Here is a 57671-nt window from a genome sequence, read left to right on the forward strand (position 1 = left end):
AACACGGGTTCGAATCCCGTACGGACTATATTTTGAGTAACTTAGGTTACTCTTTTTATTTTGTTTCTTTTTTTTATATGTTATAATAGCTTATAATACTATTTTGAGGTGAATTTATGTCTAAAGTTTTTGTTTTTGGTCATCAAAACCCTGATTCTGATGCAATCGGGTCTTCTTATGGATACGCTTATTTGAAACGTCAACTTTGTGTTGATGCTGAAGCTGTTGCTTTGGGTACTCCTAACGAGGAAACTGCTTTTGTTCTTGATTATTTTGGTGTTGAAGCACCACGAGTGGTTGAATCAGCTCAGTCTGAGGGTGTTAATCAAGTTATTCTTACAGACCATAATGAGTTTCAACAATCTATTTCAGATATTAAGGACGTTGAAGTTATTGAGGTAGTCGACCATCACCGTGTAGCTAACTTTGAAACTGCTAATCCATTAATGATGCGATTAGAACCTGTTGGATCTGCATCTTCAATTGTTTATCGTATGTTTAAAGAAAACAATGTTGAGGTTCCTAAGGAAGTAGCTGGTTTGCTTCTTTCAGGTTTGATTTCAGATACTCTTCTTCTTAAATCTCCAACTACACATGCTTCAGATCCTGCAGTTGCAGCTGAACTTGCAGAAATTGCTGGTGTTAATCTTGAAGAATATGGTCTTGCTATGCTTAAAGCTGGTACTAATCTTTCTTCAAAATCTGCTGAAGAACTCATTGACATTGATGCAAAGACATTTGAATTGAATGGTAATCAAGTTCGTGTTGCACAAGTTAATACAGTTGATATTTCTGATGTTCTTTCTCGTCAAGCGGAAATTGAAGAAGCTATTAATAACTCAATTAAAAACAATGGTTACTCTGACTTTGTCTTAATGATTACTGATATTCTTAATTCTAATTCAGAAATTCTTGCACTTGGTTCAAATACTGATAAGGTTGAAGCTGCTTTCAATTTTGTTTTAGATAATAATCATGCTTTCCTTGAAGGAGCTGTTTCTCGTAAGAAACAGGTAGTTCCTCAGTTGACTGAAAGCTTTAATGCGTAAAATTAGGCCAGTAGGCCTTTTTTTAGTACTCTGATTAATGGTATAATAGTTTTTATGATAATACAATTTAACCCAACTAAACTATGTAAGCAACCTTTTTTTATGAAAATAGTGAATTATCTATATCTTAATCAGCCTGTGACCCTGAGAGCAATAAAAAGGCAGTTTCCTTTTCAAAAGAATATCGATAAATTAATTGAGGAGTTTGTAAAAGCAGGCTATATTGAACGATTCGAGAAACGTTATCGTTTATTAATTAGTCTTGTGTCAGATTCTTCTAAAATTGATTTAGAACAGCATTTTTTTATTGATGATGATTCTACTTGTTATTTTGAACTATTAAATCGTAGATTTGTTACTGAGATAAGTAATTCTACTAATGAAGTTGTTATTGTTGAACAAACGAGTATAACGAGAGACGATCTTACGATTTCAAATTATTTCTATAAATTAAGTGAAAATCTACCATTATCGGAAGAGCAGAATAGATTATATGACATATTAGGGGATGTTAATCCTGAATATTTTTTGAAACATGTTACGACTTTTCTTTTAAAATACGTTAGGAAGGAATATGCACTTCAAAAAAGGAGGAATATTTTTGTTGATGCTTTAGAATTATTAGGGTACCTTGTTCAAGTAGAAGAAGGGCGTTATCTTTTGAATATGGATTTAGATTCCGAGGCATTAGTTTTTAGTGCAAAAAAAGACTAGTTTTATTACTAGTCTTTTTTATGACAACTTTAACGATTCCTTAGTTCAAGATAACGTTTGTACCAGATGTTAACATAAGATTGTGAAAATGGCCCCTTACCATTGTTAATCCAATCTACCAAGATTTTAACATGTTCCTTTAAGATATAGTCAATATCAGGAGAGTAATGCATTTCTTTTTTATGTGTTTCATACTCATCTACATCTAGCAATTTTTTTTCACCATCAGCGAAGACTTTGACATCTAGGTCATAGTCTATATATTTTAGTGCTTCTTGGTCCAAAATATATGGACTAGCTAAATTGCAGTAGTAGGAAATGCCGTTATCCCTAATCATGGCTATAATATTAAACCAGTATTTTTTGTGGAAATAAACAATAGCAGGTTCACGTGTTACCCATCGTCTTCCGTCTGCTTCAGTAACGAGGGTGTGGTCGTTAACGCCAATAACAGCATTCTCAGTTGTCTTTAGTACCATAGTATCGCGCCAAGTACGGTGCAAACTACCATCATGCTTATAACTTTGAATTGTGATAAAGTCGCCTTCTTTTGGTAATTTCATGGCGTCCTCTTTCTACAATAAGGGTTATCCCCTTTATTGTATCATAATTTTTTGAAAAGAGGGGGAATACCTATAAATATTCTCTTAGAGCGGATGCTATCGCATCAAAGTCATAACCTTTTCGGGCTAAAGATTGTGTCAAGCGTTGTTTAAGCTCATAACCATCGTATTTTTTACTAAATTTTTGATATTGCTTATCAATTTCTTTATAAAGGAGGGCTTGTTCATTTTCTTCATCTGCTTCAAGTTCTAGATAATCGATTGCTAGTTTACTTTCTTGGAATGAAAAACCTTTATTGATAAGGCTTTGAGTTAATTTGTCTTTTAGGGTTTTAGATGGTAGTTTTCCCTGATATTTTCGTAACAGTTTTGAAGCTACTCTAATGGCTATTTCTGAGAAATCAAATTGGCTTAAAACATCGTCAATGATTTGTTTGTTACAACCTTTTTGAAGCCATTTTTGCTTCAGCACATAGGCCCCTTTATCACCTGAATTCAGATTTTGTTGAGCTAGACTCTCTAGGAGTTTGTAATCATCAATCCAATGATCTTTTTTTAGATTATCAATAATTTTGGGAATTATATGAGGGTTTATTTCATGTTTAAAAAGGTAATCTTTTACTTCTTTCTCACTACGTTGTTTAAATGAAATAAAATAGAGAGCTAAGTTTTTACCATGCGAGAACTGAGCAAAGGATTTAATATCCTCTAGTTGATCTTTGTCCAGTATCATTTCTTTAGTCAACATGTATTTAACGATGGTATCTTCTGTAACGTAGAGACTCTCTTTTTTGTCTACCTCAAGGAGATAAAGTCTCTTTTTCTTTTCGATTTTTGTGATTTTCATAGTTATTATTATATCAAAATGTTAGAATGGTAGTATGAATTTACAAGTGAAACAGCGTATCCCGCTTAAGATAAAACGCATGGGAATCAATGGCGAAGGCATTGGTTTTTATAAGAAAACTTTAGTTTTTGTACCAGGAGCTTTGAAGGGTGAAGAGGTGTTCTGTCAGGTTGTTTCTGTTAAGAGAAACTTTGTTCAGGCGAAATTATTAAAGATTAATAAACCTTCTAAGTTTCGTGTCGAACCTGCATGTAATATTTATGAAGACTGTGGTGGTTGCCAGTTAATGCATCTTCGTTATGATAAGCAATTAGAGTTTAAAACTGACTTGTTAGGACAAGCCTTGAAGAAGTTTAAACCGGCTAATTTTGAGTCATATGACATTCGTCCAACAATAGGGATGGAGCAACCACAACATTACCGAGCTAAACTACAATTTCAAACCCGTTCTTTTGGTGGCTCAGTTAAGGCTGGCTTATTTGCGGAAGGGAGTCATCGCCTCATTAATATTGATGATTGCCTAGTTCAGGATGAGCTAACTCAAGCCATTATGAATAAGGTGACAAATTTGTTAGATAAATACAAGTTACCAATTTATAATGAGCGCAAAATTGCTGGAATTCGTACTGTTATGATACGACGTGCTTTGGGTTCAAATCAGGTCCAGTTAATTTTTGTAACCTCTAAATCAGTTTCTTTCACAAAATTAGTTAAGGAATTGACGGAAAGTTTTCCAGAAATCGTAACAATTGCTGTCAATTATAATTATTCGAAATCCAGTGAGATTTATGGTCAAGAGACGGAAATTCTTTGGGGACAAGACACTATTCAAGAAGAGGTACTGGACTATAACTTTGCTCTCTCTCCTCGTGCATTTTACCAGTTGAATCCTCAACAAACAGAGGTACTCTATGGTCAGGCCGTTGAAGCTTTAGATGTGGATAAGGCTGAACATCTTATTGATGCTTACTGTGGGGTTGGTACTATTGGACTTGCTTTTGCAAATAAGGTAAAGAGTATTCGAGGTATGGATATTATTCCTGAGGCTATTGAGGATGCTAGGAAGAATGCCAAATCACTTGGACTGGAAAATGCTCACTATGAGGTGGGTAAAGCAGAAGATATCATTCCACGTTGGTACAAGGAAGGTTATCGAGCAGATGCTCTTATTGTGGATCCACCTAGAACTGGTTTAGATGATAAGCTACTTAAAACGATACTGGACTACACTCCTGAAAAAATGGTATATGTTTCATGTAATGTATCTACTTTGGCTAGAGACCTAGTTTCTTTGGCTAAAGTTTATGATGTTAATTATATCCAGTCAGTAGATATGTTTCCTCATACGGCTCGAACAGAAGCAGTTGTGAAGCTAACTAAGAAAATGTGATAAAACCTAACATAAAAAACAAGAAATTTTCAAAATTATTGGAAAATTTCTTTATTTTTCTGAAAAATAGGAGTATAATAGGTTTATCGATTTTTTAAAGGAGGAGCGTATGAAAAAGAGCTTCATTCATCAACAAGAGGAAATTTCTTTTGTGAAGAATACTTTTACACAGTATTTGATTGATAAACTTGACGTCGTTGAAGTGCAAGGGCCTATTTTGAGTAAGGTCGGGGATGGTATGCAGGATAATTTGAGCGGTATTGAGAATCCTGTAACTGTTAATGTGCTTCAGATTCCTGACGCAACATACGAAGTTGTTCACTCATTAGCAAAATGGAAACGCCATACTTTGGCTCGTTTTGGTTTCAATGAAGGTGAAGGGCTCGTGGTTAATATGAAGGCTCTTCGTCCAGATGAAGATTCATTGGATGCAACGCACTCTGTTTACGTTGACCAATGGGACTGGGAAAAAGTTATTCCTGACGGACATCGTAATATCGCTTATTTGAAAGAAACTGTTGAAACCATTTATAAGGTCATTCGTTTGACTGAGCTAGCAGTTGAAGCACGTTACGATATTGAAGCAATTTTACCTAAGAAAATTACCTTCATCCATTCAGAAGAGCTTGTTGAGAAGTACCCTGATTTGACACCAAAAGAGCGTGAAGATGCTATTACCAAGGAATATGGTGCTGTATTCTTGATTGGTATTGGTGGTGTTCTTCCTGATGGCAAACCACATGATGGTCGTGCACCTGACTATGATGACTGGACAACTGAGTCTGAGAATGGTTACCGTGGTTTGAATGGAGATATCTTGGTTTGGAATGAACAATTAGGACATGCTTTTGAATTGTCATCAATGGGTATTCGTGTTGATGAAGATGCCCTTAAACGTCAGGTTGAAATTACTGGCGACCAAGATCGTTTGAAATTGGATTGGCACCAAGCCTTGTTACATGGCCTTTTCCCACTAACAATTGGTGGAGGTATTGGTCAATCACGTATGGCTATGTTCTTGCTTCGTAAGAAACATATTGGTGAGGTTCAAACTTCAGTTTGGCCAGATGCCGTTCGTGAAACTTACGAAAACATCTTGTAAAAAAAAGCACTAACGAAAGTTAGTGTTTTTTGATTTGCAATAGCTATGCATAATTAATTAATGAATTGGCTATTGGAGTAGATGTCATGAGAGCTGGCTTAGTTTTTCTCATAAAGAAAAAACCTATCCCTTTGAGGAGATAGGTTTTTAGATTAGTTGTCACTACGGAAAAAGGCATCGTAAAGAGCTCTGACGGCTGCTTTTTCTTGCTCAGTTTCAATTACGAACATAACAGAAACCTCACTAGAACCTTGAGAAATCATTTCTAGGTTAATATGTTTTTCAGAGAGCGCTTTAGCTGCTGTCGCTGTAACACCGATGTGGTCTTTCATATTTTCACCAACAATCATGAGGATTGAAAGGCCGTGTTCAATTTCAACTTCATCAACACCGAGTTCACGAGTCAAGTATGAAAGGATTTCTTGTTCTTTGATTGGGGTAAGTTCACGTTCTCGAATAATGATTGAAAGATCATCGATTCCAGAAGGCATGTGTTCCCAACGGATGTTTAAATCTTCCAAGATTTGGAGAACCTTACGTCCGAAACCAACTTCACGGTTCATGAGGTATTTGGTCATGTTGATGCTGACGAATTTATCATCACTTGCGATACCCACGACAGGAACTGTTGCACCCTTATGTTCAAGAATAATACGTGTGCCAGGATGGTCTGGATTATTAGTATTTTTAATAACCAATGGAATTTTACCACGATAGGCAGGCAGTAGAGCCTCATCATGAAGAACTGAGAATCCAGCATAAGCCAACTCACGCATTTCTTTATAAGTTAACTCAGGAATAGAATGTGGTTCATGAACGACACCAGGATGGGCTGCGAAAATACCATCTACATCTGTGAAGTTTTCATATAAGTCTGCCTTAACTCCAGCTGCAACGATAGAACCTGTGATATCAGAGCCACCACGTGAGAAAGTACAAATTTGATTATCAGGGGTAACACCAAAGAAACCAGGGATAACAAGAACCTCATCTGATTCACGAAGCTCCTCCAACTTGTCATAAGCTCCTGGAAGGATACGAGCATTCCCAGGTTCACTTGAGACAAAAATACCAGCTTGGCGAGGGTGAACGTAACGTGCTTCAATACCGTTATTACGGAAATATTCAGCGATTAATTTTGCGTTATTATCTTCCCCTGCAGCTAGGAAAGTATCATAAAGGAAATCATTGTCTTCAATCGGAAGAGTGGCAAGATCGTTGATAGATTTAGCAATCTTCGTCATTTCTGTTGATTTGAAGCCTAGCTCATCGACCATAGCTTGGTAGCGGTTAATAATCCATTCTTGGTCAGCTTTGACATCAACACCCTTTGTGTAGTGTTTATAGTATTTAATCAAGGCGTCTGTGACTTTGGTATCTTCATCGTTACGTTTACCTGGGGCAGAGACAACGACAAAGCGACGTTCAGGGTCAGATTTTACAATGTTTAAGACTTTTTCTAATTGTGTGGCCGAAGCAAGTGAGCTTCCACCGAATTTGATGACTTTCATAGTTACTCCAAAAATTTTAAATTACTCTACAATTATAGCAAAATTCTGACAATTTGTCACATTGTTTTTAAAAACGAGTAAGATTTAGTCTGATTATGGTACAATAAGGGAAGAAAAGGAGGATGTCCCGTGGTAGAGGCAATTATTTTTGATATGGATGGTGTCCTTTTTGACACTGAAAAATATTATTATGATCGACGTGCAAATTTCTTAGCTCAAAAGGGAATTTCAATAGACCATTTACCCCCATCTTTCTTTATAGGTGGAAATACCAAGCAAGTTTGGGAAAATATTCTCAGAGATGACTATGATAACTGGGATGTGCCAATTTTACAAGAAGAGTATAATGCTTATAAACAAGACAACCCCTTACCCTATAAAGAATTAATCTTTCCTGATGTTTTGAAAGTCCTGAATGAAGTGAAATCTCGAGGGTTGAAAATAGGTTTGGCTTCTAGCTCAGTGAAGGCAGATATCCTTAGAGCTTTGGAGGAAAACCGTTTGGATTGTTTCTTTGATGTGGTTCTCTCAGGAGAAGAATTTAAAGAGAGTAAACCCAATCCAGAGATTTATCTGACAGCATTGAAGCATTTGAATGTGGAAGCAAATCAGGCTTTGATTATCGAAGATAGCGAAAAGGGGATTGCTGCTGGAGTCGCTGCAGGTGTTGAGGTTTGGGCCATTAAAGATAATCGTTTTGGCATGGATCAAGGTGCAGCCAAAGGCTTGTTGGATAACCTTGTAGATGTTTTAGATTTATTAAAATAGAAGTGACACCGAGTTGTAGAACTCGGTGTTTTGATGTATCAAATTAAAAAACTCTAAGTTTCTGTTGACCTTTAGATGGACTATGGTATACTAGAAAATAACGATGAATGATTTGATAATCAAATTATCTATTCATCAAATAAAATTGTGATAAAAATATAAAGAACATACGTTTTTCATATAGGAACTAGTTATCGGAGGAATGCAAAAATGGCTTACGAAACAATTCTTTATAGTGTTGAAGATGGAGTAGCAACTTTAACACTTAATCGTCCAGAAGTGCAAAATGGGTTTAATATTCCAGTTTGTGATGAGATTATGGCTGCAATTGAGGAAGCTAAACAAGATGCGTCAGTAAAATTCTTGGTAATCAATGCTAATGGGAAAGTCTTTTCTGTTGGTGGTGACCTTGATCAAATGCAAAAAGCGGTTGCTGTAGATGATGTACAGTCTTTGGTTCGTATTGCTGAGCAGGTAAATGAAATTTCTTTTGCTCTTAAAAAATTGCCTAAGCCAGTCATCATGGTAGTTGATGGCCCATGTGCAGGTGCTGCGGCTAACTTAGCTGTTGCAGCTGACTTTACGATTGCATCTGATAAAGCTAAATTCATCCAAGCTTTTGTAGGTGTTGGTTTGGCACCTGACGCTGGAGGTCTCTACCTTTTGACACGTTCAATCGGTATTAACCGTGCGACTCAAATTACCATGACAGGAGAGCCAGTATCAGCTGAAAAAGCTTTGGACTGGGGAATTGCCTACAAAGTTGTTGAATCAGAAAAACTTGAAAAAACTGTGAGTCAATTGATTAAAAAATTGAACCGCTCTTCAGTGAATTCCTTTAAAGCCATTAAAGAAATGGTTTGGGAATCTGAATTTGCAGGATGGGAAAATTACGCTAAGTTGGAACTTGATTTGCAAAAATCTCTTGCCTTCACTGAGGACTTTAAAGAAGGGGTACGTGCTTATAGTGAGCGTCGTCGACCTAAATTCCAAGGGAAATAACCACATTTTCTAAAAGAAAAACTAAAGTTTTTTAATCGGGCTTGCGAATTTAGTTTGAGTCTGATATAATTTGAAAGTCAAAGTTTTATTGAAAGGAGTCTGGTGTGAATTACGACAAAATTGATGGCTATCTTGTTGATATTTTTAATAACGTAGTTATTATCGAAGAAGCAAGTTTAAAGAATTCAAAATTTAACGATGTTTCCCTCAAGGAAATGCATACCATTGATGTGATCGGTACACATCCAGATACGACACCAAGTGCAGTAGCTAAAGAACTCATGCTAACTCTTGGTACTGTAACAACTTCTCTCAATAAACTTGAAAAGAAAGGTTATATTGTCCGTACGCGTTCATCAGTTGACCGTCGTGTGGTCCATCTATCGCTTTCTAAAAAGGGTCGTTTGGTATATCGTCTTCACCGTCGTTTCCATAAATCAATGGTGATGAGGATTACAGAAGGCTTTAACGACGAGGAATTGAAGGTTATGAGCAAGGGATTGGAAAATCTCCACGCCTTTCTTGAGGAGTTGAAATAATGGCATTTGCAAAAATTAGTCAGGTTGCCCATTATGCACCTGCTCAGGTCGTGACCAATGATGACCTATCAAAAATCATGGATACTAGCGATGAGTGGATTCGCTCGCGTACAGGTATTCAGGAACGTCGCATCTCATTGAATGAGAACACGAGTGATTTAGCTACCAATGTTGCTCATCAGCTATTAGAAAAATCAGGATTATCGCCTGAGGAGTTAGACTTTGTTTTAGTTGCAACGATTTCTCCGGATAGCTCTATGCCGTCAGTAGCGGCTCGAGTTCAAGGAGCAATCGGTGCAGTCAATGCTTTTGCTTTTGATATTACTGCAGCATGTAGTGGTTTCGTCTTTGCTCTGGCAACAGCAGAAAAATTGATTAAGTCAGGTGTCTACAAAAAAGGTTTAGTTATTGGTGCTGAAGTCCTTTCTAAAACTTTAGACTGGTCTGACCGTACAACAGCTGTCCTCTTTGGAGATGGTGCTGGCGGAGTCCTTTTGGAAGAAACTGAAGAAGAACATTTCTTCGGAGAATCTTTAAATACCGATGGTAGCAAGGGTGGTCTTGAGTCAGGAGCCTCTGCAGTTATCTCGCCTTATTCAGATGAGTCTGATCAGCCTAATCCTTATATGCAAATGGATGGGAAAGCGATCTTTGATTTTGCCGTTAAGACAGTTTCAAAGAGCATTAAGGCCTTGGTTGAAGAAAAAGGTGAACCTGATTACTTCCTTCTTCATCAAGCTAACATTCGTATTTTGGATATTATGGCTAAGAAAATCGATGTTAGTCGTGATAAATTCTTGGCAAACATGATGTCTTACGGTAATACCAGTGCGGCAAGTATCCCAATTTTGCTTTCTGAAAACGTGGCAAATGGGACCTTAAAATTAGACAGCGGTCAAACAATTCTTTTATCAGGTTTTGGTGGGGGTTTGACATGGGGCAGTCTTATTGTTAAAATCTAGTTATATAAATTATGCACCAGCATAGATTATAAGAAATATATTTATCTTAAAGGAGAAATTAAAATGGCAGTATTTGAAAAAGTACAAGAAATCATCGTTGAAGAACTTGGGAAAGACGCAGAAGAAGTAAAAGTAGAAACTACTTTTGACGAACTTGACGCTGACTCACTTGACGTGTTCCAAGTTATCTCAGAAATCGAAGATGAATTCGATATCCAAATCGAAACTGAAGAAGGTCTTAACACTGTTGGTGACCTTGTTGCTTACGTAGAAGAAAAAACTAAATAAGCAGGGCATAGAGAATATTCTTATTGGGGATATTCTCCTTTGTTTATACAATTACTTTGATTATTAAACTATTTATTTGATTAGAAAATCGAAAAAAGGTGAAAAATGAAATCTCGTATTACAGAACTGTTAGGAATTAAATATCCAATCTTCCAAGGTGGTATGGCTTGGGTTGCTGATGGTGACTTAGCTGGAGCCGTTTCAAATGCTGGTGGACTCGGAATTATTGGTGGTGGTAATGCCCCTAAAGAAGTGGTAAAAGCTAATATTGATAGAGTAAAACAAATCACTGACAAACCATTCGGTGTTAATATCATGCTTTTGTCACCATTTGCAGATGACATCGTCGACCTCGTTATCGAAGAGGGCGTTAAGGTTGTTACAACAGGTGCCGGAAATCCAGGTAAATATATGGAGCGTTTCCACGAAGCTGGAATCACAGTAATCCCAGTTATTCCATCGGTAGCACTTGCTAAACGTATGGAAAAACTTGGAGCGGATGCTGTTGTCGCAGAAGGTATGGAAGCTGGTGGTCACATCGGTAAATTGACAACTATGGCTCTTGTTCGCCAGGTTGCGGATGCGGTATCTATCCCAGTTATTGGTGCTGGTGGTGTTGCTGATGGACGTGGTATGGCTGCTGTTCTTATGCTTGGAGCAGAAGCTGTTCAGGTTGGTACGCGTTTCGCTGTTGCTAAGGAATCTAATGCACACCAAAACTTCAAAGATAAGATTTTGAAGGCTAAAGATATTGATACTGTTATTTCAGCCTCAGTTGTTGGACACCCAGTTCGTGCGATTAAGAATAAATTGGCTACAGAATATAACCAAGCTGAAAAAGATTTCTTGGCTGGTAAGAAGACTCAAGAGGAAATTGAAGAGCTTGGTGCAGGTGCCCTTCGTAACGCTGTTGTTGATGGAGATGTGGAATATGGTTCAGTTATGGCTGGACAAATTGCAGGTCTTGTTCGTAAAGAAGAAACATGTGCAGAAATCTTGGAAGACCTTTACACAGGTGCTGCCAAGGTGATTAAAGAAGAAGCTGCTCGTTGGGCAGATGTAAACGTCTAAAAACGTCGAAAGGATTAGGATAGTGACAAAACGTGCGTTCTTATTTGCTGGTCAAGGGGCTCAGAAATTGGGCATGGCGAGCGATTTGTATGCGACTTATCCCGTTGTCAAAGAGACATTTGATACGGCTAGTCGTATTCTAGGTTATGATTTGCGTGAATTGATTGATTCTAACGAAGAAAAACTTAATCAGACACGCTACACTCAACCAGCTATTTTGACAACGTCAGTAGCCATTTATCGCCTTTTGGCAGAAAATGGTATCACTCCTGATATTGTTGCCGGTCTCTCTTTGGGTGAATATTCTGCCCTAGTTGCGGCTGGAGCACTCTCATTTGAGGATGCGGTAGCCTTGGTTGCTAAACGTGGAGAATTCATGGAAACAGCGGCTCCTGCTGGAAGTGGGAAAATGGTTGCAGTCATGAATATAGATCCAAGTTTGATTGAAGAAATCTGTCAAAAAGCATCTGAAAAGGGTGTGGTAACGCCTGCTAACTACAATACACCAGCACAAATTGTTATTGGTGGTGAAGTTGAGGCTGTTGATTATGCTGTGGAATTGCTAAAAGAAGCTGGTGCTAAACGTCTGATTCCTCTTAATGTTTCAGGGCCCTTCCATACAGCTTTACTTGAATCAGCTAGTCAAAAATTGGCAGCAGAACTTGAGAAAGTGTCATTCAATGACTTTACGCTTCCTTTAGTAGGTAATACTGAGGCTCAAATCATGAAGTCAGAAGACGTCAAAGCACTTTTGGCTCGTCAGGTGATGGAACCTGTACGTTTTTATGATTCGATTGCCACTATCCAAGAATTTGGTGTAGATGAAGTGATTGAGATTGGTCCAGGAAAAGTCTTGTCAGGTTTCTTGAAGAAAATTGATAAAACCCTACCAACTCAAAATGTTGAAAATCAAGCTAGTCTTGCTGCCCTTCTTAATGCTTAAAACGAGGTAAACATGGAACTTAAGAATAAAAATGTTTTTGTAACAGGTTCAACACGTGGAATTGGATTAGCTGTGGCACACAAATTTGCTAGTCTTGGTGCCAACGTTGTCCTTAATGGACGTTCTGAGATCTCTGAGGACTTGCTTGCACAGTTTGCAGATTATGGTGTAACTGTTGTTGGTATCTCAGGTGATATTTCTAATGGCGAAGATGCTAAACGTATGGTAGCTGAAGCTATTGAAAAGCTTGGTAGTGTTGACGTGCTAGTTAATAATGCTGGTATTACTAACGATAAGTTGATGTTGAAGATGACTGAAGAAGATTTTGAACGTGTCTTGAAAATCAACTTGACTGGTGCCTTCAATATGACACAAGCTGTCTTGAAACCAATGTCTAAGGCGCGTCAAGGTGCCATCATCAATATGTCATCTGTTGTAGGTCTTATGGGGAATATTGGTCAAGCTAACTATGCGGCTTCAAAAGCTGGTTTGATTGGCTTCACTAAATCAGTAGCGCGTGAAGTTGCGGCCCGTGGTGTCCGTGTCAATGCTATCGCTCCTGGTTTCATTGAATCAGATATGACTGACGCTATTCCTGAGAAAATGAAAGATGCTATGATTGCTCAAGTACCAATGAAACGTATTGGACAAGCAGAAGAAGTGGCTGAAGTTGCAGCATTCTTGGCTAGTCAAGAATATCTCACAGGTCAAACCATCGCTATTGATGGTGGTATGACCATGCAATAATTGATTTTCAATATCAAAAAAACATTTACTAGAATATCCATCCGACAAAAGGAGAATATATATGTCTACAAATCGTGTTGTTGTTACAGGTTACGGCGTAACCTCACCAATCGGTAATACACCAGAAGAATTTTGGAACAGTCTTCATGACGGTAAAATTGGTATCAAGCCAATTACTAAGTTTGATGCTTCTGAAATTCCAGTCTTTAACGCTGGTGAAATCCAAGATTTCCCGTTCGATAAATACTTTGTGAAAAAAGATACTAACCGTATGGACACTTACTCACTTTATGCGATTTATGCTGCTATGGAAGCTCTTGAAAATTCAGGACTTAACATGGAAGAAGAAGATCGTGATCGTGTTGGTGTTATCGTGTCATCTGGTATCGGTGGTCTCCAAGAACTTGAAGATCAAATCATTCGTATGCACGAACGTGGTATGAAACGTATCAAACCAATGTTTATCCCTAAAGCACTCTCAAACATGGGTGCTGGTAACATTGCTCTTAAAATTGGTGCTCAAGGGGTATGTAAATCAGTGACGACTGCTTGTGCCTCTGCCAATGATGCAATCGGTGAGGCCTTCCGTGAAATTAAATTCGGTTTGCATGATGTTGTCTTGGCTGGTGGTGCTGAAGCTTCAATCACTAAGATTGGTATCGGTGGTTTCAATGCTCTTACAGCACTTTCAACAACAGAGGATCCAGAACGTTCATCAATTCCATTTGATAAAGACCGTAATGGTTTTGTTATGGGTGAAGGTGCAGGGGTTCTCGTTATCGAAAGCTTGGAACATGCTCAAAAACGTGGTGCTAACATCTTGGCTGAGATTGTTGGTTACGGATCAAACTGTGATGCCTACCACATGACAACACCAACTCCAGACGGTTCTGGTGCTGCTAAAGCAATTAAATTGGCTATCAATGAAGCTGGTATCAAACCTGAAGATGTTGATTATGTTAATGCTCACGGGACATCAACACCTGCCAATGAAAAAGGTGAAAGTGGTGCCATTGTTTCTGTACTTGGTAAAGATGTTCCAGTTTCATCTACTAAATCATTTACAGGTCACTTGCTAGGTGCTGCTGGTGCGGTTGAGGCTATTGCAACAATCGAAGCTATTCGTCATAGCTATGTACCGAAAACTGCTGGTACAAAAGAATTGTCTGACTACATCGAAGCTAATGTTGTTTATGGTGAAGGTCAAGAAGCTGATATTGAGTACGCAATTTCAAATACTTTCGGTTTTGGTGGACACAATGCTGTTCTTGCCTTTAAACGTTGGGAGGCTTAATTCATGAATATTTCTGAAATCAAAGATTTGTTGGCTCAATTTGATGCATCAACTTTGCGTGAATTTTCATACAAAAACAATGGTGAAGAATTGAACTTGAGCAAAAATCAAACAAGTTCAGTAACAGCTGCCCCAGTAGCTCCTACAGTTGAAGTAGTTGCGCCAGCTCCTCAGGCTCCGGTTGCTCCAGTAGCAGCACCTGCTGCTGTTGAAACTCCAGCAACACCAGTTGAAGAAGCTTCTGCACCAGCTCAAGCTGCTGAAGGAGAAGTGGTTGAAAGTCCACTTGTCGGTGTGGCTTACTTGTCTCCATCACCTGAAAAACCAGCCTTTGTTTCTGTTGGAGACACTGTTAAGAAAGGTCAAACTCTTCTTATCGTTGAAGCGATGAAGGTTATGAATGAAGTGCCAGCACCTAAAGATGGTGTTATTACTGAAATCTTGGTAGCAAATGAAGAAGTTGTTGACTACGGAAAAGGATTGGTACGCATCAAATGACAATTGATATTAATGCTATTCGTGAAGCTTTACCACACCGTTATCCAATGCTTTTGGTTGACCGTGTGCTAGAAGTTTCAGAAGACGAAATCACAGCTATTAAAAATGTAACGATCAATGAACCTTTCTTTAATGGACATTTTCCTCAATACCCAGTTATGCCTGGCGTTCTTATCATGGAAGCTCTTGCGCAAACAGCTGGTGTTCTTGAATTGTCTAAACCTGAAAACAAAGGCAAATTAGTCTTTTACGCAGGTATGGATAAGGTTAAATTTAAAAAACAAGTGGTTCCAGGTGACCAACTTGTTATGACAGCTAAGTTTGTTAAACGTCGTGGAACAATTGCTGTTGTTGAAGCTAAGGCTGAAGTCGATGGTAAACTTGCTGCATCAGGTACTTTGACTTTTGCTATTGGAAGCTAATGTTTTGTGAAAATCCTTCTGGCGACAGTCGGAAAGGATTTTTCTTTAGACATTGGTCTATCACATAGAAAGGAAATCAACACAGACTATCAAAAAATGTCTGATGTTATCTTGTTTTATGTTTAAAAAATTATTGATTGCCAATCGTGGTGAAATTGCAGTGCGTATTATCCGTGCAGCGCGTGAATTGGGTATCCAAACGGTTGCTATTTATTCTGAAGCAGATAAGGATTCTCTCCATACTATGCTTGCTGATGAAGCTATTTGTATCGGGCCTGCAAAATCAACGGATTCTTATTTGAATATGAATCGTGTCCTATCAGCTGCTATTGTGACTGAGGCTCAAGCTATTCATCCAGGGTTTGGTTTCTTGAGTGAAAACTCTAAATTTGCCACTCTCTGTGAAGAAATGAACATCAAGTTTATTGGTCCTTCAGGCGAAGTCATGGACAAGATGGGTGACAAAATCAATGCCCGTGCTGAAATGATTAAGGCTAATGTCCCTGTAATTCCTGGTTCAGATGGTGAAGTCTTTACAGCTGAGGAGGCTTTGGAAGTTGCCAACCGTCTTGGTTACCCAGTGATGCTTAAGGCTTCTGCTGGTGGTGGCGGTAAGGGGATTCGTAAGGTTAACACTGAAGAAGAGTTAGCTCCCGCTTTCGAATCTGCGTCACAAGAAGCTAAAGCAGCCTTTGGTAATGGGGCGATGTATATTGAAAAAGTTATTTACCCAGCTCGTCATATCGAGGTTCAAATTTTGGGAGATAGCTACGGTAACATTGTTCACCTAGGTGAGCGTGATTGCTCTCTTCAACGTAATAACCAAAAGGTCTTGGAAGAATCACCTTCAGTTGCTATTGGTAAGACTCTTCGTCACGAAATTGGTTCAGCGGCCGTCCGTGCTGCTAAGGCTGTTAATTATGAAAATGCGGGTACTATTGAGTTTCTTCTTGATGAAAAAACAGGTCAGTTCTATTTCATGGAAATGAATACCCGTGTTCAGGTTGAGCACCCAGTTACAGAATTTGTAAGTGGTGTGGATATTGTTAAAGAACAAATCCGTATTGCCGCAGGTGAAAAACTCTCTGTGACCCAAGATGATATTGAAATCAAGGGACATGCTATTGAGTGTCGTATCAATGCAGAAAATCCTAAGTTCAACTTTGCACCTAGTCCAGGGAAAATTAGCAACCTCTACCTACCTAGTGGTGGCGTTGGTCTCCGTGTAGACAGTGCAGTTTATCCTGGCTATACTATTCCACCTTACTATGATTCAATGATTGCCAAAATCATTGTTCATGGAGAGAATCGATTTGAGGCACTCATGAAGATGCAACGTGCTCTTTATGAGCTAGAAATCGATGGTGTTGTGACTAATGCTGACTTCCAGTTGGATTTGATTTCAGATCGTAGCGTTATCGCTGGGGATTATGATACTTCCTTCTTGATGGAGACTTTCCTACCAGATTATCAGAATCGTGAGGAATAAAGTTTATGGGATTATTTGATCGAAAAGAAAAGTATATCCGTATCAATCCTAACCGTTCTGTACGTAATGGGATTGATCACCAAGTGCCAGAAGTTCCAGATGAACTTTTTGCCAAATGTCCTGGTTGTAAACAAGCTATTTATCAAAAGGACTTGGGACAAGCTAAAATTTGTCCAAATTGTTCTTATACCTTCCGTATTTCAGCTAAAGAACGTCTCGATTTAACGGTTGATGAGGGGTCATTCCAAGAACTTTTTACTGGTATTAAAACTGAAAATCCATTGAATTTCCCAGGTTATATGGAGAAATTAGCAGCGACTAAGGAAAAAACGGGTCTTGATGAAGCTGTTGTAACTGGTGTTGCAAGTATCAAGGGGCAAAAAACAGCCTTGGCCATTATGGATTCTAACTTTATCATGGCTTCAATGGGAACTGTTGTTGGTGAGAAAATCACCAAACTCTTTGAACATGCGATTGAGGAAAAACTTCCAGTTGTTATTTTTACAGCATCTGGTGGTGCCCGTATGCAAGAAGGAATCATGAGTTTGATGCAGATGGCCAAGATTTCAGCCGCTGTAAAACGTCATTCGAATGCTGGCTTGTTGTATTTGACTGTATTGACAGATCCAACAACTGGTGGAGTTACAGCAAGTTTCGCCATGGAAGGCGATATCATCTTAGCTGAGCCACAAACCTTGATTGGTTTCGCAGGTCGTCGTGTTATTGAAAACACAGTTCGCGAAACTTTGCCAGATGATTTCCAAAAGGCTGAGTTCCTTCAAGAACATGGTTTTGTTGATGCCATTGTTAAACGTACAGAGTTGGCTGATACCATTGCCACACTCTTATCATTCCATGGAGGTGTTCAATGAGCGACGTAGCACGTATTTTAAAAGAAGCGCGTGACCAAGGCCGTTTAACTGCTTTGGACTTTGCCCAAGGAATCTTCGATGACTTTATCGAACTTCATGGCGACCGTAATTTCCGTGACGATGGTGCCATTATTGGTGGTATTGGTCGTTTAAATGGCCAAGCGGTTACTGTAGTGGGTATCCAAAAAGGTAGAAACCTACAAGATAACCTTAACCGTAACTTTGGGCAACCTCATCCAGAGGGCTATCGTAAGGCTCTTCGCCTCATGAAACAGGCTGAAAAGTTTGGACGTCCAGTTGTTACCTTTATCAATACTGCAGGTGCTTATCCTGGTGTTGGAGCAGAGGAACGTGGACAAGGTGAGGCAATTGCGCGTAACCTTATGGAAATGAGTGATCTTAAGGTGCCAATTATTGCCATCATCATTGGTGAAGGTGGTTCGGGAGGAGCTCTTGCCTTGGCGGTAGCCGATAAGGTTTGGATGCTTGAAAATACCATCTACTCTATCTTGAGTCCGGAAGGGTTTGCGACTATTCTCTGGAAAGATGGCTCACGTTCAGAAGAGGCAGCAGAGTTGATGAAGATTACATCAGGCGAGTTGCTTAATATGGGAATCGTTGATAAGGTGATTCCAGAACGTGGTTACTTTACAAGTGAAATTATTGAAGCAATTAAGACAGCAATTGTAGATGAGTTGGCAGAATTAAGCCAATTATCAACAGAGGACTTGCTTGAAGCGCGTTATCAACGTTTTAGAAAATACTAAAAAACATTGGGATATATCCCAATGTTTTTTAAACGGTATGACGTTCGAAGGCTTGGTCTGAGATACCTTGTTCGAGGATAAGTTTAGCCCATTCCTTAGCTGAATGAAGACTGTGATCCTTGTAGTTACCACAAGATTCAATGGTAGTTCCTGGAACATCTTCCCATGTAATCTCGTTAGCAATAGCTTCAAGACTAGATTTGATAACTTTAGCAATTTCTGTAGGATCTTGTTTACCCCACATAATCATATGGAAGCCTGTACGGCAACCAAATGGTGAGCAATCAATAAGTCCATCGATACGTTGACGGATCAGTTTAGCGAGTAGGTGTTCGATAGTGTGAAGACCACCTGTGTCAATACTATTTTCATTAGGTTGAATCAAACGGATATCAAAGTTTGTAATGATATCTCCTTTAGGTCCAACTTCCTCTGAAATAAGACGCACATAAGGTGCTTTTACAATGGTGTGATCAAGTTCAAAACTTTCAACAGTAACGTCTTTTGGCATGGTAATACCTCCCTATTCTAATAGAGTTATGATACCATAAAATCAGTTTAAAGTTCTAGTATATATTTGAGAAATCGCTATAAATATGATACACTAGAAGACGGTTTTCTTTAGGGAAACCTTAGAAAAGTTGAGGTAAAGACATGATAAACATGATAATTTTAGTTGTCTTTGCACTCATTGGTTTAGTCGTTGGATATTTAGCAATTTCTATTAAACTTAGCAAAGCTAAGGAACAAGCAGAAACTACCTTGCTAAAGGCAGAACAAGACGCTGTGAACCTTCGTAGTCAGGCAGAGCATGATGCAGATCATCTGCGTGTGACTGCTGAACGCGAGAGTAAGGCTCAACGTAAAGAGTTCTTGTTAGAAGCAAAAGAGGAAGCTAGAAAATATCGAGAAGATATTGAAAAAGAATTCAAATCTGAACGTCAAGAGCTTAAACAGATGGAAAATCGTTTGACAGAACGTGCCACTAGCCTTGATCGTAAGGATGAAAATCTATCAAGTAAAGAACTTGCCCTCGAGAAGAAAGAGCAGAGTCTTGCTGACAAATCTAAACATCTTAATGAGCGTGAAGAGAATGTGACTCAGTTGGAGGCTGAGAAGCAGGCTGAACTTGAACGTGTTGGTCAAATGACCATTGCAGAAGCGCGTGAGGTAATCTTAACGGAGACTGAGAATAATCTGACTCATGAGATTGCAACACGTATCAAAGATGCAGAAGCACAGGTTAAAGATACTGTTGATAAGAAAGCCAAAAACGTGTTGGCGCAAGCTATGCAACGCTTGGCTGGAGATTATGTTACTGAACAAACAGTAACTACTGTTCACCTTCCAGATGACAATATGAAAGGTCGTATCATTGGACGTGAGGGGCGTAACATCCGTACGCTTGAAAGTCTAACAGGTATTGACGTTATTATTGACGATACTCCAGAAGTGGTTGTCCTTTCTGGTTTCGATCCCGTTCGTCGTGAAATTGCACGTATGACTCTCGAAGCCTTGATTAAGGATGGACGCATCCATCCAGCTCGTATTGAAGAGTTGGTTGAGAAGAGCCGTCAGGAAATGGATAACCGTATCCGTGAATATGGTGAAGAGGCAGCCTACGAAATTGGCGCTATGAATCTTCACCCTGATTTGATCAAGATTATGGGACGCTTGCAGTTCCGTACGTCGTATGGTCAAAACGTACTTCGTCACTCAGTTGAAGTTGGTAAACTAGCAGGTATCATGGCTGGTGAATTGGGTGAGAATGTTGCCCTCGCTCGTCGTGCTGGTTTCCTTCACGATATGGGGAAAGCCATTGACAAAGAAGTCGAAGGTAGTCACGTAGAGATTGGTGCTGAGTTTGCACGTAAGTACAAAGAACATCCAGTTGTGGTTAACGCTATTGCCAGCCACCATGGCGATGTAGAACCTGAGAGCGTCATTGCAGTTATTGTAGCTGCAGCAGATGCTTTGAGTTCGGCTCGTCCAGGGGCTCGTAATGAATCTGTTGAGAATTACGTCAAACGCCTTCGTGATTTGGAAGAAATTGCATCAAGCTTTGACGGTGTTCAAACAAGCTTCGCCCTTCAAGCTGGTCGTGAGATTCGTATTATGGTTCATCCAAACAAAATCTCAGATGATGAAGTTACAATCTTGTCTCACAAGGTACGTGAACAAATCGAGAAGAACTTGGATTACCCAGGAAATATTAAGGTTACAGTCATTCGTGAATTCCGTGCAGTTGACTATGCCAAATAAGATAAGAGAGCCGCAAGGCTTTTTTATTTTGCACTTGATACTGAAAGGTTGTATTCTTTTTGAAAATGTAAGAACTTTCTTATCAAATTGCGTCATTTTGGTAGATTAGTATTTTATAATGAAATATTTTGATTTTTTTTGACTGATTTTAGTTGACAGTTATTAAAAATTGAGTATAATAGATTCTGTAAACGATTACAGAAGGAGAGATTATGCTAAAGTCTGAACGTAAGCAGATTATCTTGTCTCAGTTGAAACAAGATGGTTTTGTCACTTTGGAAAACCTAACTGTTTTGTTAAGTGATACTTCCGAGTCGACGATTCGTCGTGACTTGGACGAGTTAGCGGCAGATGGCCAACTTAAACGTGTTCATGGTGGTGCTGAAAGCATTCATGGTCTAAAGGAAGAAATTGCCAATAGTCAAAAAGCTATTAGAAACGTTCAAGAAAAGGCTCAGTTAGCTGGTTATGCTGCCGATTTGATTAAGGAAGGTGATGTCGTCTTTCTTGAGGCTAGTACAACAAATGAACTTTTGATTCCACATTTGGCCAATCGTCAGGTAACGGTTGTGACTAATTCTATCCATCATGCGGTTAAGCTGGTAGATCTTGGTGTTAGCACTAGGATTGTTGGAGGAAAGGTTAAACATTCAACGGATGCGTCTATTGGAAGTACTGCTCAAGAGCAAATCAGACAACTGAATTTTGATTGTGCTTTCATTGGTGCTAATGGCGTTGATGCTCATTATTTCACCACACCAGACATGGAAGAGGCAGTTATCAAACGGACGGTTATAGCTAATGCGCAAAAAGCCTATGTTCTAGCTGATGCCTCTAAACTTGGTCAGATTACCTATGCTAAGGTAGCTGAGGTTGAAAAAGTAACCATAATTACAAATGCTTCGGAAGAAGAGCTCCTAAAAGAATTAAAAGAGAAAACGAGGGTTATTGAAGTATGATTTATACTGTAACGCTGAATCCATCAATCGACTTCATTGTTCGTATCGATAAAGTAGAGATTGGTGAAGTTAACCGTATGGAGAGTGATGATAAGTTCGCTGGCGGTAAGGGTATTAATGTTAGTCGTATTTTGCAACGCTTAGGTGTTGATAATACTGCAACGGGCTTCATCGGTGGTTTTACAGGACGTTTTGTGACAGATGGTTTGGATGCAGAGGGCATTAAAACCAAGTTTGTAGCAGTGGATCAAGACACACGTATTAATGTTAAAATCAAGGCTGACCAAGAAACTGAAATTAATGGTGCAGGACCTGTCATTAATGAGTATCAATTGGCTGAATTGGAAGCAGTTCTTTCAAGTGTAAGTGCCGATGATGTGGTTGTTTTTGCTGGATCAGCACCAAGCAATCTTGGAAATAAGGTCTATAACAAATTGATTCCACTAGTGCGTGAAACGGGTGCACAGGTTGTCTGTGACTTTGAAGGACAAACCTTGCTTGATTCCTTGGCTTACCAACCACTCTTGGTTAAACCAAATAACCATGAGTTAGAAGCTATTTTCAATGTCAAACTTAATGGTTTGGCTGATGTTGAAAAATATGCGCGTGAAATCCTTGCTAAGGGGGCACAGAACGTTATCATCTCAATGGCAGGTGATGGAGCGCTGCTTGTCACACCAGAGGCTGCTTATTTTGCCAAACCAATCAAGGGAACAGTTAAAAACTCTGTTGGTGCGGGTGACTCTATGGTTGCTGGTTTCACTGGTGAGTTTGTTAAATCTGGTGATCCGATTGAGGCTCTCAAGTGGGGAGTAGCGTGTGGAACATCTACAGCTTTCTCAGATGACTTAGCGACAATTGAATTTATTAAAGAAACATACAATAAAGTAGAGGTAGAAAAACTATGAAAATTCAGGATTTACTGAACAAAAAAGTAATGTTGCTTGACCTTCAAGCAACTACAAAAGAAGCTGCTATCGATGAAATGATTAACAGCTTGGTTGACAATGGTGTTGTGACTGACTTTGATGTTTTCAAAGCAGGTATTATGGCTCGTGAAGCACAAACATCAACTGGTTTGGGTGATGGAATCGCTATGCCACACAGCAAAAATGCTGCAGTAAAAGAAGCAACAGTACTTTTTGCTAAATCTAATAAAGGTGTAGATTACGAATCACTTGATGGTCAACCTACAGACCTCTTCTTTATGATTGCTGCTCCAGAGGGAGCAAATGACACTCACTTGGCAGCCCTTGCTGAGTTGTCAAAATACCTTATGCAAGATGGTTTTGCAGATCGTTTGCGTAAGGTGACTTCTCCAGATGAAGTGATTGCTGCTTTCAATACGGGTGAAGAAGAAGCACAAGCTGAGGAAGCTAAGAAAGCACAAGCTGTTAAAGAAGCAGCTTCAAGCGATAAACCACTTATCGTAGCCGTAACAGCTTGTACAACTGGTATTGCTCACACTTACATGGCTGAAGAATCACTAATTAAAACAGGTGAAGAAATGGGTGTCAATGTTCGTGTTGAAACTAACGGTGCTTCAGGTGTCGGAACACCTTTGACTGCCGAAGAAATCAGTAAGGCTGTAGGTGTTATCGTAGCAGCAGACAAGGCAGTTGAAACAGCACGTTTCGATGGTAAAAAATTGCTTTCTAAACCAGTCGCTGCAGGTATTCGTCAACCTCAAGAATTAATCCAAAATATCTTGGATGGTAAGGCTGAAGTCTTCCATGCCGAAAATGCTGGAGCTGCTCAAGAATCAAGTGAGAAATTGAGCCTCGGTGGTGCCTTCTATAAACACTTGATGAGTGGGGTATCACAAATGCTTCCATTCGTTATCGGTGGTGGTATCATGATTGCGCTTGCCTTCTTACTTGACCAAATCATGGGTGTTCCTAAAGATCAATTGTCACAACTTGGTTCTTACCATGAAATTGCTGCTCAATTCAAGGCAATTGGTGGCGCTGCCTTTGGCTTCATGCTTCCAGTACTTGCAGGTTACATTGCTTACTCTATCGCTGAAAAACCAGGTTTGGTATCAGGTTTCGTAGCTGGTGCTATTGCTTCAAGTGGTGCAGCCTTTGGTGGTGTTCCATTTGCTTCAGGTGGTAAAGCAACCCTTGCCCTTGCTGGCGTATCTTCAGGTTTCCTTGGAGCTCTTGTTGGTGGTTTCCTTGCAGGTGGTGTTATCCTTGTTCTTCGTAAACTCTTGGCAGGTATTCCACGTGCCCTTGAAGGAATCCGTTCTATCTTGCTCTTGCCACTTCTTGGTGTATTTGCTACTGGTTTCTTGATGTTGGCAGTAAATATCCCAATGGCAGCAATTAATACTGGTCTTAATAACTTCTTGTCAAGCTTGTCAGGAAGCTCAGCCGTACTACTTGGTCTCCTTGTTGGTGGTATGATGGCAGTGGATATGGGTGGACCAGTCAACAAAGCAGCTTATGTCTTTGGTACAGGTACTCTCGCAGCAACAGTAACTTCAGGTGGTTCAGTTGTTATGGCAGCAGTTATGGCGGCTGGTATGGTTCCTCCGTTGGCAGTATTTGTAGCAACACTCTTGTTTAAAGATAAATTTTCTGAAGAAGAACGCAACTCTGGTTTGACAAACATCGTTATGGGACTCTCATTCATCACTGAAGGTGCGATCCCATTTGGTGCAGCTGACCCAGCACGCGCTATCCCAAGCTTTATCGTCGGTTCAGCTCTTACAGGTGCTCTTGTAGGTATGGCAGGAATCAAATTGATGGCACCACACGGAGGTATCTTCGTAATTGCCCTCACATCAAATGCCCTTCTCTACCTTCTCTTCATCTTGATTGGTGCTGTGGTATCAGGTATCCTCTTCGGATTCCTCCGCAAGCCACTTGATAAATAAGATATGACAAAACAATCTCGTCGTGACGGGATTGTTTTTTGTGTCGTAGCAGATTTTTGTCAGGGTACCTATTTTATGATAAAGTATAGGCAGAAATGGCTATCTAGTAGCTAATACGCTGTATAAAGCAACATAAGAGGTAAAATATGGTAAAAGAATACGATTATATTGTCATTGGTGGTGGTTCTGGTGGTATTGCCAGTGCCAATCGTGCTGCCATGCATGGTGCTAAGGTTATTCTCTTTGAAGGAAAAGAGGTCGGAGGTACCTGTGTCAATGTAGGTTGTGTGCCTAAAAAGGTCATGTGGTATGGTGCTCAGGTTGCTGAAACCCTTCACCGTTATGCAGGTGAGTACGGTTTTGATGTGACGATTAATAAGTTTGATTTTGCAACGCTTAAGGCCAATCGTCAGGCTTATATCGACCGTATCCATGGTTCTTATGAGCGTGGTTTTGATAGCAATGGCGTTGAACGTGTATACGAGTATGCAAGATTTGTTGACCCTCATACGGTTGAAGTAGCGGGTGAGCGTTATACAGCACCCCATATCCTTATTGCGACTGGTGGTCACGCCCTTTATCCAAACATTCCAGGTAGTGAATATGGGATTACCTCCGATGGTTTCTTTGAACTAGATGAGGTGCCAAAACGTACAGCTGTTATTGGTGCTGGCTACATCGCCGTTGAGGTTGCTGGTGTTCTCAATGCTCTTGGAAGTGATACACACCTCTTTGTGCGTAAAGATCGTCCATTGCGTACCTTTGATAAGGATATCGTTGATGTTTTAGTTGATGAAATGGCTAAATCTGGTCCGACCCTCCATACGCATGCTAATGTGACAGAGGTAGTGAAGAATGCAGATGATTCCTTGACCATTAGTTTTGATAATGGAGAAACGATTACTGTTGATTGCCTCATCTGGGCTATTGGACGCGCAGCCAACACCTCTGGTTTTGGACTTGAAAAGACAGGTGTTAAACTGACTGAAAAAGGAACAATCTATTCGGATGAGTTTGAAAATACATCTGTTCCTGGAATCTATGCCCTTGGCGATGTAACTGGTAAACTTGATTTGACACCAGTTGCAGTCAAGGCTGGACGTCAATTGTCAGAGAGACTCTTCAACAATAAAGCTGATGCTAAGCTTGATTACACTGATGTAGCCACCGTGGTCTTTAGCCATCCAGTTATTGGTTCTGTTGGCTTGACTGAAGAAAAAGCAATCGCTAAGTATGGTGCGGAGAATATTAAGGTTTATAAATCTAGTTTCACACCAATGTATACGGCCCTTGGAGACAATCGTCAGCCTTCAACTATGAAATTAGTAACGCTTGGTGAGGATGAAAAAATCATTGGCCTTCACGGTATTGGCTATGGTGTTGATGAGATGATTCAAGGTTTCTCTGTGGCCATTAAGATGGGAGCAACTAAGGCTGATTTTGATAATACGGTTGCCATTCACCCAACAGGTTCAGAAGAATTTGTGACGATGAGATAGAAAAGTGAAGTCTGTTAACCGAGAGTTTCAGACCTTTCTTTGTGTCTGAATGGCTTCAATTGAAAGTAATCGCAAGGGAATTCCCTTGCGAATTTCCATAGCCTTTTTGGCTATGGAAACCATCCATCCAACAGGTTCAGAAGAATTTGTAACGATGCGATAGACAAGTGAAGTCTGTTAACTGAGAGTTTCAGACTTTTCTTTGTGTTCAAATAGCAGCCTACACTTTGTGTAAAGCTATAGACTGTCTAAATAAAAAAGGCCTTCAGGCCTTATTTTATTTAATTAAGTAGTTTCTTACTTCTGAGATAAAGTAAAGAGATCCAGTGACAACAAATAAGTCATCAGGATTTGCTGATTCAGCTTGTGCTAGCCAGTCTCTATAGTCGGCTACACGTTTGAAGTCTTTGGGATAGTCATTCAAGGGCAGTGCCTCAAAAAGGTCAAAGCTGGTTACCGTTATATCATAATCTTTCAATTCCTCTAGTAAGTCTGCCAAAGGCTTTCGTCTAAGTCCTGCAAAGAGGATGTGTACCCTACGATTAGCGAAGTTATCTTTTAGTACCTGTTTTAAGCTAGCAATTCCTTGAGGATTATGAGCACCATCTAGGTAAATGTTATTTCCTATCCACTCACTACGACCAGGCCAATGCGTCTCTTCGATTCCCTCTTGGGTGCTCTTATCGGTAATCTTAGGAAATGTTTGAGCTAGGAGATGGGCAGCAGTGACAGCTAGCCCAGCATTGTTTTCTTGATGCTGTCCTAACATTGGTAGCTTAAGATTTGGACTTTCCCAATGGTCATAAGAAATTTGGATCGTTTGATTGTCCTTCGGAAGCAGCTGAATTTCCCTATCAATGATGGCTAAAGGAGCTTGTAGGTCATGTGATTTTTGGTTGAAGAAATGTTCAACTTCTGCAGAGACACGACCAAGTAAGATAGGTGTGTTTTTTCGCATGACGCCTGCCTTATGATTGGCAATGTCCAAAAGGCTATCGCCCAAGGTCTCAGTGTGATCAAAGCCAATCGAAGTACAGATGACAAGCTCTGGCGAAAGAACATTGGTCGAATCAAGGCGTCCACCAATTCCAGCCTCAATGATAGCCATATCAACCTGTTTAAGGTCAAAGTAGAGGAACATGAGTAAGGTGACCAATTCAAATTCCGTTGGTCGCTCAAAAGCAGTGTGCTCTTCTAAATCATCGAGTAGAACCTGAGCTTTCGCAACAAGGCTAATCAAATCTTTATCAGGGATTTCTGTGCCGTTAATGCTAATACGTTCGTTGAAGCGAGTGATATAAGGGGAGGTGAAAGTCCCGACCTGATAGCCTGACTTTGTTAGGATATTTTGTAGGTAGCTAGTTGTTGATCCCTTACCGTTGGTCCCGACTATATGCACCGTTGGAAAGTGAGTCTGAGGATTTCCGGCTTGTTTCAAGAGCCAACGCATACGTTCGAGTTGAGGGCGACGGCCATTGCCCTTGAAAGAATGGATAAAATTTAGAGTTTCTGTATAGTTCATAGGATTATAGAAAAAAGGCAGGGTTTCCTAGCCTTTTATATGTTTTAGTTAGAAGCGGCATCACCAGTTGTTGCGCCACCAGTAGTCGCATTGCCAGATGTTGTGTCTGCAGTAGCTGCTGATGAAGAGGTAGTCGTATTGCCACCCGTTGTTGTATCTGCAGATGACGAATAGGTGTTAGTTCCTGCTTGGCTACTTGTTTCTGTTTCTGAATCAGTCGCATTTCCATAACTAGATGAGGTAGCACTTGATTCTTGAGTCTTATTATTGCCTTCTTTGATGACTACAGTTGATTGATTGGCTGATGAATCAGAAGTGTCCTTATTTTTAGAGGCTGTGAAATTCATGATGGTGATTGAAGCCACGATGATTGACAAAATTGTCCCGACGGCAGTAAGGACTTTTTGGAAGGCAGTGAAGCCTTTTGTAACGTGTTCAGTCACATTTGGGGCAGATTTTTTTTCTTCTTTTGATGAATGATTACGGCGTGAGTAATTTTCAGACATGATGCTCTCCTTAAAAATATTTCGTACTTTCTATTATATGATTTTCTCGCAAAAATTGCTAAAAAAATTATGCTATAATAAATAGTAAATAAAAATCGAGGAAAAATCATGATTTATTTTGATAATTCAGCCACGACGGTGCCTTATCCAGAGGCACTTAGAACCTATCAAGAAGTGGCTACTAAAATTTTTGGGAACCCATCCAGCCTACACCAATTAGGAACATCTGCGACACGTATTTTGGAGGCTTCTCGTAAGCAAGTTGCGGAACTCATTGGAAAATCAGCCGATGAGATTTTCTTTACGTCTGGAGGAACCGAAGGTGATAACTGGGTCATCAAAGGTGTAGCTTTCGAAAAAGAGCCTTACGGCAAACACATCATTGTTTCTGATATTGAACACCCTGCGGTAAAAGAATCTGCCAAATGGCTTTCAGAGCATGGTTTCGAGGTGTCTTATGCACCAGTAAATGAGCAAGGGTTTGTGGATGTTGAAGCTCTTGCTGAATTATTACGCCCTGACACGATCTTGGTTTCGGTTATGGCTGTTAATAATGAAATCGGATCAATTCAACCTATTCAAGCCATCTCAGATCTCTTGGCTAATGAGCCTACCATATCTTTCCATGTGGATGCTGTCCAGGCTATTGGAAAGATTCCAGTATCGTCCTATTTAACTGATCGTGTAGATTTTGCAACTTTTTCTGGTCACAAGTTTCATGCTGTTCGTGGTGTCGGTTTTGTCTACAAAAAGGCAGGGAAAAAGATTACGCCACTCTTAACCGGTGGTGGTCAAGAAAAAGATTTTCGTTCAACTACTGAAAATGTTGCTGGGATTGCGAGTATGGCCAAGGCCTTGCGCTTGGTCACTGACAAAGAGGAATTTTCTCTTCCTAAAATTGCCAAGATGAAAAAGATTATCTTTGACGAATTGGCTAAGTACGAGGATATTACTATTTTCTCAGGTGAGGGTGAAGACTTTGCTCCCAATATTTTGACCTTTGGAATCAAGGGTGTTCGAGGTGAAGTTATTGTCCACGCTTTTGAAGAGCATCAAATCTATATTTCAACGACATCAGCATGTTCATCTAAGGCGGGTAAACCAGCGGGAACCCTTATTTCTATGGGTGTACCGACTAAGTTAGCTCAAACAGCTGTTCGTATCAGTCTTGATGATGACAATGATATGGGACAGGTGGAACAGTTCCTCACGATTTTCAAGCAGGTCTACGCCAAGACACAAAAAGTGAGATAGCAAGATTTAATCGATTAAACAATAAAACTAAATTCACATTTAAAAGGAAAAGGAATGACACTAACATATTCAGAAATTATGGTTCGCTATGGTGAATTGTCTACTAAGGGCAAAAACCGTATGCGATTTATCAATAAACTTAGAAATAATATTAAGGATGTCCTATCCATCTATCCAGATGTTAAAGTGACTTTTGATCGAGATCGTGGACATATCTACCTCAATGGTACAGACTACGAGCCAGTAGCAGAGTCTTTGAAGCAAATTTTTGGTATTCAAGCCTTTAGTCCTGTTTACAAGTTTGAAAAAGATGTCGAAGTTTTGAAAAAAGCTGTTCAAGACATTATGACTGGACTCTATCGTGATGGTCTCACTTTTAAAGTAACTGCCAAACGTAGTGACCATGACTTTGTTCTCGACAGTCGCGAGCTCAATCTTACTTTAGGAAATGCAGTCTTTGATGTATTGCCTGACATTAAGGCTCAGATGAAGGGACCAGATGTCAACCTTAAGGTAGAAATTCGTGCTGAGGCGGCTTATATTTCTCACGAGGAAATCAAAGGAGCAGGCGGTCTACCTGTAGGTACTGCTGGTAAAGGAATGCTCATGCTTTCAGGTGGGATTGATTCGCCAGTGGCAGGCTATCTTGCCCTTAAACGTGGCGTAGATATTGAAGCTGTCCACTTTGCAAGTCCTCCTTACACTAGCCCTGGAGCTCTTAAAAAGGCTCAAGATTTGACCCGTAAGTTGACTAAATTTGGTGGTAATATTCAGTTCATCGAAGTACCATTTACTGAAATTCAAGAGGAAATCAAAGAAAAAGCGCCAGAAGCTTATTTGATGACCTTGACACGTCGCTTTATGATGCGTATTACGGACCGTATTCGTGAAGAACGCCGAGGCCTTGTGATTATCAACGGTGAGAGTCTTGGTCAGGTTGCCAGTCAGACTATGGAGTCTATGCAGGCGATTAATGCTGTTACATGTACGCCAGTGATTCGCCCAGTTGTCACTATGGACAAGTTGGAAATCATTGATTTGGCACAAAAAATTGATACCTTTGACATTTCCATCCAACCTTTTGAGGATTGTTGTACCATCTTTGCACCTGACCGTCCAAAAACTAATCCAAAAATCAAAAATGTCGAACAATATGAACGTCGTATGGATGTTGACGCCTTGGTTGAACGTGCGGTTGCAGGAATCATGGTGACTGAAATCACACCTATTGAAGAGGCGCAAGACGAAGTGGATACACTTATTGAAGACTTGCTCTAGTCTAGGAGGCTATAGTACTAACATAGTAGTGCTTAGCTGTTACTAGAGTTAGGTATGTCGAAAAAGAAATGTCGATGTTGAACTTTTACCCAGAAAGGAAAATACATGACTGTTTATAACATCAATTTAGGAATCGGTTGGGCATCAAGTGGTGTTGAATACGCCCAGGCCTATCGTTCTACAATTTTCAAAAACACAGGGATTAAGGCCAAATTTGTCTTTATGGATATGTTCTTGCAGGACAATCTTTCTGATTTGACCCGTAACATGGGGTTTGCGGATGAAGATATCATCTGGCTCTACAGCTATTTTACAGACCTAAAAATTGCTCCAACGACCTATACTGTCAAGGATTTGGAAAAGGAAATTCCTTATGACATCACGCGTCGTGAGATTAATGGTAAAGTGGTTAAGCTCTTTTGTGCCAAGGAAGATATCTTCTATGCAGCCTACTTGCGTAAAGAGGGTGAAGATATCGTTCACCGTGTGGAAAAAGTATCGCGTGGTTGCTTAATCCGTAAAGACTTTTACTCTTACACTAAGATGTTCACGGAGTACTACACACCGGTAGACAATAAGGCGCACCTCTATCAACGTCGTTTCTTCAATGAGGATGGTAGTGTTGCCTATGATGAAATTGTTGATGGTAAGGATAGTGTCTTCCGTTTTCCAGATAAGATTTTGTCATCTAAGCATGAATTTATCGCCTACTTCATGTCTCAACTTGGTCTAACTGACCAGGACATCGTCATTTTGGACCGTGCAACTGGTACGGGACAGGCTGTTTTCCGTAACACCAAACCTGCTAAGCTTGGGGTTGTGGTCCATGCAGAGCACTTTAGTGAAAATGCTGTGACAGACAAGACTATTTTATGGAATAACTTCTACGAGTACCAATTCAGCAATGCAGATAAGGTTGATTTCTTTATCACAGCGACAGAGCGCCAACGTAGCATTATGCTAGATCAGTTCAATAAATACACACCATTTACACCTCATATCGTAACCATCCCTGTGGGAAGTGTGGATAAACTGAGAAAGCCTGAAGGAGAGCGTAAACCATTCTCAATCATCACAGCCTCACGTTTGGCCAATGAAAAACACGTGGACTGGTTGGCCAAGGCTGTTGTTAAGGCTAAAGAAAGTCTGCCACAAGTAAACTTTGATATCTATGGAACAGGTGCTGAAGAAGCCAAACTTAAGGCCATTATCGAGGAAAATCAAGCTCAGGATTATATCCACCTTAAAGGTCACCAAGACTTGACAGAAGTCTACAAGGACTACGAACTTTACCTATCAGGTTCTAAGAGTGAAGGGTTTGGTTTGACACTTCTAGAAGCCGTGGGATCTGGTCTAGGTATGATTGGTTTTGATGTTCGTTATGGGAACCAAACCTTTATCAAGGATAATGAAAATGGGTACCTCATTCCTCGTTTTGAAAAAGATGATGAGCCTGCTATCGTAGCTGCCTTGGCGGAGAAAATTGTAGCCTTTTTCAATCGCTCAGATTTGGATTATGTTCATCAAGTCTCTTATGATATTGCCAAAGGCTTTTTGACAGAGGAAATCGAGCAGAAGTGGCTTAACTTAGTAAAGGAGATGACTAGTCATGATTAATTTATTTGAAAACTATAGTCAGGGTAGTTGGGATCTCCATTACTCACTGATTGTCGCTGGCTATGTAAATACAACAGTTTGTCTTTCAGATGATGGCTTTCTGCCTAGTGATGTGACCTCACCTTACCTTTATTTCACTGGTTTTGACAAGGTTCAAGGTTCTGCACTTTACTTTAATCAGGTCCCTGTGCCTGACTACTGGGAAATTATAGGAACGAATAGCAATGCGGAAATCTTCCGTTTTGATAAGAAACGTGGTCATATTCATTATGCGCATCCTGCTCACCAACGTCTGGTTAAAGCAGTGGACTGGTATGATGAGTCAGGACGCTTGCGCGTGACTGAACGCTACAATAACAAGGGCTACCGTTTCTCACAAACAACCTACAATGTTAAGCAAGAAGCGACCATTACGAGCTATTTCACTCCAGACAACAAGGAAGTTATCGTCATCAACCATTTGACTAAAGACGTTATCTTGAATTGGAAAGACAAGGTCTACATTTTCAAAAACAAATCTGAATTTGTCGTCTTCTATCTTAAAGAAGCTGGTTATGATTTGAGTCGTATTCTATACAACTCATTGGCGACACCTTTCTTGACAACTATGAATCTTCCAAATTCTGGTCAAGACGTTCTCTTCTGGCAAGAACCTATCACTGATTCAGTTCCTGGGAATATGCGTCTGCTTCTTGAGAGCAACCATCGTCAGACTAAGATTGTTGTACAAGATTACATAGCTTATACGAATCTTCTAAAGTTGGTTAGTCCAGAGCAAGCTTCTCGCGTGGCCTTCCTTGGCTTCATGTATCCATTTGCCCGTCAGAACAACTTCCAAAATCAAGCGCTTATCTTGACCAACTCAGACCAGATTGAACATTTGGAAAGCATTGTCAGTGAAGTGCCTACAATGCACTATCATGTTGGGGCAATCACAGAAATGTCAAGTCGCTTGATGGATTTGGCTAAATATAGTAATGTTAGTCTCTATCCTAATATTACGACAGAGCAGGTTAAGCGTCTTTATAAGGAAGCTGATTTCTACTTGGATATTAATCATCAAAATGAAATCTTGTCAGCGACACGTGCTGCCTTTGAAAATAACTTGCTTATCCTTGCCTTTACGAACACTAGCCATGGTCCTGAGTATACCGCGCCAAGTAATATCTTCTCACCAATGAATGCTGGTCAATTTAAGCAAACGCTTAAAGAAGTCTTGGGTAACCGTGACTTCCTTAATCACTTGCTTGATCGTCAACGTGAGCATGCTCATGTAGCAACACCAGAAGATTATAAGAAGATTATTGGTTAGGGAAATGACATTAGAGGTTCGTAACATTTATCCTCTGACATCAACATTTAAGAAGGTCGCTTCGCTTTATGAAGCGGCTTTTCCTGTGGAGGAGCGTCTCCCACTCTGGCAATTGTCTTGGAACGGCTTGAAAAGAGGACAATCTTTCTTGGCCTACTTTGATCAGGAAGTCTTCGTTGGCTTGACCTATACCATTTATACTGGCAACCTGGTCTACCTACTTTTTCTTGCAGTTGAGGAAAGTAAACAATCTCAGGGATATGGCAGTCAGATTTTGGCACAAGTTAAGAAAGAAGCAGGGGTACGACCGTGTGTGCTTACGATTGAACCCATGGATGAGGAGGATGCTTCTAACCGTAATCAGCGCTTAAAACGTTTAGCATTTTATGAGCGAAATGGCTATCAGCTATTGAATCACTTCTATTTCGAGGGGACTGAACGCTATCAAATTTTGACAACGGATAGGAGCCTTTGTTTAGCTGATTTAGAGCAGGATCTAGCTAAGACCTTCTTAGGAAAATATGGTATAAGGGTTGAGTAGGGGAATCATTACTTGGCTAAATATCAATGAGCAGAATAAGAATAATCAAAATAACTTTTTCTCTTGTCATTAGAGGGAAAAAATGATAGAATTGTAACGTTGACTAAATGCACGTCCTGTGCAACCGCACGACTACTGTTTGCAAGTGGGTTCGTCCCCGCAGTACTAGGCGAGTCTTCACAGAGGGAAACCTCAGACACATTAAAAATCTTAATAGGAGGTGCATCATGAGCACATACGCAATCATCAAAACTGGTGGAAAACAAGTTAAAGTTGAAGTAGGTCAAGCAATCTACGTTGAAAAAATCAACGCTGAAGCAGGATCAGAAGTAACTTTTAACGAAGTTGTTCTTGTCGGTGGTGATAAAACTGTAGTAGGTACTCCAGTTGTTGAGGGAGCTACTGTTGTCGGAACTATCGAAAAACAAGGTAAACAAAAGAAAGTTGTTACTTTCAAATACAAACCTAAAAAAGGTAGCCACCGTAAACAAGGTCACCGTCAACCTTATACAAAAGTTGTTATCAACGCTATCAACGCGTAAGTTAGCGACTAATCACTAAGAAAGGACACAATCTTATGTTGAAAACTCTTGAAAACTTGCAACTTTTCGCCCACAAAAAAGGTGGGGGTTCTACTTCCAATGGTCGTGATTCACAAGCTAAACGTCTTGGTGCTAAAGCAGCTGATGGACAAACTGTATCAGGTGGATCAATCCTTTACCGTCAACGCGGTACACACATCTACCCAGGTGTAAACGTAGGCCGTGGTGGTGACGATACACTCTTCGCTAAAGTTGAAGGTGTTGTACGTTTCGAACGTAAAGGTCGCGACAAAAAACAAGTATCTGTATACCCAGTTGCTAAATAATTAAGCTAAAGTCTGCACTTTTGTGTAGGCTTTTCTTTATGAAAAAGGAGAATCTTATGCCTTTAAATCACTACCAACAAGAAGTGGGGCCAAGTCTAGCGGATGCTAGTCCAGGTAAGATGCCAGATGTTGCTCTATTAGAAGGTCGTTATTGTAGCGTTGAACATTTGACGGTTGCAGAGCATTATAAGGACATTTTAGACTTTTACTTTACTAATCAGATTCTTTCTGATTGGACCTATATGTATGCGGATCCATTTGAATCTGAAGAAGCTGTACGTCAGTGTTTGGAGGATTATGAGCAATCCCAGAATCCTTATTTCTTTGCTATCAGGGATAAGGCTTCAGGTAAGGTTCTAGGAACCTTTTCACTTATGGCTATTACGCCGAAAAATCGTAGTGTTGAGATGGGTCGAGTGATTTTGGCACCTGCTTTACAAAAGACTAGAGCAGCCACAGAAGCTCAATACCTGCTTATGAAATATGTCTTTGAAGATCTTAACTATCGTCGTTATGAGTGGAAATGTGATAGTCTTAACCGTCCTTCTGCCAATGCTGCCATGCGTTTAGGGTTCACCTATGAGGGGCGTTTTCGTAACCATGCTATCTATAAGGGACGTAGCCGTGATACGGACTGGTTCTCGATTATTGAGAGTGAGTGGCCAGCACTTAAGAAACGATTTGAGAATTGGCTAGCTCCTGAGAATTTTGATGAAAAGGGACAGCAGAAACATTCTTTAAGAGACTGTTAGCTGGCAATATAAGGGCTCTCTTCTGATGAAGGAGCCTTATTTTAGTAGTCTTAGTCCTAAATCAAAGCTCCTACTTTTCTAGTGATTATTATCGCTGTCAAAATCAGTCTAAATACTCATTTTTCTGTCAATAATATTCCCATAATAAAGCATATTTATGCTATAATAAAGAGTAATTGTATCAAGGAGAATATGACTAATGGATTTAATTCGCGAAAAAGTATTTGTTAACCGTTACCACTATGATGTTCGTAACCATGAGTGGGAAAAAGAGAATGGTGTTCCTAAAACAAATGTTGAAGTAACTTTCCAGTTGCACAATAAAGATGAAGAAGCTAACAATACGTCTGTTGTAGCTGTTTTGCAATTTATGATTGTCCGTGATGAGTTTGTTATCTCAGGGATTGTTTCTCAAATGGACCACATTCAAAACCGTATCGTCAATGAACCAAAAGACTTCTCACAAGAAGAAGCAGAAGCCTTGGCTGCACCGCTCTTGGATACGCTTCAACGTTTGACTTATGAAGTAACTGAAATTGCCTTGGATCGTCCAGGTATCAATTTGGAGTTCTAAGATGTCTCTTGCAGTTATTACGGATTCATCGGTTAATCTCCCTGCTGAAATTCAGGGCCATGCTGATGTTTATGTTTTAGATATTCCGGTCATCATTGAGGGGCAGCCTTTTGTTGAAGGAAAAAACTTGGATGTCAATCAGTTTTATGCGCAAATGGCAAACTCTGAGGAACTGCTCAAGACGTCGCAACCTAATCTAGCTGACTTGGATAACTTGCTTACGGAGTTGGAGGAGAAAGGTTATACCCATGTCATTGGGCTTTTCCTTTCTTCAGGAATCTCTGGTTTTTGGGCCAATAGTCAGATTTTGATTGAGGACCATGCCAAGTTGAAGATTGCTTTTCCTGATACAAAAATCACAGCAGCTCCTATGGGAGCCATGGTGAGAAACGTTTTGCATTGGTCAGCCCAAGGGATGTCTTTTGAGAGCATTTTGAAGAAGCTTGAGGAACAAGTTGATCAAACGACGGCTTATATTCTTGTGGATGATCTTAATCATCTGGTTAAGGGTGGCCGTTTGTCGAATGGTTCGGCGATTTTAGGAAATCTTTTGTCTATCAAACCTATTTTGAATTTTAATGACGAAGGAAAAATCGTTGTTTTTGAAAAGGTGCGTACAGAGAAGAAAGCTGTGAAACGTTTGGTTGCTCTAGCTGAGGAAAATCGTGAAATGGAACTTAGTATTCTTCACACGAATGCTCCTGAAAAAGCTGAAGATTTTAAAAGGCAGCTAGAAGCAGAGGGAATTAGCGTTTCAACAGTGGTATCCTTATGTGCTGTAATTGCGACACACTTGGGTGAAGGAGCGCTAGTACTAGGTCTAACACCTAAATTTACCAAATAAGTACTATCCATCTGGGATGGGCTTGTCTATGATTAAGATCAATAGAGAGGGAAAATAACATGTCTATTAAAGTTATTGTTGCTGGATTTAAAGGAAGAATGGGTTCAACTGCGGTTGAAATGGTCAAGGGAGATGACGAATTGACTTTGGCTGCCTTGCTTGACCCATTTGCGACAGAAAAAGAAGTGGACGGTGTTCCTGTCTTCACAGATAAAGCGGGTTTGGTTGGCTTTGACGCAGATGTCTGGGTGGATTTCACTATGCCAGCTGTTGCCTATGAAAATACTCGTTTTGCTTTGGAGAATGGTTTTGCACCAGTTGTGGGTACCACAGGATTTACTGAAGCACAAATTCAGGAATTGACAGACCTTTCTAAAGACAAGTCTATTGGTGGTTTGATTGCACCTAACTTTGCTATTGGTGCTATCCTTCTTATGAAGTTTGCGGCAGAAGCTAGTAAATATTTCCCAGATCTTGAAATCATTGAGCTTCACCATGACAAGAAAAAAGATGCGCCTTCAGGTACAGCGGTGAAAACAGCTGAACTTATCCGTGAGGTTCGCGAAACAAAACGTCAAGGTGCTGAGGATGAGGTGGAAACACTTGCTGGAGCACGTGGTGCTGAGTTTGATGGTTTCCGTATTCACAGTGTACGTTTGCCCGGACTTGTGGCTCACCAAGAGGTTATCTTTGGTGGCCAAGGAGAAGGCTTGACCTTGCGTCATGATTCTTATGATCGTATTTCCTTTATGGGTGGCGTTAACCTCGGTATTAAAGAAGTGGTTAAACGTGCTCAGCTTGTTTATGGTTTGGAACATTTACTATGAGATTAAGTTATTTGCCTTCTGAGTTTCAGAAGGCTTTACCAATATTAGAGAAGATTAAGGCTGCGGGTTTTGAGGCTTACTTTGTTGGTGGTTCGGTACGTGATGCCCTTCTTAACCGTCCCATTCATGATGTAGATATCGCTTCATCTTCATATCCTGAGGAGACCAAGCAGATCTTCGAGCGTACGGTGGATATCGGTATTGAGCATGGGACCGTTTTGGTTTTGGAAAATGGCGGTGAGTATGAGGTGACGACCTTCCGAACAGAGGACGTCTATGTAGATTACCGTCGTCCGTCTAGCGTGTCCTTTGTGCGTTCATTGGAAGAAGACCTCAAGCGTCGTGATTTTACAGTCAATGCTTTTGCTCTCAATGAAAATGCTGAGATTATCGATAAGTTCGATGGTCTTGCTGATTTGGACAACCGTGTTTTGAGGGCTGTTGGTAAGGCTGAGGAACGCTTTAACGAGGATGCCCTTCGTATCATGCGAGGGCTACGTTTTGCCGCGAGTTTAGACTTTGATATCGAAGAAAAAACTTTTCAGGCTATGACCAGCCATGGCCCGCTTCTGGAAAAGATTTCGATTGAGCGAAGTTTCATCGAGTTCGATAAGTTGCTTTTGGCACCACATTGGAAAAAAGGAATCAAGGCGCTTCTAGCGACTAAGGCTTATCAGTACCTTCCGGATTTTCAAGAAACTGCTGAAGAATGGCAGTCTTTTGTGGCAGACTATGTGGAGGACTTTAGATTTACAAGTTCTGAACAGGCTTGGGCGGCAACTCTTTTGGCTCTCAAGCATGATAATCCACGCTCTTTCCTTAAAAAATGGAAGACGTCTGTTAATTTCCAAAAGACAGTTCAGTCCTTGATTGAGATTTTCAATTTCCGTTTGGAGAGAGCCGTGACTAAACAAGATGTTTATCAGTATGGTAAAGAGCTCTTAGAGGCGGCTGAGACTTTGAGGCAGGCCCAGGGCTTGGACGTTGATTATGAGCGTATTGTCGATTTGGATGGTCAGTTGCTCATCCATGATAAGCACGAAATCGTTGTGAATGGTGGCACACTGATGAAGGAGCTAGGATTCAAACCTGGTCCGGACCTTGGACGTACACTTAAAGCCATTGAAAATGCCATCGTTGATGGGAAACTAGCTAATGACAAGGAAGCTATTATGGCCTTTGTTCAAGCTATGAAATAAGTCTACGGACGTTTAAAAATGACACACCGCTACAGAGCATGCGTAGGATCCGTAGCGGTGTTATTTGTAAAAAGGAAGTAAGATGTCAGATTTTATTGTTGAAAAATTAACCAAGTCCGTTGGAGACAAGACGGTTTTTAAAGAGATTTCATTCATTATCCATGATTTGGATCGTATTGGGATTATTGGTGTCAATGGGACAGGTAAGACAACCTTGCTAGATGTTGTCTCTGAGCGTATTGGTTTTGATGGTGATGTGTCACCTTTCACTAAGGCTAATGGCTATAAGATTGCTTATTTGACTCAGGAGCCAGAATTTGATGATAGCAAGACAGTGCTTGATACAGTCTTGTCATCAGACCTTCGTGAGATGGCTTTGATTCGTGAATATGAAACCCTTATGTCAGATTATTCTGAGGAGAATCAGGCTCGCTTGGAGAAGGTTATGGCTGAGATGGATAGTCTAGATGCTTGGTCCATTGAGAGCGAGGTTAAGACAGTCTTGTCTAAGTTGGGATTGTCAGATCTCTCGCAAAAGGTCGGGGACCTCTCAGGTGGTCTTCGTCGTCGTGTGCAGTTGGCTCAGGTTCTCTTAAATGATGCAGATCTCTTGCTTTTGGATGAGCCAACCAACCATTTGGATATTGATACTATTGCTTGGTTGACGAATTTTCTCAAGTCTTCTAAAAAGACGGTACTCTTTATTACCCACGACCGTTATTTCTTGGACAATGTAGCCACACGTATCTTTGAGTTAGACCAGGCTAATCTGATTGAATATCAAGGGAATTATCAAGACTATGTGCGTCTAAAGGCCGAACAAGATGAACGAGATGCAGCAGCCCTTCACAAGAAAAAGCAACTCTATAAGCAGGAGTTAGCATGGATGCGAACGCAACCACAGGCACGTGCGACTAAACAACAAGCTCGTATCAATCGCTTTAAGGATCTTAAGGGTGAAGTTCACCAAACAGTTAATAATGACGATCTTGAAATTAACTTTGAGACCAGCCGTATTGGTAAGAAGGTAGTGAACTTCGAGCATGTCGATTTTGCTTATGAAGATGGCAAGCAAATTCTCAGTGATTTCAATCTTATCATGCAAAATCGTGATCGTATCGGTATTGTTGGGGATAATGGTGTCGGGAAATCGACCTTGCTCAATCTGATTAATGGTGACCTTGTGCCTACAGCTGGTGTCCTAGATATTGGTGAGACGGTACGTATTGGTTATTTCTCACAGCAAATTAAAGATATGGATGAGAGCAAGCGTGTCATTAACTACTTGCAAGAAGTTGCAGATGAAGTTAAGACAACGGTTGGAACAACCAGTATCACAGAGCTCTTGGAGCAATTCCTTTTCCCTCGTTCTACCCATGGGACACAGATTGCCAAGCTCTCTGGTGGGGAAAAGAAACGTCTTTATCTACTTAAGATTCTGATTGAAAAGCCTAACGTTCTGCTCTTGGATGAGCCGACGAATGATTTGGACATTGCAACTTTGACGGTTTTGGAAAACTTCCTTAATGGTTTTGGCGGCCCTGTCGTTACCGTAAGTCACGACCGCTATTTCTTGGACAAGGTAGCTAATAAGATTCTAGCCTTTGAAGAGGGTGGCGTGCGAGAGTTCTTTGGTAACTACACTGACTACCTTGATGAAAAAGCCTTCTTACAAGAGCAATCAGCCCTCCTAGAGAAGGAAAAAGAGCAAGCTAGCGTTAAAGTCGAGAAAGTCAAAGAAGACAAAAAACGCATGAGCTACTTTGAAAAACAAGAGTGGGCGACCATCGAGGATGAGATTGCTGACCTTGAAGCTAAGATCGAAGAGATTGAAGCAGCTATGCTTGAAAATGCTAGCGATTATGGACAGTTAGCTACCCTTCAACGTGATTTGGATGCTGCTAACGAAACCCTACTTGAAAAGTATGAACGCTATGAGTATTTGAGTGAGCTAGAGGGATAAGCTCTTTAGTAATCAAAGTATGACAAAAGCCCTGCATTTGCAAGGCTTTTTTATGTTTATGTAGTGTTTGGTTTCTTCTTACCACAAGCGGAATGAAAAGGAAAGGACTGAAGCACCCGTAAAGATAATTAAGGAAGCTACCAAGCGCCCAATAAGAAAGGCTGAGAAAAACGGAGCACTAAAGAGCAAGAGCCCAAATACCAGACAAATTAAGGCGATTGACAGGGCAGGTTGTCCTGAGAAGCCGAATTGACGTTGGCGATGAGCTTGAAAACCTTGTGTAAAGGCTGAGACAAGAAGCCACCAAGCGATAATGGTTACAGCTACACCTGAGAGCACCCAGGCTGATGTTGATAGCAAAATAATCCCAAAAACAATGGAAATGATACTCTGAAGCAGTTGGAAGAAGGAGCGGTTTTCGTTATCTCGTTTAAAATAAACCATGAGACTTGAAACACCAGATATGAGCATCACTAGGGCAAACAGCCAACCAACGATGGCAAGAAGGTTTGTAGGATTAGCGAAGAAAAAGACACCCAAGAGTGTAATGAGAATTCCACTAATCAATGTAAAACTTTTCATAGGATACCTCTTATTAATTTTTCTTAATACTACTATGTAAGTATCAAATTGTCAAACAAAGACCCAGTTTAGAGTGGCTTGATGTGATAAGTGTAGGTGGCAGCCTTTCTGGTTCTCGTAGCTACCTGACGACCTGTTTTTTGGAAGAGGTGTTTAAAACGGCGCAAGAAATTTGTGGAATCCATCTTGAGGTAATCCTCATTAAAGGTACCAAAAAGTTGACGGTAGGTGGTCAAGGTGTTTTCCTCGGGCATAATGGAAAGGATCGTTGGATAGTATTCGAGTCGCCCCTTGATACGTTCCATAGCCGTTAAGAGGATTTCCCAGTGGTCAAAGGCGAGGTCATCGTGTGACAGTTGTTTTTCGCCATCAACAAGTTGCAGTTGACCGTCTACCATGGTGATGTCTAACCAATGCGTAGACGCTGCATCATCGGCAGCCTTTTCCACTTGAATGTCATTAAAGGCCATAAAGCATAGATAAGCCACTGTAATGGTCCACATTCGAGGATCCCGATAAGGTGTTCCCACTGTAATGAGTTGCTCAATATGATCAGGGTCGAGTTTAACGGATGTTTCCTCCTGTACCTCGCGACAGACAGCTAGATTGAGATCTTCTTGCTCCTGAACGAAGCCACCACTGAGGGCGTATTTCCCCATGAAGGGATGGTTTTTTCGCTTGATAAGTAAGGTTTGGACTCTTCCTTCATAATAGCGAAAGATGACCGAGTCAACGGTCACTGAGGGCTTAACGTACTTATCCATTTCCTCTCGCCGATAGATGTCCAAAAATTCCTTTTCACTACCAGAGTTTTCGAAGGCTTTAGTCATAGGTTTCCTCCTCTATTTATTGTAAGTTCAAATGATGATTGCTTTACATCAGTCTTCTAAATCTCGATGTGTAGACGTTCCTTGATTGCTTTTTTGGCATTGTGGTAGTTGTCCGCAAAGAAGCTGTCGCTATTGCTATTTTCCCCTAAAATAACGATTTTATCCTTGAATGGTGATAGGAGGTCTAGGAGGTGCTGGGTAAACCAGTCACGTGTTTGATTATCAGCCATAGTCATGTCACGGAAACCATCATCTACATAGTTTGATTTTGGAAGGATCACAAAAATCAAATCCCACTTTTCACGAGCCTGAGTTACCTGATAGAGACGATCTAACATGTCGAACTCTTCTTGGGAGATATTTTCTTTCAAATAGTAGTCGATATAGACCTTAGTGACTGTTGAATTGGTGTCCGCAAAGATAAGTCCTGAATGTTGCCCCTTGTCAATGATATCAGAGGTCTGGGCATATTGATCTGTCAGGAGGTGAATATAGTCGTTGGTATCTAACTCGTCATCTCGTACATTATACTTTTCTTGATATTCCCTAGCATATTCCAGAGAGCAGGGAGCATTGTAAGTGCGAGCCAAATCCTTAACAAGAGTAGTCTTTCCACCGCTAGCAGAGCCCACAACAAGGACCTTGCGCGTAAAGTGACGACGGAAAGGCTTGGTGATAAAACGCCAATTTTCCATCGGATTGTCGCGAATCTCAGTAGCAGAGATATTGATAATAGAACGTTCGATGAGTTCTACCTGAGCTTGAGGGTAATAGCGATTGAGCTCAGTCACATACTCTGGCTCTCCAACATAGAAGGTAATCTTTTCAGGATCATCCGTGTTCTTAGCGATAAGCTCTTTGACACGATTAACCCAAGGCACCCAGCCCTCTGGATAGGCTGGCATCCCAGCTTCGTCTAGTTTATCCACAACGACTAATTCATCATCATAGAACACTTCTCGAACATAACGGAAACGTCGATTGAGTGATAGGCCTGCGCGTGTCCCACAATCTTCTTGTGTGTTGCTGCCACTTACGATGACGAGCACATTGTCATTAGCACGTTTTGCCTTGGTAATGAGGTCAACGTGTCCAACGTGCATTGGAGCGAAAGTTCCAAAAACAATGCCGATGCGCTTTCCTGATAATTGTTTTCTTTTCATAAAAAATGATCCTTTTTGAGATTTAGTAAAATTACTAAATTAATGATAACATAGTTGGGAATCTTTGTAAATGTAAAAATAGTAAATTTACTAAATTGTTTTTTAACCCATTTTAGCCTTAAAGTTCAAAAAAAGTTTAAAAAATTTTGGAGAAAAACTAGAAAAATAGAATCCGCTTACATTGCTGAATTGATAGCTTTTTAGAATGAGCCTAAAAAAGAGAGGTCACTTGCTATGTCATAAAACCTAACATAAAAATCAAAAAAATAGCAGAAAATACTTGACAAGAAGATTCTGAAAATTTATACTATTCATGTAATTAAATTACTAAGGTAATTATTTGAAAGGAAACATTGATATGACAACAGGTAAAGAGTACGTTGCTAGCGTTTTTGAAAAAGTGAAAGCTCAAAATGGCCATGAGGCTGAGTTCCTTCAAGCAGTTGAAGAAGTTTTCGATTCACTTGTTCCTGTCTTCGATAAATATCCTAAATATATTGAAGAAAACCTTTTGGAACGTTTGGTTGAACCAGAACGTATCGTTTCATTCCGTGTGCCATGGGTTGACGATAAAGGACAAGTACAAGTAAACCGTGGTTTCCGTGTACAATTCTCATCAGCTATTGGTCCTTACAAAGGTGGTCTTCGTTTCCACCCATCAGTAAACCAATCAATCATCAAATTCCTTGGTTTCGAACAAATCTTTAAAAACTCATTGACTGGTCAACCAATCGGTGGTGGTAAAGGTGGATCAAACTTTGATCCTAAAGGTAAATCAGATAACGAAATCATGCGTTTCTGCCAAAGCTTCATGACTGAATTGAGCAAACACATTGGTGCAGATACAGACGTACCTGCAGGTGATATCGGTGTTGGTGGGCGTGAAATTGGTTACCTCTACGGCCAATACAAACGCCTTCGTAACGAGTACACAGGTGTTCTTACTGGTAAAGGTTTGAACTGGGGTGGATCACTTGCTCGTACAGAAGCAACTGGTTACGGTGCTGTTTACTTTGCAGAACAAATGCTTAATGCACGTGGTGAAAACTTTAACGGTAAAACAGCAGTTGTTTCAGGTGCTGGTAACGTTGCCATCTACGCTATTGAAAAATTGCAAAGCCTCGGTGCTAAAGCGGTGACATGTTCTGACTCATCTGGTTTTGTCTATGATCCAGACGGAATCGACGTTGACTTGTTGAAAGAAATCAAAGAAGTTAAACGTGAACGTATCGTTAAATATGCAGAAGCTCGTCCAAATGCAACCTTCACACCTGCTGGTGGTGAAAAGACAGTTTGGTCAGTTAAAGCTGACTTGGCATTCCCATGTGCAACTCAAAATGAATTGGATGAAACAGATGCAGAAACACTTGTAGCAAATGGTGTATTGGCTGTCTCAGAAGGTGCTAACATGCCATCAACTTTGGGAGCTATTGATGTCTTCCTTAAAGCTGGTGTATCATTTGGTCCTGCCAAAGCTGCTAACGCTGGTGGTGTTGCTGTATCAGCTCTTGAAATGGCACAAAATAGCCAACGTACACAATGGACATTCGAAGAAGTTGATGCTAAACTCTACGATATCATGAAAGGTATCTACGAAAATGCTGCAGCAGCTGCTAAAGAATTTGGTCATGAAGGTAACCTTGTTGTAGGTGCCAACATCGCTGGATTCCTTAAAGTTGCAGATGCTATGTCAGCACAAGGTATCGTTTAATTGATAGACTATTACCAATAGCCTCTCGATAAAATAAGAAAAGAAGCCTGCGGGTTTCTTTTTTTGTTTAGACAGACTTAGGAGGAAGAGGAGATTTATCCTTTTTTGGTATAATGAGCTAGTAAGAAATCTTTTTCTAGAGTAGATTTTGATGAATTAGAATATGAGAGGAATAATCGTGAGTCTTGGAAAGAATCCCTGTGGGGCAAAAGAAAAGAAGCATACTAATCAGACAGTCATTCTAATAAGTTTCTTGATCAGCATAGTGTCAATGCTGCCTATATTCTTTTTTAGGGACAAGCTTTATGGTGATGATATTGTCTTTCACATTAACCGACTGTTATCCTTGGATACTGTCTGGAAGAGTCCTATCAATTTTACAACTAACGGAGGGACCGGACAATTAATCAATACCTTTTATCCCTGGTTAACCTATTATCCTATTTTCATAATCTATAAGCTGACTCAGTCAGTCTTTGTAGCCTGGATGAGTTTTCAATTTCTTATTCGCTTTGTAACTTGTTTGCTTAGTTTTTACGGATTACGTTTATTGAACTATTCTGATAAACAGGTGATGATATTTGTTACCTTTTATCTTTTTTCGGGTTATTTCTTGCACAATTCTTATTACCGGGCAGCCGTTGGCGAAACGCTGGCTATGATTTTTTTACCTCTAGTTTTCGTTGGCGTTCGTTTGATAACATTTGGAGATTATAAGAAATGGTGGGTTTTGACTCTTGGCATGCTTGGTTTAGTCTATTCCCATGTCTTATCTGTCCTTTTGGCTTCTCTTATGATTTTCATAGCAGTGGTAGCTAGTTTTGGGATTTGGGATAATAAAAAAGAACGTATTCTAGGATTTCTTAAGGCCACTCTTGTCACTCTTAGTATGTCTCTAGCTTTCTTTGTTCCTATGATAGAGCAATTCAAGTATGTCACCCTACGAACGACTTTTAAACCGCTCCTATCCAAGACTGCCTTAAGTCTGGCAGACAACTGGGAGTTGATTCTAAAAAGCGATTTAAGGACTCCATCAGTTAATCTTCTCTATCTCCTGGGTCTAGTGCTAACCCTAATCTTTGCTAAGCGTTTTGTGAAGGATAAGGAAGCTAGAATTTATCTTTTTATTTCTCTTGTTTTGGCTTTTTTAACTTTGAATAGTTTTCCTTGGCAGTTATTACAGGAGAGTCCAGTGTCCAACCTTCAATTTCCTTGGAGATTATGGAGTTTTGCCTTGCTTTTCTTCAGTTTAGCCTTGGCTAATATCTTGGAAAATATGTCTATGAAGGCAGCGACGATACTTGTCTTGTTTGGTCTTTGTCTGAATATGTTTCAGATTGTTACTGTCCAAGATAAGATGACTAAAGCCAAGAATATATTGCCAAGCAATACAAAAGTCACGAGAGAAATGCTAGCTATGGGAACTTATAAAAATATAAATGGCGATTACACCAATAAAGAAGTGCCCTTTGGCTTTGTCTTTGACAAACATCTTTTCTTGGATAATCAGGAAATTAAGTCAACCATCAACCGTTCTCCAAAGGAGCTAGCACTTACAGTAAACAACGAGTCAAAAGAAGCTAAAGTCTTGTCGCTACCAGTTTTCTACTATAAAGGACAAGAAGCGAGGATTGATGGAAAGCGAGTAACTACTTACTTAGCTAAGGAAAAGAATCCAACTAATCTAGTCCTACCACCAGGTAAGCATGGTGTCGTTTTGACCTATAGCTATACCCCAGTTGCCAAATTGGCAATGGGTGTTTCAACTATTAGTCTTTTGGCGTTTATTGGTTATTTGTATAGAGTGAAGAAAGATGACTAAAAAGAAGCCTGCGGGTTTCTTTTTTTTGTCTGTTTTACTAGAGGGTAGGCCTTTTGATATAATAGGTCAAGGTGATTAATATGAAATTGAAACCCTTTGGTTTCGATAAAAGAAGGGTATATGATTTCATAGTTTAGATAAGAAAAGGGAGTAAATAGATGATAAAAACTATCGTAAAGGATGTCTTTTTCCTTGGACAAAAATCGACAGAAGCGACTAAAGAAGACCTCTATTTGGCTAAAGATTTACGTGATACACTGGAGTTTCATAAGGATGCTTGTGTGGGGATGGCTGCCAATATGATTGGCGTTAAAAAGCGTGTTATTATCGTCAATATCGGTTTTGTTAATCTAGTTATGTTTAATCCTGTTTTAGTCAGCAAGTCCTCACCTTTTCAAACAGAGGAGTCTTGTTTGTCATTAGAGGGAAGTCGTCCAACAAAACGTTATGAGTCGATTGAGGTTGCTTATTTAGATGAACAATGGATGCCTAAACAGTTAAGTTTTTCTGGCATGCCAGCCCAAATTATTCAACATGAATTGGATCATTTGGAGGGGATTATTATTTAGATAGCCTAGCCCAAGTGGGCTAGGTTTTTGAGTTCAAAGCCTTAATAATCATAGTTATGGGAGTGAGAGTGGAAAGAAATTTTCTTTCTCACTCTTTTTAGTTCTCATAAGAACTTTTTTCTTGACATTAGTTCTCATAAGAACTAAAATGGTTTCCATGAGAATTATTCAAGGAGGGACTTGCGATGCATGGAAAAGATACTTTTAGTGAATTCAGAGAATTCATCAATACTATGGAATCTCGCGTGCAAGAGTTAGGAAAGGTCCATGGGGTTGAGCATTTAGCTGGCCCACAAGGATTTGCCGTCAAGTATTTGTCTGATAATCAAGATAAGGAAATTTTTATCAAGGACATTGAAAAAAGACTATGTATTTCTAAATCAGTGGCTAGTAATTTGGTCAAACGAATGGAAAAAAATGGTTTTGTTGAGTTGGTGACATCGGACAAGGATAAACGCTACAAGTATGTTCATCTGACAGACTTAGGTAAAAAGAAAGCTCGAGATGTCAAACATTTTCGAGAGGCCATCCATGAACAGCTGTTAGAAGGTATTTCTAAAGAAGATGCTGAAACAGCCTTTCGTGTCTTTCACCAAATTCGTATGAATTTAGAAAAAAATAAGGAGTAACTTATGTTTAAAATTTTTAAACGTTTGACGACAAAAGAGTTAATCATGATTGTCTTAGCGGTGATTTTTGTTTGCTTGAACGTCTATCTAAACTTGAAAATTCCAGACTATATGTCTGATATTACGACACTCTTATCAACTAAGGGAACTAAAGCGTCGGATATTTTTGCCTGGAATACGGATGCCCCAGGGATGCGAATGCTTTTAATGTCATTTGCAGGCTTTATGGCCTCTGTAGTGGTTGGTTTCTTAGCTGCCAGAAGCGTGGCAAGTTTTACCACCCGTCTTCGTGATGATATCTTCCATCAGGTTCTAGATTTTTCAGATGCAGAGATTAAGAAATTCTCAATTCCTAGTCTTTTGACCCGTACGACAAATGATATTACCCAATTGCAGATGGTACTTACCATGGGGTTACAGGTTATTACACAGGGGCCTATCATGGCCATTTGGGCGATTACAAAGATTGCCGATAAAAATGGGAACTGGCTCCTTGCCTTGCTTGTCGCTGTGGCAGTGATTGCCATTCTCATGCTCTTCCTCTTGATCATGGTTATGCCTAAGCAACGCTTGATTCAAACTCTGACCGATAAACTGAATAGCGTAACGCGTGAATCTCTTACAGGAATTCGTGTGGTGCGTGCCTATAACGCTGAAAGTTATCAAGAGGATAAATTTGAAAAGGCCAATACTGATTTGACCCAAAACAATCTCTTTATTGGTCGTTCTTTTGCCTTACTGACACCGGTAATGACTGCTGTATCAAGTGGTTTGACACTGGCTATTTATTGGATTGGTGCACATTTGATTGAAGATGTTAAGATTCCAACAGATCCAACTAAGATTTCTGGTGCTATGGAAAATAAGGTCCATCTCTTCTCAGACATGGTGGTTTATTCATCTTATGCCATGCAGGTTGTTATGGGATTCATGATGATGATTATTGTTTTCTTCCTTCTTCCACGTGCAGTTGTAGCAGCTGGTCGTATCAATGAAGTTCTAGATACCCAATCTTCAGTCTCTTATCCTGAAAATAGTTCTGAAAAGCCTAATGAAGTGGGTACTGTCGAATTTGATGATGTTTCCTTCCGTTATTCTGAAACTTCAGAGCCTGTTTTGGAGCATGTTAGCTTCAAAGCTAAAAAAGGTGACACGGTTGCCTTTATTGGTTCGACTGGATCTGGTAAATCAACGCTTGTCAACCTTATCCCACGTTTTTATGATGCCACGCAAGGAACGATCAAGGTTGACGGTGTCGATGTACGCCATTATGACCATGAAACCTTGCACAATATAGTCGGTTATATTCCACAGAAGGCTGTGCTTTTCTCAGGTGATATCACGTCAAATATGACGATGGGAACGAGCAATAACAGTCCCCTTGATGATGCTAAGATTTGGGAAGCTCTCGAATTGGCTCAAGGAAAAGACTTTGTTGAAAATAAAGAAGGTCAACTTAAAGCAGAAGTTGCCCAAGCTGGGTCTAACTTCTCAGGTGGACAGAAGCAACGTTTGGCTATTGCGCGTGCCTTGGCACGTAAGCCTGAAATCTTGATTTTCGATGATTCCTTCTCAGCCTTGGACTATAAGACCGATCGTAAGTTACGTCAAGAACTGGCTGAAAAAACGCAAGAGATGACCAAGTTGATTGTTGCTCAACGTATCTCTACTATTATGGATGCGGACCAAATCTTGGTACTTGACCAAGGTAAGGTCGTTGGTCAAGGAACTCACAAGGAACTCTTGGCAAATAATGAGGTTTACCAAGAAATTGCCTATTCACAATTGTCTAAGGAGGAGTTAGAAAATGGAAAATAAGCCAAAAACATCATCCTATAAACGCTTAAAACCCTATATTAAAGGTTTCCAAATTCCGTTTGTCCTTGCGATTTTTGGAGCAATTATTTCAGCGGTCATTACAGTTATTGGACCAGATAAGCTTAAAGAAATTACCAATACTATTACTGAAGGGATCACACCTACAAAAATGGGGACGATTCCAGGTATTGATTTGGACAAGGTAGCAAGTATTGCTATGACCTTGGCTGTTCTCTATGCCATTTCAGCCATTGTGGGTTACCTACAAAGCTTTACGGTTGCGACAGTTACACAACGCTTTTCACAACGTTTCCGTACAGCTATCCAAAAGAAAATCAACAGTGTCCCTCTTAATTATTTCGATAGTCACTCTCAAGGGGATACCCTCTCTCGTGTGACCAATGACGTTGACCTTTTGGGACAATCGCTTAGCCAAGGGTTAGGTACCTTGATTACTTCAAGTGTTCTCTTGGTGGCAGCCATTATTATGATGTTCTACTCAAATGTCACTATGGCTTTCACTGCGATTGGTTCAGTCTTGATAGGGTTTGTTCTAGTAGCCTTCATCATGGGCTTCTCACAACCCCTTTTCAAACGCCAACAAGAAAATTTGGCTAATATTAATGGTTATATTGAAGAAATCTACACAGGTCAAGCAGTCGTAACGAGTTACAATGCTGCTCAAGAGAGCAGTCAAGCTTTCAAGGGACTTAATGATAAACTCTATAAATCGATGTGGCAATCACAGTTTATCTCAGGTATTATGATGCCACTTATGATTTTCATTGGGAACTTTGGTTATGTTATGGTCTGTCTTGTGGGTGCCATCAAAGTTATTGATGGTAGCTTGACGATTGGTGATGTGGTAGCCTTCATGACCTATGTTCGTATCTTCTCCCAACCTCTTTCTCAAATTGCCCAAGGGATTACACAACTCCAATCAGCCACTGCAGCCATTGGCCGTATCTTTGAATTTTTGGAAGAAAAAGATATGGACAACGAGTCAGCTAAGACAGCTGAGTTGACAGATACTAAAGGTCAAGTAGTCTTTGACCATGTTTCCTTTGGTTATACTCCTGAAAAGACTATTATTCATGACTTTTCAGCTCTTGCTAAACCAGGTCAAAAGATTGCGATTGTTGGTCCAACGGGTGCTGGTAAGACGACTATTGTTAACCTGCTTATGAAGTTCTATAACATCGACCAAGGTCGTATCACCATTGACGGTGTGGATACTAACGACATGAAACGTGAAACTGTTCATGATCAATTCTCTATGGTGCTTCAAGACACTTGGCTCTTTGAAGGTACTATTCGTGATAATTTGATTTACAACCAAGAGAATATTTCTGATGAGCAAGTTATTGCTGCAGCTAAGGCTGTCGGTGTTCACCACTTCATCACCACACTTCCAAAGGGGTATGATACTTATTTGGATGATTCTGTGACCTTATCAGTTGGTCAGAAACAGCTCTTGACCATTGCGCGTGCGCTTCTTAAGGACGCCCCTCTTCTTATCTTGGATGAAGCGACATCATCAGTTGACACCCGAACAGAAGAATTGATTCAAAAAGCCATGGACAAGCTTATGGAAGGTCGGACTTCCTTTGTCATTGCTCACCGCTTATCAACCATTCGAAATGCTGACCTTATCCTTGTGATGAAAGATGGTAACATTATTGAACAGGGCAATCATGATGAGCTCATGGCAGCAGATGGTTTCTATGCTGATCTTTATAATAGTCAATTTACAGAAGAAGTTGCCTAAACTTTTCTTATAAAATTATAAGATTTTACAAAAATCTATAGCACGTATGACTGTCAGTCATGCGTTTTGTGTTATACTGAAAAAAACAGACAGATTAGGAGATTATGATGCAATATCGCAAAGCAAGACTAGACGAAGTTCAGGAAGTTGCACAAGTATGTGCAGATGCCTTTGAAGATTACCCCTATCTTTCAATGATTGCCAGTAATTTAAAGAATCCTGAACAATATAAGGAATTTGTCTTAGCCTTGCAGGAAGTGTTGGTGCGTTTGGCGATTAAACAGGACTCATGTTTGGTGGCTGAAAAGGACGGTCGCATTGTTGCGGCAGCTATTTTACAGCATCAGACGATTTCTATGCTTAATTATCTTCAAAATGGGGCGACCAAGCTTTTCAGTTTTATAAGCATCACTAAGTTGTTCAAGTATTTTAACTTTGTTGAAGAGTCCGAAAGACATCTGGAAGATTCTGCAGAATACGACTGGTACCTGATGATGTTGGCGGTGACTCCATATTATCAAAGAAAAGGGATAGGAAGTCTCTTTTTGCTTGAAGGGGTTGAACCTTTTGTACGTAGTACAGGAGGTCACAGCCTTGGCTTGATTACCAATCGTGATTACAATGTACCTTTCTATGAAAAAAATGGCTACAAACAATGTGGTTATAAGGTTTTGACCTACGAAACACACAAACTAGGCAACTGGCCTTTTGTCAAATCACTTGATGCATAGCCTTGTGCTATTTAACTTAGATAAGCAAAATGAATCTGGCTTCGGCTGGATTTTTTTCTTAGCTTTAGAGTCCTTCTTGTCTGGCTCATTCCTTATTTTTAAGTCTAACTATGCTATAATTAGGAAACGCTATTAGAGGAGGTTTATATGTCAACTCCAAGTATTTATGGGGAATATGCTCAGTATCTCCCCAAGATTTTACAAGAAATAACAGACCCGATTATTGCGGCTAATATTACTAGCAAAAAAGAAACAGGCTTTAAACTCTATGAACATTTTATTTCACGAATCAAAGAAAGCGATTCTATGCGTGAAAAGTGTCTTAGGAAAAATTTGCCTGAAACCAGCCAATCTGCTCTCAAGGAAATTCGTGACAGTATTGGAATTCGAATCGTTTGTGGCTTTGTTGATGATATTTATAAAACTATCGATGTCATCAAGGCTATCCCTGGCGTTTCTATCTATAACGAGAAAGATTATATTTTAAATGCTAAGCCCAATGGCTATCGTTCTTACCACCTCATTTTGGAAATCGAAACCGAGTTTCCAGATGTGCTAGGAAATGAGAGAGGAACCTATTTTGTTGAGGTTCAGCTTCGGACCATCGCTCAGGATTCGTGGGCCAGTTTGGAGCATCAGATGAAGTACAAGCACGACATCAAGAATCCAGAAATGATTACCCGTGAGCTTAAGCGCTGTGCGGATGAATTAGCTTCATGCGATTTGACCATGCAGACCATCCGTAACTTAATTCAAGAAGGAGGGGACTAGAATGGCTTTGAAAATTCTACTAGCTGAGGATGAAGAGGCTCTTTCTCGAGTTTACAAGGCAGCCCTAGAGCATCAAGGTTATGAGGTAGATCAAGCCTTTAATGGGCAAGAGGCTGTTGATTTAGCTGCACAAAATGCCTATCAAGTGATGATCATGGATATTATGATGCCCATTAAAACAGGTATCGAGGCCCTGAAAGAGATTCGCTCCTCTGGGGACAGGACGCATGTCATTATGTTGACAGCTATGGCTGAAATTGATGATCGTGTGACCGGGCTTGATGCTGGGGCAGACGATTACTTGACCAAGCCTATTTCCCTTAAGGAACTTTTGGCGCGTTTGCGCTCATTAGAGCGTCGTGTGAGTGAGAGCTTCACTGCCAAAATTTTGACTCTTGGTTCTGTTCGTTTGGACCAAGAGGAGCAGGAGTTGGTAGCTGGGAACGCCATTCGACTTTCAAGCAGAGAGACCAAGTTAATGGCCCACTTTATGCTCAATCCTGCTAAGAAATTAACGACTGAGCACCTTTTTAAGACCATCTGGGAGGATGAGGAAGATGTGGACGAGTCGATTGTCTGGGTCTATATTTCCTATCTGCGTCAGAAATTGCAAGCCATCCAGGCCGACATCAACATTCTTGGTGAAAAAGGCGGCGACTTTTGCCTTCTCGCCAATTAGAGAGGAGTAGCTCATGTTTAGACGTTTACGACTTCAATTTATTACGATTGCTTCCTTGGCTATCCTCTTTATCTTGGTCTTTACTGTGGGAATCATCAATACTGTGAGGTCCTTTCAGACGGAGCATGAAATTAGTAAGGTTCTCAACACGCTTACAGAAAATAATGGTAGTTTTGGAAAAACTAAAAAAATTGAGACCAATCAAGGGCGTGAAATTCCATCAGATAGTTTTCGTTTTTTCAGCGTGACCTTGTCTGGTGATGAAGTGGTCAGTCAGGACACCAGTCATACTTCCTTGATAAATGATGAAGAGGCCACTACTTATGCCCGTGCAGCTAGCCGAATGACGAGTACTCTTGGAACCATTAGAGAAAAAAATATTAATCTCAGTTATCAGGTTAGTAAAGTCAGCAAAAATAAGATCCTTGTGGTCTTTCTGGACACGACCTCTTATTATAATTCTTCCCAAGCCTTGTTAAACCTTTCTATCCTTTTATCAATGTTTGGCTTTATCTTTTTTGTCATCATTGTTAGTGCCTTATCAGGAATTGTCATTCGTCCCTTCATTCGAAACTACGAAAAGCAGCGACGTTTTATTACCAATGCTGGTCATGAATTAAAGACACCATTGGCCATTATTTCTGCCAATACGGAGTTACAAGAACTCATGACTGGAGAGAACGAATGGACCAAGTCGACGAACGACCAGGTGGCACGTTTGACCACTCTAATCAATTCTCTTGTAGCCCTATCTCGTCTGGAGGAGCAGCCGGATATTGTTCTTCAAGATGTAGATTTTTCCTATATTACTGAGGATGCAGCAGAGGACTTTAAGGGGCCTGTTGTCCGAGATGGTAAATCTTTCGTTATGGACATCACACCGGATATTCATGTGAAAGCAGAGGAGAAGTCTCTCTTTGAACTTGTAACCCTCCTTGTGGATAATGCTAACAAGTATTGTGATCCAGAAGGGACAGTAACCGTAAGGCTCCATCAGATTGGAAGGACACGAAAACGGGCTCGTCTAGAAGTATCGAACACCTATAAAGATGGTAAGGCTGTTGACTATAGTAAGTTTTTTGAGCGTTTTTATCGTATTGAAGAATCCCATAATAACAAGGAACATAAAGGTTTTGGTATTGGCCTCTCTATGGCTCAAAGCATGGTCAAATTATTTAAAGGTCGTATCTTTGCCTCTTATAAAAATGACACCATCACTTTTACGGTCATCTTGTAAGGATATTTTTTTAAATATTTGACTAGGTGAAAACCCTAATTTATGATAAAATAGTAAGGATGAAGATTTAGTGTTTCCTTTGCAAAAAAAGAAACCATTTTCTTATCCTAATCATAAAAAGGAGATGCTCGAATGAGCCCTTTAACCACCTTAAAGGGCTGGTAATTGACGACTTAGGAAAGATAAATCTCAGCTAAGAATCAAATCATAAAACAAAATAGTTAATAGGGAGAAATCATGGCAGAACCAAAATACAAACGTGTCCTCATTAAGCTTTCAGGTGAAGCTCTAGCTGGTGAACGAGGTGTTGGGATTGATCTTCCAACTGTCCAGGCTATGGCTAAGGAAATTGCTGAGGTAGCGGATTCAGGTATTCAAATTGCTCTAGTTATCGGTGGTGGTAACCTTTGGCGTGGTGAACCTGCAGCTGAAGCAGGAATGGATCGTGTTCAAGCAGACTACACTGGAATGCTTGGAACAACTATGAATGCCCTTGTTATGGCAGATAGTTTGAAACAACTCGGTGTTGATACACGTGTTCAAACAGCGATTGATATGAAATCTGTGGCAGAGCCTTATATTCGTGGTCGTGCCCTTCGTCACCTTGAAAAAGGTCGTATTGTTATCTTTGCAGCAGGTATTGGTTCACCATACTTCTCAACAGATACAACAGCGGCTCTCCGTGCAGCTGAAATCGAAGCTGATGCTATTCTTATGGCTAAAAACGGTGTTGATGGTGTCTACAATGACGACCCTCGTAAAAACGCTGATGCCGTTAAGTTTGACGAATTGACACACGTGGAAGTTATTAAACGTGGCTTGAAAATTATGGATGCCACAGCTTCTACCCTTTCAATGGATAATGACATTGACCTTGTTGTCTTCAATATGAATGAACCAGGAAACATCAAACGTGTTATCTTTGGTGAACAAATTGGAACAACTGTATCTAACAAAGCAGAATCACACAAATAAGAAAGAGAGAATTTATGACAAACGCAATTATTGAAAAAGCAAAAGAACGTTTCACCCACTCACACGAGTCATTGGCCCGTGAATTTGGATCTATCCGTGCAGGCCGTGCCAATGCATCACTTCTTGACCGTATCACTGTAGAATACTATGGTGCTCCAACACCACTTAACCAATTGGCTTCAATCACTGTTCCTGAAGCACGTGTTCTTTTGATTTCACCATTTGATAAAGGTTCAATTGCTGATATCGAACGTGCAATCAACGAATCTGATCTTGGTATTAACCCAGCTAACGATGGTTCTGTTGTGCGCTTGGTTATCCCAGCACTTACAGAAGAAACACGTAAAGAGTTAGCTAAAGAAGTGAAAAAAGTCGGTGAAAATGCTAAAATCGCTATCCGTAACATCCGCCGTGATGCAATGGATGAAGCTAAGAAGCAAGAAAAAGACAAAGAAATCACAGAAGATCAATTGAAAGCTTTGGAAAAAGATATCCAAAAAGCAACTGATGACGCTGTTAAGAAGATTGACAGCATGACAGCAGAAAAGGAAAAAGAACTCCTTACTGTTTAATCAATAGAAAAATAAGGAGAGTGGGACAGAAGCAAAAGAGCATGGACTATGTTAGCTTCCTTGTCCGACTCTCTTTTTAGAGGAAAAAGATGAATACATTACTTGGAACAATTATTACTGCCCTAGTAACAGATGAAAATGACAAATTTTATTTTATTCAAAAGGACGGTGTGACCTTTGCCTTGTCTAAAGAAGAAGGGGAACACGCCATTGGTGACATGGTGACAGGTTTCGCCTATACAGATAGCAAGCAAAAATCACGTCTGACTCAAAAGGAAATCAAAGCAACTCGTGATTCTTACGATTGGGGAGAGGTCA

The 57671-nt window shown here is 40.2% G+C and carries 58 protein-coding genes and 1 other annotated feature (1 of these 59 running past the window's edge); of the genes, 49 read left to right on the plus strand and 9 right to left on the minus strand.

The window, feature by feature from the left end:
* Window positions 1-116 precede the first annotated feature (116 nt).
* On the plus strand, window positions 117-1049 hold the full coding sequence (locus HMPREF2697_RS09440) for a manganese-dependent inorganic pyrophosphatase (protein WP_070850508.1): 933 nt from the start codon (window positions 117-119) through the stop codon (window positions 1047-1049).
* A 54-nt stretch (window positions 1050-1103) separates the two neighbouring features.
* The gene (locus HMPREF2697_RS09445) at window positions 1104-1763 is read left to right on the plus strand and encodes a DUF1803 domain-containing protein (RefSeq protein ID WP_002886642.1); all 660 of its coding nucleotides are present in this window, start codon (window positions 1104-1106) and stop codon (window positions 1761-1763) included.
* Window positions 1764-1792: 29 nt separating this feature from the next.
* On the opposite strand, the gene HMPREF2697_RS09450 is transcribed toward HMPREF2697_RS09445, so the two are convergent.
* The gene (locus HMPREF2697_RS09450; protein WP_002886644.1) at window positions 1793-2326 is read right to left on the minus strand and encodes a nucleoside tri-diphosphate phosphatase; all 534 of its coding nucleotides are present in this window, start codon (window positions 2324-2326) and stop codon (window positions 1793-1795) included.
* A gap of 70 nt (window positions 2327-2396) precedes the next feature.
* Window positions 2397-3173 (minus strand): recombination regulator RecX, encoded by a 777-nt coding sequence (gene recX / locus HMPREF2697_RS09455; RefSeq protein ID WP_070850510.1) that lies wholly within the window; start codon window positions 3171-3173, stop codon window positions 2397-2399.
* A gap of 34 nt (window positions 3174-3207) precedes the next feature.
* On the opposite strand from recX, the gene rlmD reads away from it, so the two are divergent.
* Both rlmD and asnA read left to right on the plus strand, forming a co-directional pair.
* Window positions 3208-4563: a 23S rRNA (uracil(1939)-C(5))-methyltransferase RlmD gene (gene rlmD, locus HMPREF2697_RS09460; RefSeq protein WP_070850512.1), complete on the plus strand. Its 1356-nt coding sequence runs from the start codon at window positions 3208-3210 to the stop codon at window positions 4561-4563.
* A gap of 109 nt (window positions 4564-4672) precedes the next feature.
* Window positions 4673-5665 (plus strand): aspartate--ammonia ligase, encoded by a 993-nt coding sequence (gene asnA / locus HMPREF2697_RS09465; RefSeq protein ID WP_004181885.1) that lies wholly within the window; start codon window positions 4673-4675, stop codon window positions 5663-5665.
* A 152-nt stretch (window positions 5666-5817) separates the two neighbouring features.
* Here the strand turns inward: asnA and HMPREF2697_RS09470 are convergent, their stop codons facing one another.
* Window positions 5818-7176 (minus strand): aspartate kinase, encoded by a 1359-nt coding sequence (locus tag HMPREF2697_RS09470; protein WP_045772151.1) that lies wholly within the window; start codon window positions 7174-7176, stop codon window positions 5818-5820.
* Between the two features lie 129 nt (window positions 7177-7305).
* On the opposite strand from HMPREF2697_RS09470, the gene HMPREF2697_RS09475 reads away from it, so the two are divergent.
* The 14 genes from HMPREF2697_RS09475 to HMPREF2697_RS09540 all read left to right on the plus strand — a co-directional run bounded on the left by HMPREF2697_RS09475 (window position 7306) and on the right by HMPREF2697_RS09540 (window position 18838).
* Window positions 7306-7944 carry an HAD family hydrolase gene (locus HMPREF2697_RS09475; protein WP_070850514.1) on the plus strand — a complete coding sequence of 213 codons (639 nt, stop codon included), beginning with the start codon at window positions 7306-7308 and terminating at the stop codon, window positions 7942-7944.
* A 210-nt stretch (window positions 7945-8154) separates the two neighbouring features.
* Window positions 8155-8946, plus strand: coding sequence for an enoyl-CoA hydratase (locus HMPREF2697_RS09480; protein ID WP_013990100.1), 792 nt, complete (start codon window positions 8155-8157; stop codon window positions 8944-8946).
* 104 nt (window positions 8947-9050) lie between these two features.
* Complete coding sequence (locus HMPREF2697_RS09485) at window positions 9051-9485, plus strand: fatty acid biosynthesis transcriptional regulator FabT (RefSeq protein WP_002885562.1); 435 nt, start codon at window positions 9051-9053, stop codon at window positions 9483-9485.
* A complete protein-coding gene (locus tag HMPREF2697_RS09490; protein WP_037612035.1) occupies window positions 9485-10447 on the plus strand; it encodes a beta-ketoacyl-ACP synthase III in 963 nt (320 codons plus the stop codon). Before HMPREF2697_RS09485 ends, HMPREF2697_RS09490 begins: the two co-directional genes overlap by 1 nt.
* 63 nt (window positions 10448-10510) lie before the next feature.
* Window positions 10511-10735: an acyl carrier protein gene (locus HMPREF2697_RS09495; RefSeq protein ID WP_002885495.1), complete on the plus strand. Its 225-nt coding sequence runs from the start codon at window positions 10511-10513 to the stop codon at window positions 10733-10735.
* A gap of 105 nt (window positions 10736-10840) precedes the next feature.
* A complete protein-coding gene (gene fabK, locus HMPREF2697_RS09500; protein ID WP_002886654.1) occupies window positions 10841-11806 on the plus strand; it encodes an enoyl-[acyl-carrier-protein] reductase FabK in 966 nt (321 codons plus the stop codon).
* Between the two features lie 22 nt (window positions 11807-11828).
* On the plus strand, window positions 11829-12749 hold the full coding sequence (gene fabD, locus HMPREF2697_RS09505) for an ACP S-malonyltransferase (protein WP_045772153.1): 921 nt from the start codon (window positions 11829-11831) through the stop codon (window positions 12747-12749).
* Window positions 12750-12761: 12 nt separating this feature from the next.
* Complete coding sequence (gene fabG, locus HMPREF2697_RS09510; RefSeq protein WP_002885572.1) at window positions 12762-13496, plus strand: 3-oxoacyl-[acyl-carrier-protein] reductase; 735 nt, start codon at window positions 12762-12764, stop codon at window positions 13494-13496.
* A gap of 61 nt (window positions 13497-13557) precedes the next feature.
* Window positions 13558-14790 (plus strand): beta-ketoacyl-ACP synthase II, encoded by a 1233-nt coding sequence (fabF, locus tag HMPREF2697_RS09515; RefSeq protein ID WP_002885574.1) that lies wholly within the window; start codon window positions 13558-13560, stop codon window positions 14788-14790.
* 3 nt (window positions 14791-14793) lie between these two features.
* Window positions 14794-15288 carry an acetyl-CoA carboxylase biotin carboxyl carrier protein gene (gene accB, locus HMPREF2697_RS09520; protein WP_002885548.1) on the plus strand — a complete coding sequence of 165 codons (495 nt, stop codon included), beginning with the start codon at window positions 14794-14796 and terminating at the stop codon, window positions 15286-15288.
* Entirely contained in the window at window positions 15285-15710 is a 426-nt protein-coding gene (gene fabZ / locus HMPREF2697_RS09525) for a 3-hydroxyacyl-ACP dehydratase FabZ (RefSeq protein WP_002885470.1), read from the plus strand. Before accB ends, fabZ begins: the two co-directional genes overlap by 4 nt.
* A 118-nt stretch (window positions 15711-15828) precedes the next feature.
* Window positions 15829-17199: an acetyl-CoA carboxylase biotin carboxylase subunit gene (locus tag HMPREF2697_RS09530; RefSeq protein ID WP_002885488.1), complete on the plus strand. Its 1371-nt coding sequence runs from the start codon at window positions 15829-15831 to the stop codon at window positions 17197-17199.
* 5 nt (window positions 17200-17204) lie between these two features.
* Window positions 17205-18071: an acetyl-CoA carboxylase, carboxyltransferase subunit beta gene (gene accD, locus HMPREF2697_RS09535; protein WP_045769285.1), complete on the plus strand. Its 867-nt coding sequence runs from the start codon at window positions 17205-17207 to the stop codon at window positions 18069-18071.
* Window positions 18068-18838: an acetyl-CoA carboxylase carboxyl transferase subunit alpha gene (locus tag HMPREF2697_RS09540; protein ID WP_002886662.1), complete on the plus strand. Its 771-nt coding sequence runs from the start codon at window positions 18068-18070 to the stop codon at window positions 18836-18838. Before accD ends, HMPREF2697_RS09540 begins: the two co-directional genes overlap by 4 nt.
* 28 nt (window positions 18839-18866) lie before the next feature.
* On the opposite strand, the gene HMPREF2697_RS09545 is transcribed toward HMPREF2697_RS09540, so the two are convergent.
* Complete coding sequence (locus tag HMPREF2697_RS09545) at window positions 18867-19349, minus strand: S-ribosylhomocysteine lyase (RefSeq protein WP_002885585.1); 483 nt, start codon at window positions 19347-19349, stop codon at window positions 18867-18869.
* A 143-nt stretch (window positions 19350-19492) separates the two neighbouring features.
* Between HMPREF2697_RS09545 and HMPREF2697_RS09550 the strand changes: the two genes are divergently transcribed.
* The 5 genes from HMPREF2697_RS09550 to gorA all read left to right on the plus strand — a co-directional run bounded on the left by HMPREF2697_RS09550 (window position 19493) and on the right by gorA (window position 26439).
* Window positions 19493-21100, plus strand: coding sequence for a ribonuclease Y (locus HMPREF2697_RS09550; protein WP_002885478.1), 1608 nt, complete (start codon window positions 19493-19495; stop codon window positions 21098-21100).
* Window positions 21101-21312: 212 nt separating this feature from the next.
* Complete coding sequence (locus HMPREF2697_RS09555) at window positions 21313-22059, plus strand: DeoR/GlpR family DNA-binding transcription regulator (RefSeq protein WP_014633945.1); 747 nt, start codon at window positions 21313-21315, stop codon at window positions 22057-22059.
* Window positions 22056-22967, plus strand: coding sequence for a 1-phosphofructokinase (gene pfkB, locus HMPREF2697_RS09560; RefSeq protein WP_002885581.1), 912 nt, complete (start codon window positions 22056-22058; stop codon window positions 22965-22967). The genes HMPREF2697_RS09555 and pfkB overlap by 4 nt, the downstream gene beginning before the upstream one ends.
* Window positions 22964-24940 (plus strand): PTS fructose transporter subunit IIABC, encoded by a 1977-nt coding sequence (locus HMPREF2697_RS09565; protein WP_013990107.1) that lies wholly within the window; start codon window positions 22964-22966, stop codon window positions 24938-24940. The genes pfkB and HMPREF2697_RS09565 overlap by 4 nt, the downstream gene beginning before the upstream one ends.
* Before the next feature lie 146 nt (window positions 24941-25086).
* Window positions 25087-26439, plus strand: a complete 1353-nt coding sequence (gorA, locus tag HMPREF2697_RS09570; protein WP_013990108.1) for a glutathione-disulfide reductase — start codon at window positions 25087-25089, stop codon at window positions 26437-26439.
* A gap of 277 nt (window positions 26440-26716) precedes the next feature.
* Here gorA and HMPREF2697_RS09575 read toward each other — a convergent pair whose 3' ends face one another.
* Both HMPREF2697_RS09575 and HMPREF2697_RS09580 read right to left on the minus strand, forming a co-directional pair.
* Window positions 26717-27961: a bifunctional folylpolyglutamate synthase/dihydrofolate synthase gene (locus HMPREF2697_RS09575; RefSeq protein ID WP_014633558.1), complete on the minus strand. Its 1245-nt coding sequence runs from the start codon at window positions 27959-27961 to the stop codon at window positions 26717-26719.
* A 44-nt stretch (window positions 27962-28005) separates the two neighbouring features.
* Entirely contained in the window at window positions 28006-28467 is a 462-nt protein-coding gene (locus HMPREF2697_RS09580; protein ID WP_045769279.1) for a DUF6556 family protein, read from the minus strand.
* A gap of 108 nt (window positions 28468-28575) precedes the next feature.
* Between HMPREF2697_RS09580 and HMPREF2697_RS09585 the strand changes: the two genes are divergently transcribed.
* From HMPREF2697_RS09585 to HMPREF2697_RS09645, 13 genes are all read left to right on the plus strand, one after another.
* Complete coding sequence (locus tag HMPREF2697_RS09585; protein ID WP_013990112.1) at window positions 28576-29721, plus strand: cysteine desulfurase family protein; 1146 nt, start codon at window positions 28576-28578, stop codon at window positions 29719-29721.
* A 54-nt stretch (window positions 29722-29775) separates the two neighbouring features.
* Complete coding sequence (gene thiI, locus HMPREF2697_RS09590; RefSeq protein ID WP_045001918.1) at window positions 29776-30999, plus strand: tRNA uracil 4-sulfurtransferase ThiI; 1224 nt, start codon at window positions 29776-29778, stop codon at window positions 30997-30999.
* 105 nt (window positions 31000-31104) lie between these two features.
* Window positions 31105-32616: an accessory Sec system glycosyltransferase GtfA gene (gene gtfA / locus HMPREF2697_RS09595; RefSeq protein ID WP_070850516.1), complete on the plus strand. Its 1512-nt coding sequence runs from the start codon at window positions 31105-31107 to the stop codon at window positions 32614-32616.
* A complete protein-coding gene (gene gtfB / locus HMPREF2697_RS09600; protein ID WP_045772166.1) occupies window positions 32609-33928 on the plus strand; it encodes an accessory Sec system glycosylation chaperone GtfB in 1320 nt (439 codons plus the stop codon). The genes gtfA and gtfB overlap by 8 nt, the downstream gene beginning before the upstream one ends.
* 4 nt (window positions 33929-33932) lie before the next feature.
* Window positions 33933-34469, plus strand: coding sequence for a GNAT family N-acetyltransferase (locus HMPREF2697_RS09605; protein ID WP_045769294.1), 537 nt, complete (start codon window positions 33933-33935; stop codon window positions 34467-34469).
* Between the two features lie 112 nt (window positions 34470-34581).
* Window positions 34582-34656 (plus strand) — a sequence feature (ribosomal protein L21 leader region).
* A gap of 40 nt (window positions 34657-34696) precedes the next feature.
* Window positions 34697-35011: a 50S ribosomal protein L21 gene (gene rplU, locus HMPREF2697_RS09610; RefSeq protein ID WP_002885597.1), complete on the plus strand. Its 315-nt coding sequence runs from the start codon at window positions 34697-34699 to the stop codon at window positions 35009-35011.
* Window positions 35012-35046: 35 nt separating this feature from the next.
* Window positions 35047-35337: a 50S ribosomal protein L27 gene (gene rpmA / locus HMPREF2697_RS09615; RefSeq protein ID WP_002885483.1), complete on the plus strand. Its 291-nt coding sequence runs from the start codon at window positions 35047-35049 to the stop codon at window positions 35335-35337.
* A 56-nt stretch (window positions 35338-35393) separates the two neighbouring features.
* The gene (locus HMPREF2697_RS09620; RefSeq protein WP_014633551.1) at window positions 35394-36089 is read left to right on the plus strand and encodes a GNAT family N-acetyltransferase; all 696 of its coding nucleotides are present in this window, start codon (window positions 35394-35396) and stop codon (window positions 36087-36089) included.
* Between the two features lie 199 nt (window positions 36090-36288).
* The gene (locus tag HMPREF2697_RS09625; RefSeq protein ID WP_002885550.1) at window positions 36289-36663 is read left to right on the plus strand and encodes a DUF1149 family protein; all 375 of its coding nucleotides are present in this window, start codon (window positions 36289-36291) and stop codon (window positions 36661-36663) included.
* Between the two features lies 1 nt (window position 36664).
* Window positions 36665-37507: a DegV family protein gene (locus tag HMPREF2697_RS09630; protein ID WP_013990118.1), complete on the plus strand. Its 843-nt coding sequence runs from the start codon at window positions 36665-36667 to the stop codon at window positions 37505-37507.
* Window positions 37508-37566: 59 nt separating this feature from the next.
* Window positions 37567-38334 (plus strand): 4-hydroxy-tetrahydrodipicolinate reductase, encoded by a 768-nt coding sequence (gene dapB / locus HMPREF2697_RS09635; protein ID WP_013990119.1) that lies wholly within the window; start codon window positions 37567-37569, stop codon window positions 38332-38334.
* Entirely contained in the window at window positions 38331-39533 is a 1203-nt protein-coding gene (locus tag HMPREF2697_RS09640) for a CCA tRNA nucleotidyltransferase (protein ID WP_045769276.1), read from the plus strand. The genes dapB and HMPREF2697_RS09640 overlap by 4 nt, the downstream gene beginning before the upstream one ends.
* Before the next feature lie 82 nt (window positions 39534-39615).
* The gene (locus tag HMPREF2697_RS09645; RefSeq protein WP_070850517.1) at window positions 39616-41496 is read left to right on the plus strand and encodes an ABC-F family ATP-binding cassette domain-containing protein; all 1881 of its coding nucleotides are present in this window, start codon (window positions 39616-39618) and stop codon (window positions 41494-41496) included.
* Window positions 41497-41574: 78 nt separating this feature from the next.
* On the opposite strand, the gene HMPREF2697_RS09650 is transcribed toward HMPREF2697_RS09645, so the two are convergent.
* The 3 genes from HMPREF2697_RS09650 to HMPREF2697_RS09660 all read right to left on the minus strand — a co-directional run bounded on the left by HMPREF2697_RS09650 (window position 41575) and on the right by HMPREF2697_RS09660 (window position 44071).
* On the minus strand, window positions 41575-42078 hold the full coding sequence (locus HMPREF2697_RS09650; RefSeq protein WP_070850519.1) for an HdeD family acid-resistance protein: 504 nt from the start codon (window positions 42076-42078) through the stop codon (window positions 41575-41577).
* Window positions 42079-42146: 68 nt separating this feature from the next.
* A complete protein-coding gene (locus HMPREF2697_RS09655; protein WP_070850527.1) occupies window positions 42147-42908 on the minus strand; it encodes an NUDIX domain-containing protein in 762 nt (253 codons plus the stop codon).
* Window positions 42909-42964: 56 nt separating this feature from the next.
* Window positions 42965-44071 (minus strand): AAA family ATPase, encoded by a 1107-nt coding sequence (locus tag HMPREF2697_RS09660; protein ID WP_070850529.1) that lies wholly within the window; start codon window positions 44069-44071, stop codon window positions 42965-42967.
* Window positions 44072-44429: 358 nt separating this feature from the next.
* On the opposite strand from HMPREF2697_RS09660, the gene gdhA reads away from it, so the two are divergent.
* From gdhA to cvfB, 13 genes are all read left to right on the plus strand, one after another.
* Window positions 44430-45782 (plus strand): NADP-specific glutamate dehydrogenase, encoded by a 1353-nt coding sequence (gdhA, locus tag HMPREF2697_RS09665; RefSeq protein WP_022496250.1) that lies wholly within the window; start codon window positions 44430-44432, stop codon window positions 45780-45782.
* A 487-nt stretch (window positions 45783-46269) separates the two neighbouring features.
* Entirely contained in the window at window positions 46270-47604 is a 1335-nt protein-coding gene (locus tag HMPREF2697_RS09670) for a YfhO family protein (protein WP_257375254.1), read from the plus strand.
* A 158-nt stretch (window positions 47605-47762) separates the two neighbouring features.
* Window positions 47763-48173 carry a peptide deformylase gene (locus HMPREF2697_RS09675; protein ID WP_014633541.1) on the plus strand — a complete coding sequence of 137 codons (411 nt, stop codon included), beginning with the start codon at window positions 47763-47765 and terminating at the stop codon, window positions 48171-48173.
* A 185-nt stretch (window positions 48174-48358) separates the two neighbouring features.
* Complete coding sequence (locus HMPREF2697_RS09680) at window positions 48359-48802, plus strand: MarR family winged helix-turn-helix transcriptional regulator (protein WP_002885568.1); 444 nt, start codon at window positions 48359-48361, stop codon at window positions 48800-48802.
* 3 nt (window positions 48803-48805) lie between these two features.
* On the plus strand, window positions 48806-50620 hold the full coding sequence (locus HMPREF2697_RS09685; protein WP_070850533.1) for an ABC transporter ATP-binding protein: 1815 nt from the start codon (window positions 48806-48808) through the stop codon (window positions 50618-50620).
* Complete coding sequence (locus HMPREF2697_RS09690) at window positions 50610-52388, plus strand: ABC transporter ATP-binding protein (protein WP_045769269.1); 1779 nt, start codon at window positions 50610-50612, stop codon at window positions 52386-52388. Before HMPREF2697_RS09685 ends, HMPREF2697_RS09690 begins: the two co-directional genes overlap by 11 nt.
* 107 nt (window positions 52389-52495) lie before the next feature.
* Complete coding sequence (locus HMPREF2697_RS09695) at window positions 52496-53119, plus strand: GNAT family N-acetyltransferase (RefSeq protein WP_045769268.1); 624 nt, start codon at window positions 52496-52498, stop codon at window positions 53117-53119.
* Between the two features lie 147 nt (window positions 53120-53266).
* A complete protein-coding gene (locus HMPREF2697_RS09700) occupies window positions 53267-53890 on the plus strand; it encodes a GTP pyrophosphokinase (RefSeq protein ID WP_045769267.1) in 624 nt (207 codons plus the stop codon).
* A 1-nt stretch (window position 53891) separates the two neighbouring features.
* Window positions 53892-54569 (plus strand): response regulator transcription factor, encoded by a 678-nt coding sequence (locus tag HMPREF2697_RS09705; RefSeq protein WP_014633535.1) that lies wholly within the window; start codon window positions 53892-53894, stop codon window positions 54567-54569.
* Between the two features lie 13 nt (window positions 54570-54582).
* Window positions 54583-55806, plus strand: coding sequence for a sensor histidine kinase (locus HMPREF2697_RS09710; protein WP_070850535.1), 1224 nt, complete (start codon window positions 54583-54585; stop codon window positions 55804-55806).
* Window positions 55807-56043: 237 nt separating this feature from the next.
* Entirely contained in the window at window positions 56044-56781 is a 738-nt protein-coding gene (pyrH, locus tag HMPREF2697_RS09715) for a UMP kinase (protein WP_002885551.1), read from the plus strand.
* 14 nt (window positions 56782-56795) lie between these two features.
* Window positions 56796-57353, plus strand: a complete 558-nt coding sequence (gene frr, locus HMPREF2697_RS09720) for a ribosome recycling factor (RefSeq protein WP_002886708.1) — start codon at window positions 56796-56798, stop codon at window positions 57351-57353.
* Between the two features lie 89 nt (window positions 57354-57442).
* Window positions 57443-57671, plus strand: partial view of an RNA-binding virulence regulatory protein CvfB gene (gene cvfB / locus HMPREF2697_RS09725; protein WP_070850537.1) — the 5' end (the start) only. Its footprint extends 629 nt past the window's final position; 229 of the gene's 858 nt are visible here — the first part of the coding sequence; it begins with the start codon at window positions 57443-57445; its stop codon lies off the right edge, out of view.

The organism is Streptococcus sp. HMSC064D12 (assembly GCF_001837205.1).
GTDB classification, from domain to species: domain Bacteria; phylum Bacillota; class Bacilli; order Lactobacillales; family Streptococcaceae; genus Streptococcus; species Streptococcus salivarius_D.

Bases quoted from the DNA above. Each gene is read 5' to 3' on its own strand.
- HMPREF2697_RS09685 (WP_070850533.1), top strand. From the start codon at position 48,806: ATGTTTAAAATTTTTAAACGTTTGACGACAAAAGAGTTAATCATGATT.
- HMPREF2697_RS09575 (WP_014633558.1), bottom strand. From the start codon at position 27,961: ATGAACTATACAGAAACTCTAAATTTTATCCATTCTTTCAAGGGCAAT.
- accD (WP_045769285.1), top strand. From the start codon at position 17,205: ATGGGATTATTTGATCGAAAAGAAAAGTATATCCGTATCAATCCTAAC.
- HMPREF2697_RS09645 (WP_070850517.1), top strand. From the start codon at position 39,616: ATGTCAGATTTTATTGTTGAAAAATTAACCAAGTCCGTTGGAGACAAG.
- HMPREF2697_RS09470 (WP_045772151.1), bottom strand. From the start codon at position 7,176: ATGAAAGTCATCAAATTCGGTGGAAGCTCACTTGCTTCGGCCACACAA.
- HMPREF2697_RS09625 (WP_002885550.1), top strand. From the start codon at position 36,289: ATGGATTTAATTCGCGAAAAAGTATTTGTTAACCGTTACCACTATGAT.
- rpmA (WP_002885483.1), top strand. From the start codon at position 35,047: ATGTTGAAAACTCTTGAAAACTTGCAACTTTTCGCCCACAAAAAAGGT.
- HMPREF2697_RS09650 (WP_070850519.1), bottom strand. From the start codon at position 42,078: ATGAAAAGTTTTACATTGATTAGTGGAATTCTCATTACACTCTTGGGT.
- HMPREF2697_RS09565 (WP_013990107.1), top strand. From the start codon at position 22,964: ATGAAAATTCAGGATTTACTGAACAAAAAAGTAATGTTGCTTGACCTT.
- HMPREF2697_RS09445 (WP_002886642.1), top strand. From the start codon at position 1,104: ATGATAATACAATTTAACCCAACTAAACTATGTAAGCAACCTTTTTTT.
- HMPREF2697_RS09550 (WP_002885478.1), top strand. From the start codon at position 19,493: ATGATAAACATGATAATTTTAGTTGTCTTTGCACTCATTGGTTTAGTC.
- HMPREF2697_RS09670 (WP_257375254.1), top strand. From the start codon at position 46,270: ATGAGTTTTCAATTTCTTATTCGCTTTGTAACTTGTTTGCTTAGTTTT.
- HMPREF2697_RS09555 (WP_014633945.1), top strand. From the start codon at position 21,313: ATGCTAAAGTCTGAACGTAAGCAGATTATCTTGTCTCAGTTGAAACAA.
- fabF (WP_002885574.1), top strand. From the start codon at position 13,558: ATGTCTACAAATCGTGTTGTTGTTACAGGTTACGGCGTAACCTCACCA.
- rplU (WP_002885597.1), top strand. From the start codon at position 34,697: ATGAGCACATACGCAATCATCAAAACTGGTGGAAAACAAGTTAAAGTT.
- thiI (WP_045001918.1), top strand. From the start codon at position 29,776: ATGACACTAACATATTCAGAAATTATGGTTCGCTATGGTGAATTGTCT.
- HMPREF2697_RS09530 (WP_002885488.1), top strand. From the start codon at position 15,829: ATGTTTAAAAAATTATTGATTGCCAATCGTGGTGAAATTGCAGTGCGT.
- pyrH (WP_002885551.1), top strand. From the start codon at position 56,044: ATGGCAGAACCAAAATACAAACGTGTCCTCATTAAGCTTTCAGGTGAA.
- accB (WP_002885548.1), top strand. From the start codon at position 14,794: ATGAATATTTCTGAAATCAAAGATTTGTTGGCTCAATTTGATGCATCA.
- HMPREF2697_RS09675 (WP_014633541.1), top strand. From the start codon at position 47,763: ATGATAAAAACTATCGTAAAGGATGTCTTTTTCCTTGGACAAAAATCG.
- HMPREF2697_RS09655 (WP_070850527.1), bottom strand. From the start codon at position 42,908: ATGACTAAAGCCTTCGAAAACTCTGGTAGTGAAAAGGAATTTTTGGAC.
- fabZ (WP_002885470.1), top strand. From the start codon at position 15,285: ATGACAATTGATATTAATGCTATTCGTGAAGCTTTACCACACCGTTAT.
- HMPREF2697_RS09450 (WP_002886644.1), bottom strand. From the start codon at position 2,326: ATGAAATTACCAAAAGAAGGCGACTTTATCACAATTCAAAGTTATAAG.
- HMPREF2697_RS09620 (WP_014633551.1), top strand. From the start codon at position 35,394: ATGCCTTTAAATCACTACCAACAAGAAGTGGGGCCAAGTCTAGCGGAT.
- rlmD (WP_070850512.1), top strand. From the start codon at position 3,208: ATGAATTTACAAGTGAAACAGCGTATCCCGCTTAAGATAAAACGCATG.
- HMPREF2697_RS09605 (WP_045769294.1), top strand. From the start codon at position 33,933: ATGACATTAGAGGTTCGTAACATTTATCCTCTGACATCAACATTTAAG.
- gorA (WP_013990108.1), top strand. From the start codon at position 25,087: ATGGTAAAAGAATACGATTATATTGTCATTGGTGGTGGTTCTGGTGGT.
- fabG (WP_002885572.1), top strand. From the start codon at position 12,762: ATGGAACTTAAGAATAAAAATGTTTTTGTAACAGGTTCAACACGTGGA.
- pfkB (WP_002885581.1), top strand. From the start codon at position 22,056: ATGATTTATACTGTAACGCTGAATCCATCAATCGACTTCATTGTTCGT.
- HMPREF2697_RS09580 (WP_045769279.1), bottom strand. From the start codon at position 28,467: ATGTCTGAAAATTACTCACGCCGTAATCATTCATCAAAAGAAGAAAAA.
- HMPREF2697_RS09660 (WP_070850529.1), bottom strand. From the start codon at position 44,071: ATGAAAAGAAAACAATTATCAGGAAAGCGCATCGGCATTGTTTTTGGA.
- HMPREF2697_RS09585 (WP_013990112.1), top strand. From the start codon at position 28,576: ATGATTTATTTTGATAATTCAGCCACGACGGTGCCTTATCCAGAGGCA.
- gtfA (WP_070850516.1), top strand. From the start codon at position 31,105: ATGACTGTTTATAACATCAATTTAGGAATCGGTTGGGCATCAAGTGGT.
- gtfB (WP_045772166.1), top strand. From the start codon at position 32,609: ATGATTAATTTATTTGAAAACTATAGTCAGGGTAGTTGGGATCTCCAT.
- HMPREF2697_RS09630 (WP_013990118.1), top strand. From the start codon at position 36,665: ATGTCTCTTGCAGTTATTACGGATTCATCGGTTAATCTCCCTGCTGAA.
- HMPREF2697_RS09490 (WP_037612035.1), top strand. From the start codon at position 9,485: ATGGCATTTGCAAAAATTAGTCAGGTTGCCCATTATGCACCTGCTCAG.
- HMPREF2697_RS09705 (WP_014633535.1), top strand. From the start codon at position 53,892: ATGGCTTTGAAAATTCTACTAGCTGAGGATGAAGAGGCTCTTTCTCGA.
- HMPREF2697_RS09680 (WP_002885568.1), top strand. From the start codon at position 48,359: ATGCATGGAAAAGATACTTTTAGTGAATTCAGAGAATTCATCAATACT.
- HMPREF2697_RS09540 (WP_002886662.1), top strand. From the start codon at position 18,068: ATGAGCGACGTAGCACGTATTTTAAAAGAAGCGCGTGACCAAGGCCGT.
- frr (WP_002886708.1), top strand. From the start codon at position 56,796: ATGACAAACGCAATTATTGAAAAAGCAAAAGAACGTTTCACCCACTCA.
- recX (WP_070850510.1), bottom strand. From the start codon at position 3,173: ATGAAAATCACAAAAATCGAAAAGAAAAAGAGACTTTATCTCCTTGAG.
- HMPREF2697_RS09440 (WP_070850508.1), top strand. From the start codon at position 117: ATGTCTAAAGTTTTTGTTTTTGGTCATCAAAACCCTGATTCTGATGCA.
- HMPREF2697_RS09545 (WP_002885585.1), bottom strand. From the start codon at position 19,349: ATGCCAAAAGACGTTACTGTTGAAAGTTTTGAACTTGATCACACCATT.
- HMPREF2697_RS09700 (WP_045769267.1), top strand. From the start codon at position 53,267: ATGTCAACTCCAAGTATTTATGGGGAATATGCTCAGTATCTCCCCAAG.
- HMPREF2697_RS09495 (WP_002885495.1), top strand. From the start codon at position 10,511: ATGGCAGTATTTGAAAAAGTACAAGAAATCATCGTTGAAGAACTTGGG.
- gdhA (WP_022496250.1), top strand. From the start codon at position 44,430: ATGACAACAGGTAAAGAGTACGTTGCTAGCGTTTTTGAAAAAGTGAAA.
- HMPREF2697_RS09480 (WP_013990100.1), top strand. From the start codon at position 8,155: ATGGCTTACGAAACAATTCTTTATAGTGTTGAAGATGGAGTAGCAACT.
- fabK (WP_002886654.1), top strand. From the start codon at position 10,841: ATGAAATCTCGTATTACAGAACTGTTAGGAATTAAATATCCAATCTTC.
- asnA (WP_004181885.1), top strand. From the start codon at position 4,673: ATGAAAAAGAGCTTCATTCATCAACAAGAGGAAATTTCTTTTGTGAAG.
- HMPREF2697_RS09690 (WP_045769269.1), top strand. From the start codon at position 50,610: ATGGAAAATAAGCCAAAAACATCATCCTATAAACGCTTAAAACCCTAT.
- dapB (WP_013990119.1), top strand. From the start codon at position 37,567: ATGTCTATTAAAGTTATTGTTGCTGGATTTAAAGGAAGAATGGGTTCA.
- HMPREF2697_RS09710 (WP_070850535.1), top strand. From the start codon at position 54,583: ATGTTTAGACGTTTACGACTTCAATTTATTACGATTGCTTCCTTGGCT.
- HMPREF2697_RS09640 (WP_045769276.1), top strand. From the start codon at position 38,331: ATGAGATTAAGTTATTTGCCTTCTGAGTTTCAGAAGGCTTTACCAATA.
- HMPREF2697_RS09695 (WP_045769268.1), top strand. From the start codon at position 52,496: ATGCAATATCGCAAAGCAAGACTAGACGAAGTTCAGGAAGTTGCACAA.